Consider the following 53,449-nt stretch of genomic DNA (forward strand, 5'->3'; position numbering starts at 1 on the left):
CAGCCCCCATCTGGCGTACGACCTGCACCTGTTCACGACCGGTCCGGTCAAGGTCTGGGCCTACCTGTCGCCGCGCAACAACGTGCTCCCGACCGAGGGCCTCAAGTACGCCGTCTCCATCGACGACGCCGCGCCCCAGGTCGTCGACGTCATCGCGGCCACGGGCGCCGACGACACCCGGATGAACAAGCAGTGGGAGCGCAACACCTCCGACAACGTCAACCGGACCGTCACCACCCACACCATCACGAAACCCGGCGCCCACACGCTCAAGTTCTGGATGGTCGACCCGACGGTCGTCGTCCAGAAGATCGTCGTGGACACCGGCGGCCTGCTGACCAGCTACCTCGGCCCGCCGCCGAGCCGCCACTTCTGAACGACCTCGCGGACCGCCGGGGCGACCTCCTCGGCGAACAGCTCGGTCTTGGCCAGATCGTCGGACATCAGCAGGAAACCGCTGATGCCGTAGTCGGCGGTCAGCCCGGCGAGTTGTTCGACCCACTGCTCCGGCGGTCCCTGCAACAGGCCGCGGTTCGCCGAGGTGAACTCGCCGGTGATGTTGAGCAGGCGCCGGACCGCGCTCGGCTCGCGTCCGGCCGCGAGGGCGGCCTCGTCGATGTGCCGGTTCATCTCGGTCAGGTCGGCGGGGCCGCCCGGCAGGTAGGGCAGCGACGGCAACCAGCCGTCGCCCGCCCGGCCGGTCAGCGCCAGCATCTTCGGCTTGTACGCCCCCACCCAGATCCCCACGTCGTGAGCCGGGGCGGGGCCGCGCTTCGCGCCCTTCACCGGGTAGTAGGGCCCGTCCGACCGCACCCCGCCGCGTTCGTCGGCGGCCCAGATCTGGCGGATGATCCCGATCCCCTCCTCCAGCGCCTCGATGCTCTGGGCCGGGGTCAGCCGCCGCCCGCCCATGGCCGCGATGGCGTCCCAGAACCCGCCCGCGCCGATGCCCAGCTCGATCCGCCCGCCGGTGAGCCGGTCGAGGCTCGCCACGCTGCGCGCCAGCACGGCGGGCTGGCGCAGCGGCAGGTTGGTGACGTTGCCGCTGAGCCTGATCCGCTCGGTCTGCGCCGCGATGTAGGACATCAGCGTCCAGGTGTCGTGGAACCGCGGCTGGTAGGGGTGGTCCTGGAAGGTGACCAGGTCGAGCCCGGCCCGTTCGGCGGCCCTGGCGTGGTCGACGGCGTGCCTGACCGGCTCGATCGCCGGGCTGACGAAGGTGCCGAACAGCAGGTCGTGGCCGTAGTCGCTCATTTCTCATCCCTGATGTTGAAGTTGTCGCGGAAGACGTTGTCCGGGTCGTAGCGGCGCTTCAGCGCCCGCAGCCGGTCGAGGGTCTTCGGCGGGAACGCGTCGGCGACCTTGCCGAGGCCGGTCTCGAAGCTGAGGTAGAGGCCGTCGAAGTGCTCGCGGCTCGCCTCCCAGAGCGCGTCCATCTGCTTGTCGTCGATCCCCATCGCGGTGACCTGGAAACCGGCGTCGCGGTGGGCGTAGGCCGTGGCGTCGGCCGGGACGTCGGCGACCGCGCCGCCGACGGTGCGGATCTGGAAGAAGTACACGACCCCGCTGGCCAGCATCTTCGCCGCCGCCGCCGCGAAGGCCGGGGTGATCTCGCGGACGAACGCCGACCGGGCCACCGGCTCGCCCTGCCCCTGGTGGTCGCCGCCGTGGGCGTTGTCCATCACGTCGGCGTACGCCGCGACGACGACCTGCTGCTGGTAGAGCGCCGAGATGCCGGCGAACGGCTGGAGCTGCTCGACGATGACCTCGGGGTCGGCCGAGTCGACCATGGCCATGATCTGCGCGACGGCCGGCCGGCCGCGCCGGGGCGGTCCCATGATCAGGAAGGCCGTGGTGTCACGCGGGGCCGTCGAGGCCACCTCGCCGAATCGCCGCAGGAAGCCGGCCTGGTCGGCGGCGTCCATGACGAGCTGGGCCCAGCCGACGTCGGTGACCTCCGAGACCTCGAACTCGAAGGAGGTGACGATCCCGAAGTTGGCGCCGGCGCCGCGTACCCCCCAGAAGAGCTCGGCGTTCTCGTGCTCGTCGGCCCTGACCACCGACCCGTCGGCCAGCACGATCTCGACCGCCCGCAGGTGGTCGATGGTGAGCCCGTGCTTGCGCGACAGGTAGCCGATGCCACCCGCCGTGGCCAGCCCGCCGACCCCGACGCCGCCGTAGTCGCCGGAACCGAGCGCCCACCCGTGGGGGCGCAGGGCGGCGGCGACCTTGTTCCAGCGGGCGCCCGGACCGATCTTCACCCGGCGGGTGCTCTCGTCGAGCACCTCGACGGCGTCGAGGTGCCGCAGGTCGATGACGATCCCGCCGTCGTTGGTCGACCGGCCGCTGACGCCATGGCCGCCGCTGCGCACGCCCAGCGGCAGCGCGGGGTGGCGGCGGGCGAAGGCCAGCGCGTCGGCGACCTCGGAAGGGTCGCGCGGGAACAGCAGCAGCCCCGGAGAGCCGCCCCGCAGGTAGTTCGACCGGAACCGCCCGTAGTTCCGGTCGCCCGGCTCGACGGCCGTGGCGGCCAGCGACTCGGGCACGCCGTCGTAGTCGATGCCCCCGCGGCGCTCGGCGAGCACGGCGGCGGGCCGGACCGGCCGGTCGGAGAGCCCGCCGGGGGCGGCGGCCCGCAGCGCGGGGATCGCCTCGCGGGCGAAGCGCGTGAGCACCGCCTCGTCGTCGCTGCGCAGGACGATCGTGCCGAACCCGTCGTCGAGCACCCCCGCCGGGACGTCGCCCGTGACGACGAGGACACGCCGGATCTCCCGGGGGTCCCGCCCGGCCGCCATGGCGGCCTCGTCGATCAGCTTGTTCGCGGTACGCGGGCATTCGGGCCGCTCGGGATCGTGGACGCCGACCCACCCGTCCGCCTGCCGTCCGGCCAGCTCCAGCACGGCGGGATCGTCGCCGGTGACCCAGATGGGCACGTCGTGCGCCGGTTCGGGCCCCGGCTCCGCGCCGGCGAGCCGATGGTGGACGCCGTCATAGGTGAGCCGGGGCGCCGAGGCGTCCCAGATCGCCCGGATCACCTCGATCGCCTCGGCCAGCGCCGCGACGTCGCCCGAGGTGCCGAGCGTGAGCGCGACCCGGCCGCCCGACAGCAGGTCGAGCCCGGCGGCCGACCGGCCGAGCACGGCGGCGTTCCATTCGGCGACGTCGAGCCGGCCGACCAGGCCGATCCGCCTTGTCCGCCCGGCCAGCCAGGACAACCCGGTCCACTCGGGGACCATCGCCAGGTCGTAGCCGAGCTCCTCGACCAGCTCGGTGCGGCCGGTGAGGGCGCCGAACCGCAGCGCGTGGCCATAGTTCATGGGGGACTCCCTTAGGTTGATACGTCAACCAATATACGTCAAGGTTGACGCATCAACTAATCTGGGTTCATGGCCGATCTCACCGACCCCCAGGCCCTCGCCTGGGCCAGCTACCAGCGCATGCGCGTCCGGCTCAGCGGCGTCCTCGGCCGCGAGCTCGCCGCCGCCACCGGCCTGTCCGAGGCCGACTTCGACGTCCTGGTCGCCGTGAACGAACGCCCCGACGAGTCGGTGCGCTCACTGGCGCTGCGCTGCGGCCTGGAGTGGGAGAAGAGCCGCCTGTCCCACCAGCTCCGCCGCATGGAGCAGCGCGGCCTGATCACCCGGGAGGCCTGCGAGGAGGACAGCCGCGGCTCGGCCGTCCGCCTCACCGCACGCGGACGCGAACTGGCCTGCGAGGCCAGGAAGCACTACGACGCGGCGGTCAAGCGCTACGTCATGGACACCCTCACCCCCGAGCAGGTCACCGCCCTCGCGGAGATCTCCGCCACCCTCCTCGACCGCATCGAGATCACCCACAAGTGAGCCGCGCCATCGTTTCCGATCTGTGACCAACCCGCCACCCTCTGCCCGCATCCAAGGATGTGACGGGGAACACAACCAGGGGGTAAAGATGAAGATCAGGGTTCTGGTCGCGCTGGCGGCGACGGTCGTCGCCATGGTGGCCGTGCCGGTCGCCGCGCAGGCCGCGCCGCACCACGGCGACAGCATCCGCTACGCGTCGGCCAAGGCGTGCAAGGTCAAGAAGGCGACCGTGTTGTGCGGGAACTGGCGGCTGGTGACGCACCACGGCCAGATCATCCAGCTCAAGGACGCCCAGCTCGAAGCGCTCGACGGCAAAGGCAGGCCGGTCGGCTTCGCCGCCGCTCCGGTGGCGATCAGCGGGAACGGCCAGAAGATCGCCTACTTCCGCAAGGACGGCCGGATCGCCGTCCGGACGCTGGGCGGCGGGGTCACCCTGCTGCCCGCCGGCACGCTGCCGAAGAACGTCGTGCAGTACAACGTGTGGTTCCGCCTGTCCGACGACGGCGCCAGCCTGGCCGTCACCGACCGGCGGACGATGATCTTCGACACCAAGAAGGGCAAGCGGCTCGGCCTGCTGCCCACCAAGCGCGAGTTCATCGGCTTCAGCGGCGACGGCAAGGAGATCCTGACCAGCGCGACCGACGAGGTCTTCCGCGTCTACGACCGGTCGGGCCGCCTGCTGCGCCAGGGCCGCCCGGCCGACGACGTGAACGGCTGGGGCCCCAACGCCCTCCACGCCGACGCCCGGACCGTCGCCACCCTCGTGTCCGGCGACAAGCTCGTCGTCTCGGACCTGGAGACCGCCCAGGTGGAGCGGAGCAACCCGATCAAGCTGCCCAAGGGCGGCACCGTCGAGATGCTCGACTGGACCGGCCCCGGGCAGGTCACCCTCCACGTGTCGCAGAACCTGCCGAAGGTCCCGAACCGGATGACGGTCTTCGAGCACGACACGAAGACCGGCGTCACCACGGTCCGCGACCGCTACGACATCCTCAAGGACACCTTCACCTACGCCGCCTGCGGGGGTTGACGGATCGCTTTGGCCTTCCCCAGCTGCTTGATCGTGGCCGGGTCGACGCCCGTGGGCAGGTCGGCGGCCTTCAACGGCCCGGTCCCCTTGGCGACCCGGGTGTTCCCGGAACAACTCCCGGTCACGAGACGGCCGTCGGACTTGTAGGCGAAGACCAGATACCGGGCGCCGCGCGCGAACTTCACCCCGCACGCGGCGCTCTCGGTGTTGGTGGCCACCTTCACGGTCGCCTTCGGCTTTCCCTTGTACGCATGGTCGGCCCGGAACGTGTAGACGTGCTGCCGGGCGGGCGACCCGGCGGCCTTGAACCCGGTGGCCACCCCGGTGAAGACGACCGCGGAGTTCTGCACCCGCTCCTTCACCGGCGTGAGGGCGCACTTGCAGGCGTAGGCGGGCACGGACGAGAAGACGAGCGTCCCCGCGGCCAGCGCGAGGACGAGAAGAAGACGACGCCACATGCCCCTGAAACGGAATCGAAGATCGATCGGTTCGCGGCACGTTTGGCCCTCGCGCGACGGGTAGCGGCCCTCTCAGCAGCAACCAGCGAAAGGGGCTTACATGTACGAGCCGTGGAGCTACCAGGAAGGCGTCGTCTCCGGCGCCGGGGTGAGCGTGATCGGGTTCGACGTCGAGGCCGTCGACGGCAAGATCGGCGAGGTCGACGAGCAGAGCGACGCCGTGGGCGACGCCTACATCGTCGTCGACACGGGCTTCTGGATCTTCGGCAAGAAGGTCATCATGCCCGCCAGCACGATCACCGAGATCGACCCCCAGCAGCGCAAGGTCTTCCTCGCCCGGACGAAGGAAGAGATCAAGAACGCGCCGGAGTTCGACCAGGACACCTACAAGGACCCGGCCTACCGGGAGCAGGTCGGCAACTACTACACCGGCTACAACCAGCTTCCGTGACGCGGCAGGGCCCGCATCCGGCGTTCGGCGACAGGGGGTTGGCCGAACGCCCGGGTGCGGGCCTCCGCATGTCGGCTCACCGCTCCCAGGGAGCGGTCTCGCCCATCTTCTCGTAGTACTTGGCCAGGTGGGCCTTGACCCGGCCGACCTCGTCTTCGGGGATCTTCACGCCGCCGCGCGCGCCCTGGAGGATGCCGCCGGCGGCCATGACGGCACGCGGCACCGCCTTCAGCTTGCCGTCGACGACGTCGGCGATGAGCAGCTTGTAGCTGCCGAAGTTGCCGGGGGCGTCGCCGTCGTACCAGACATGGGCGTCGCGGTAGGCGGCGTCGGGCTCGTCTTCGGCGCCCGCCCATTCACGGACGCGGCTCTCGGCGGCGCTGCCGTCCCATTCCCGCGAACGGTCGGCGAGGGGCAGGTCCTTGAATCGTGTCACGGTCATACCCACCCCCTGCCCGGCATGGGATGGGCAAACGGTCACCATCCCGTGCCGGTCGGGTAGATCGGCGGGTCAGTCCGTGACCCATTCGCCGGTCGAGCGCCGATAGGCCTCGGCGCCGGCCCGGTCGATGGCCGCCTTCACCGCCGCGAAGATGGCCCCCTGGATCGCGGCGGCCACGACCACCTCGCCCCATCCGTAGTCGGGCGAGGTCGCCTGCGGCGCCTCGTCCTCACCGGCGGCCAGCTTCCAGACCTGCTTGAAGATCAGGCTCGCCACCGCGCCGCCGATCATGCCGCTCAGCGCGCTCGCGCCACGCACCGCTAGTTTGTTCATGCCGGTACGCGCTACCCGAGGCGCCCACAGGTAGTCGGCCGATCAACCGGCGGGCGGGTGGGGATCGTTGCCGGGTGCGATCGTGCGCTGGTCGCGCACCTTGCCGTCGGTGCCGTGCACGCGCAGCTCACCTCCGCCGTCGGCGGCGAGGATGTCGGTCGCTCGCCTGATCGCCTCGTCCTGCGTGCTGAACAACGCGCTGGCCCGGCTGCCGCCCGGCTTGGTGACGGCCCACTGCCCGTCTTCCTGTCTCACCACGTCGCGTGAGTTGGCCTGTCCTGCCATCACTGCTCCTCCGATCGGGGTGCCCCACCGCTACCCCGATTCGAGGAGATCAGTGGTGCATGATCTTGCGGATGGCGTCGCGGGCCCGGTCCATGAGGGCGGCGGGCGCGCCGAGCAGCATGTTCTTCTTGGCCGACTCCACGCCCGGGTGCGGGTGGGTGGGGGCCGTCTTCTGGGCGGCCTTGACCCCGGCGGTCATCTGGCGCAGGCGGTCGGGGTCGCCCCCGGTCTGCAGCTGCGGGAACTCGAACCGCTCCTCGGCCTCGGCGTGGGCGATGACGTCCGTGCGCAGGGCGTCCAGATGCTTGAGGAAGTCGGGGTTGTCGGTGCCCATCTCCTCAAGGTCGGACAGGGCCTGCTTGGCCTCGTTCTCCTCCTCCAGCCGCTGGTCGACGACCATGCTCCCGTCGGCGACGACCTTGCGGGCGTACGGGTGGACGAGTTCCTCCTCGGCGGTCTCGTGCACGGCGAGCAGGTGGACCAGCCGGCGGAAGGCCTCCTCGCGGGCGTCGCCCTGGGCCGACTCGACCTCGGCGAACAGGGCCTTGATCTCTTCGTGCTGGTGCTTCAGAAAGGTGACGACATCGATCTGCTGGGTGTCCATGGCGAACTCCCTCGGTTCTCGGACGTCTTGGCCCCCTACCCCTCGCAGGTGTCCCGATGTTCGGTAGACCTTAACTTTTGTCCTTTATGTCCGATTGAAGGCATGGGCAGGACCCGCTCGGGCAGTGGGCTCACCATGACCCGGAACCGACACGGCCGACCGCGTTCGTGGATCTACGCCGGCGTCTTCCTGCTGGTGTTCATCCTGGGCGGCGTCGGGCTCATCATCGGCTCCATGCCGCTGTTCTGGACCTGCCTGGTCGTGCTGGTGGCGCTGGTGCCCGTCGGCAAGCTGATCGGCGTCATGGACGACACCGTCATGGCCCCCACCGACCCCGAGGAGCCCGGTCACGGCTAGGCCGTCGTTTCTCCAGTTCGCAGGCGGGTAGGCCATTGGCATCATGTCTGCGGGCTACGAGCGAATGCTGGCCGGCCTGATCGAAAGCAGTCATCTGCGCTCCATCGACGACCTGCCGTCGCTCCTGGCCACCCACACCCCGCAGGCGGGGTTCGCGCATGTCGTGATCTACCTGGTCGACCTCCAGCAGCAGGTGCTGCGGCTGCTGCCCGGCCGCGGGGGCGAGACGGGCGACGTACCGGAGGAGTTCCCGGTCGAGGGAAGCCTGCCCGGCCTCGCCTTCCAGGAGGTCCGCACCCTCACGCAGCGCGACGAGCACGGCGATCCCCACTACTGGTGGATCCCGATCCTCAACGGCACCAGCCGGCTGGGCGTCCTGAGGGTCGACATGGGCGGCGCCCCCTTCGACCACATGTCCGCCCGTCACCTCTCGTCGGTGGTCGCCCTGCTGCTGACGAGCATGCACAGCTACAGCGACACCTGGGCCCGCATCGTCCGCACCAGGGAGATGAACGTCGCCGCCGAGATGCAGTGGCGGCTCATCCCTCCGCTCACCTTCGCCAGCGACCGCGTGAGCGTGTCGGGGGTGCTCGAACCCGCCTACGAGGTGGGCGGCGACGCCTTCGACTACGCGCTCACGGGCGACAAGCTGCACGTCGCCGTCTTCGACGCCATGGGCCACGACGTCTCGGCCGGGCTGACGGCCAACCTGGCCATGGCGGCCTCCCGCAACAACCGCCGTGAGGGCGCCTCGCTGGCCAAGAACAGCGAGGACATCGAGGCGGTCCTCATCGAGGAGTTCGGGCGGGCGCAGCGGTTCGTCACCGCCGTCATGGGCGACCTCGACCTGCGGACCGGCGTCTTCACCTGGGTCAACCGGGGCCATCCGCTGCCCATCCTGCTGCGCGGCGGTCGCTGGACCACGATGCTCGACTGCCAGCCGGCCCATCCGATGGGGCTCGACCTGGGCCTGCCGGTCACCACCTGCCGCGAGCAGCTGGAACCCGGCGACCGGCTGATCCTCTACACCGACGGAATCACCGAGATCCGCGACGCCTCCGGCCGGGAGTTCGGCGTGCACCGGTTCGTCGACTTCGTGATCCGCAACAACCAGAGCGGCCTGCCGGTGCCCGAGACGCTGCGGCGGCTCGTCCAGGCCGTGCTGGTCTACCACAAGGGCGTGCTGCGCGACGACGCGACGGTGGTCATCGTGGAGTGGCGCGGCCCCGACGCCGACCGGGAGCTCGAGACCGCCGACTGGCCGGTCCCGCGCACCTGACACCGACGTAGAACGCCCCCTACCAGGAGATCACCATGGGCCTGATCCACATCGACCTGTTCGCCACCCTCGACCTGGTCGCGCAGGCGCCGGGCACCCCCGAGGAGGACCCCGACGGCGGCTTCCCGTTCGGCGGCTGGCAGGCGCCCCTGTTCGACGACACCGTCGGGCGGCACGTCGGCTCCGGGATGGCAGGCATGGACGCCCTGCTCCTCGGCCGCCGGACCTACGACATCTTCGCCGCTCACTGGCCGTACCAGACCGACGGCGTCGACGGCGGCATCGCCACCTTGTTCAACGGCCTCCCCAAGTACGTCGCCTCCCGCGGTGAGCCGGAGCTCGGCTGGGCCGGGTCGACGCTGCTGGGCCCCGATCTGGCCGGCGCCGTGCGCGAGGTGCGCGACAGGCACGAGCACGTGCACGTGATCGGCAGCCTGAACCTGGTGCAGACCCTGCTGCGCGAGCGGCTGTTCGACGAGCTGAACCTGTGGATCCATCCGATCGTGCTCGGCGTCGGCAAGAAGGTCTTCGACGGAGGCGCGGTCCCCGCCAACCTCACCCTCCTGGAGCCGCCGGTCACCTCGGCCAAGGGAGCGGTGCTGCTGCGCTACGGGCTCGCCGAGGGCACACCGGCCACCGGCGACATGGGCGCCCGCGCGTCGTGAATCCCGAGCGCAGATGTTCATGGTGTGTTTGACGCATGGTTCTGCGTTGGCGGGCTGCGGGGACTTCGCTCGTCTCCAGCGGGTGGATCACCCCGCATCACGAAATTCCGGAGGTACTTGTGCCCAGCACAAGGTGGCCCGCCCCCGCCCTCGCCACCGCGGCGGTCATCGCCATGCTCGGCGTGACGGTCCCGGCGGCCGGCGCGGCGACGTCCAATGATGTGAACCTCGGCGCCCCCTGCTCTGCGGACGCGGGCCTGCGCGGCTTCACCGACAGCCTGGACAAGAAGACGTTCGAGGGCACCCCCGTCGGGGGCCTGTCCGCCATCGCGCGGCTGCGCGACGACCGCGTCCTGGCGCTCTCGGACAACACCGGCACCGTCCCCGCCCGCGTCTACGACGTCGCCCTCTCCGGCGACGACGCCCAGGTCGTCGGCATGACGACGCTGAAGCGGGCCGACGGCACCCCCTACAACGGCACCGACTTCGACGGTGAAGGGCTCGTCGTCGAGCCGCACGGCCACACCGTCCTGGCGAGCTCCGAGACCGAGCCGTCGATCCGGCGGTTCCGCCTGTCCGACGGCGTGCAGACCGCCTCGTTCGAGGTCCCGGCCCGGTTCCGGATCACCCCCGCGGGCGAGTCGCCGGTCAACCTGGCCTTCGAGGCGCTCACCACCTCGCCCGACGGCACGTCCCTGTACGCCGGCATGGAGGGCCCCCTGCTCACCGACGGCCGTGAGGCGTCGGGCGCGGGCCGCCAGCGCATCCTGCGCTACACCGGCACGCCCGGCGGCGACTACACGCCGGCCGCGCAGTACGCGTACAAGACCGACCCCAACCTCGGGCTGGTCGAACTGGTGGCGCTCGGCGACGACCAGTTCCTCGCGATGGAGCGCGGCTTCACCGCCGGCGTCGGCAACACCGTGCGGATCTACCGCGTCACCGCCACCGGCGCCCCCGACGTGTCGGGCGTCGCCTCGCTCTCGACCCTGACCGACCCGCGCGCCTGGCTCGGCAAGAAGCTGCTGGCCGACATCGCCGACTGCCCCCCGTCGGGCGCGACCACCAAGCAGCCCCAGCCGAACCCGCTGCTCGACAACATCGAGGGCATGGCGCTCGGCGACCGTCTCGACGACGACACCCGCGTGCTCTACCTGATCTCCGACGACAACAACAGCGCGACGCAGATCACCCGCCTCTACGAGCTGAGCGTGAACGTCCCCGACGAGGCCACGCTGCGCGACCGCGCGATCCTGTCGGCGACCGACTACCAGCCCGGCCCGATCTCCGGCAACTTCATGCCGAAGACCCCGGTCAACGGCATCACCCCGCCGTTCCCCGGCCAGCCGATCCCCGGCTTCTCCGCGGTCATCCCGCACACCCGCGGCTCGAAGAACGCCAACCGCCTGCTCGGCATGCCCGACAACGGCTTCGGCTCGAAGGACAACTCGCCCGACTTCCTGCTGCGCGCCTACTACATCGAGCCCGACTACAAGTCGGGTGAGATCGAGGTCAAGAGCCACATCAGCTTCCGCGACCCCGACCGCAAGGTGCCGTTCCCGATCGTGAACGGCAACACCCCCGAACGCCTGCTGACCGGCGCCGACTTCGACATCGAGTCGCTCCAGTGGGACGCCGACGGCACCCTGTGGATCGGCGACGAGTTCGGCCCCTACCTGGTGAACGTCGACAGGACCGGCAAGGTCCTGCGCGCCCCCATTCCCCTCTTCGACGGCACCAAGTCGCCCCAGTCGAACGAGCTGAAGCCCGGCGAGACCCCGACGCTGCCCGGCAGCGGCGGCTTCGAGGCCATGGCCGCCAGCGAGGACGGCTACACCCTCTACCCGATCCTCGAACGCGCCAAGACCGGCGACCCCGACCAGCGTCGCCGCATCGTGTACGAGTTCGACGTCCGCGCCGGCGCCTACACCGGCAAGACCTGGACCTTCCGCGTCGACGACCCGGGCCTGTTCGTGGGCGACGCCCAGGTCCTCGACGGCAAGCGCCTGCTGCTGATCGAGCGCGACAACGGCATGGGCCAGACCTCGTTCGTCAAGAAGCTGGTCGTCACCGACCTCGACAAGGCCGACGCGAACGGCGTGCTCCCCCGCCGCACCGCCGTCGACCTGATGCGCATCGCCGACCCGAAGGGCGTCTCCACCCCGGCCCGCCCGAACGAGTACGGCGTCGGAGACCTGTTCTCCTTCCCGCTCCAGTCGGTCGAGTCGGTCCTGCCCCTGTCGGGCGACCGCGTGATCGTGGCCAACGACAACAACTTCCCCGGCAACGACGGCCGCATCCCGGGCCGCGCCGACGACACCGAAGTGATCGTCATCGACGTGCCGGGGCTGCGCGGCTGACGCCCTAACGAGAAAAGCCCAGGCCGGGTGCTCGCCGGCCTGGGCTTTCTAGTCTTCAGACAGGTCCAAGACGGCTTCCGGTGAGGTCAGGAACGACCGCCCTGCTCCGACCCATTCCTCGGTCAGCCGGGCTCCGGTGGCCATCTCGATCGCCGCCAGCATCGCCGCCCGCCAGCTCTTTCCCTTCCGCCAATCGAAATCAGGCGCCATGGTCAGCAGTTCGGGCCATCGCGACAGGTCCATCGACTCGTCGAAGTACATGCTGTCGAACGACAACACCATCTCTCCGTCTGCCGCGAAGCTGAGCCGGTTGGTGCCGTTGACGTTCCAGTAGGCGCTGTAGGCCCGTCCACCGACGCTCAACCGCGGCAGCACCGGGTCGTAGACACCCTTGAACCCGTTGTTTTCGAGGATGGCGGTCACCGGACCGGAGTGATCGACCAGCATCGCCCACTCGAAGTCGTCGGAGTACTCAACCCCCTCCTCGCCATACTCGAACACCTCCGGCCCGTACGCCTTGTAGCCCTCGCCGCCGCTGACGCGTTCGCCGATCTCGGCCAGGGTCAGCGGTCTCCCGTCGTGGGGGACGACGACCGTCCAGCAGATCGCCTCTCCCATCCAGCTGCCGCCGAGGAGTTTCCGGTAATGGTGGTAGACGTCGTTCATGTCGGGCACCTTCTCAGACGCGTACGACAAAGATCGCTGGGTAGCACCGGCGGGATGGCGTGCCGTATCAGTGAACTGGTGATCGACTGTCGCGACCCCGAGCGGCTGGCCGCGTTCTGGTGTGAGGTGCTCGGTTACGTCGTCCTCGGGCGCGAGGAGACCTTCATCGAGATCGGCCACGAGGACGAGAGCCATCGGCCGGTGCTCGTGCTCAGTTCGAGCGACGAGCCGAAGACCGGCAAGCTGCCGCTGCACATCGACGTGAGCCCCACCGACCGCGACCAGGACGCCGAGCTGGAGCGCCTGCTGGCCCTCGGCGCGAAGCCCGCCGACGTCGGGCAGACGGGCGAGGAGAGCTGGCACGTCCTGGCCGACCCGGAGGGCAACGAGTTCTGCCTCCTGCGCACCCGCGTGACCTGACCCGGCGACGGTGGCGGAATCAGCTCGCGACGGGCAGTTCGACGGTGATGCGGATCCCCCCGGCGGCGCGCGGGCTGAGCGTCAGGGTGCCGGCGTGGGCGTGGGTGATGGTCTTGACGATCGCCAGGCCGAGGCCGACGCCCGCGTGGTCGGTGTGGATGCGCTCGGTGCCACGCTGGAACGGCTCGGTCAGCGTGGCGACCCGTTGCGGGGTGAGCACCTGGCCGGTGTTCTCGACGGCCAGCACCACGCTCCGGGGGCGGACGCTGGTGCTGACCCACACGGCGCCCCGGTCGGGCAGGTTGTGGACGATCGCGTTCTGCACGAGGTTCGTGGTCAGCTGCAGCAGCAGCGGCTGCGACCCGATGGTCGGGGTGATGTCACCGGAGGTCTCGACGGTGACGCCGCGTTTCTCGGCCAGGGGGAGGAGCGTCTCGGCGGCCTCCTCCGCCAGGAGCGACAGGTCGACGCGCTCCCGGGTGAACGACCGCTCGTCGGCCCGGCTGAGCAGGAGCAACGCCTCGGTCAGCTCGATCGCCCGGGTGTTGACGGCGTGCAGGCGTTCGAGGAGCTCGCCGGGGTCGTGGCCGGGGTCGGTGCGGGCCACGTCCAGCAGAGCCTTCGAGACGGCGAGCGGGGTGCGCAGCTCGTGAGAGGCGTTGGCGGCGAACCGCCGCTGTTCGGCGACGTGGGCTTCGAGGCGTTCGAGCATGCCGTCGAAGGCGTCGGCGAGTTCGCGGAACTCGTCCTGGGGGCCGGGCAGCCGGATCCGGTGGGAGAGCGACCCGGTCGTGGCCAGCCGGGTCGCGTCGGTGATGCGGGTGAGCGGGGCAAGCATGCGTCCGGCGAGGATCCACCCTCCGACGAGGCCGAAGACGAGCAGGAAGACCAGCACCACCCCCGTGGCCGACACGAAGTCGCCCAGCAGGGTCGAGCGGACCAGCACGCCGCCGGGGACACCCGTGTACTCGGGCAGATGGCGCAGGGTGAAGACCCACACCACCCCGATCAGCAGGCAGCCTGCGAGCATGAGGAACCCGGCGTAGCTGAGGGCGAGCCTCAGGCGCACACTCGTCCCGGGTGCTCTATCCACGGTCGCCCTCCTCGATCCGGTATCCGGCGCCGGGCACGGTGACGATGACCTGCGGCTCGCCGAGCCGCTTGCGCAGCGCCGAGACGGTGATGCGCACGGCGTTGGTGAACGGGTCGGCGTTCTCGTCCCAGGCCCGTTCGAGCAGCTCTTCGGCGCTGACGACGCCGCCCTCGGCCTCGACCAGCACCTCCAGCACGGCGAACTGCTTGCGGGTCAGCGCGACGTAGCGGCCGTCGCGGAAGACCTCCCTGCGGAACGGGTCGACCCGCAGCCCGGCGACCTCGCGCACCGGCGGGCGGGTGCGGCCCCGCCTGCGGTCGAGCGCCCGCAGCCGCATGACCAGCTCCCGCAGTTCGAACGGCTTGGTCAGGTAGTCGTCGGCGCCGAGTTCGAACCCGGACGCCTTGTCGTCGAGACGCTCGGCCGCGGTGAGCATGAGGATCGGCAGGCCGCTGCCGGAGGCCACGATGTGCCGGGCGATGTCGTCACCCGACGGACCGGGGATGTCGCGGTCGAGGACGGCGATGTCGTAGTCGTTGACGCTCAGCAACTCCAGCGCGGTGTCGCCGTCACCCGCGACGTCGGCGGCGATCGCGGCCAGCCGGAGACCGTCGCGGACGGCTTCGGCCAGATAGGGTTCGTCCTCGACGATCAGCACACGCACGGTCTCGATGCTACGAACCGGCGCATATCGTCCACGTATCGAAAACCGCATACGCACCGGCAACACCGCCCTCCCTTCACTGGCGGCATGCCCCGAAACCGGATCCTCCAGTTCCTCGTCGTGGCCCTCACCGCACTGGCCCCCACGACCTGCGCCGACGGCGCGCTCCCCGAAGGCGTGACGGTGTTCGACGACGGCTATCCGGGTGTGCGCAACCTCGACCCCGATCTCCTGCACGCCCTGCGCGAGGCGGCGACCGACGCGGCCGAGGAGGGCGTCACCTTCTACGTCAACAGCGGCTGGCGTTCCCCCGAACGCCAGAACCAGCTGCTTCGGGACGCGGTCAAGACGTACGGCTCGAAGGAGGAGGCGGCCCGATGGGTCGCCACCGCGAAGAGATCACGCCACGTGGTGGGCGACGCCGTCGACCTCGGCGGAACCGACACGATCTCCTGGTTGTCGCAGCACGGCGCCCGCTACGGCCTGTGCCAGATCTACCGGAACGAACCCTGGCACTACGAACTCCGCGCCGGGAACGCCTGTCCGGCGATGTACGACGACCCCACCCAGGACCCGAGGATGCACCAGTGACCACCACCCCGTGGAAGCGTGGACCGATCTTCACGGCGACGGCCCTGCTGCTCGGCCTGATCATGCTCCTGCACGCCCACATCACCGACCGCGGCGGCCTCGGCAACCTGGTGGACACCACGCTGCCGTGGTTCGGCGTGTTCATCCCCCTGCTGCTGACCGGGGCGTTGTGGCGCCGCTCCGCCGTCGCGGCGGTCGCCCTGCTGCTCCCGGCGGGTGTATGGCTGGCCCTCTTCGGCGGCCTGCTCATCGACAAGTCCCAGCCGGGCGGCGACCTGACCGTGGTGACTCACAACGTCGGCGCCGCCAACCTCGACCCGACCGGCACCGCCCGCGCCCTGGCCGCCTCCGGCGCCGACCTGCTGGCCCTGGAGGAGCTCACCCCCCAGGCGAGGCCCGTGTACGAGAAGGAACTCGCCGAGGCGTACCCGCACCACACGATCCAGGGCACGGTCGGCCTGTGGAGCAGACTGCCCCTGACCGACACCCGTCCCGTCGACCTGGAGACGAACGCCGGCCCGCTGGCCGACACCATTCCCGCCGCCGCCGAACTGGCCGAGAACCGGGCGCTGCGCACGACCGTGTCCACCGACCGGGGCCCCTTGGTCGTGTACGTCGCCCACCTGGGCTCCGTGCGAGTCTTTCCGAGGAACGGCTTCTGGACCGACAGCCGCGACCGGGGCGCACGCGCCCTCGCCAAGGCCGTCGCGGCGGAGGAGAACGAGCGGCTGGTCCTGCTCGGCGACCTCAACGGCACGACCGACGACCGCGCGTTCACCGGCCTGACCGCCCACCTGCGCTCGGCCCAGGAGGCGGCCGGGGAGGGCTTCGGCTTCAGCTATCCGGCGGCGTTCCCGGTGGTGCGGATCGACCAGGTGCTGGTGCGCGGCGTACAGCCGAGAAGGTCGTGGGTACTGCCCGCCACCGGCAGCGACCATCTCCCGGTGGCGGCCGGGATCAGCTGGTGAATCCGGGCCGGCGTCACATGATGCGGGCACGGACCTGTTTGATGCTGGTCACCTCGCCCCTGCGGCGTAAGCCGTTCAGCGTCACCTTGACGCCCGGGCGCACCTCGTATTCGGTGGCGTTCGCGACGAAACTGCCCTTCGTCGCCTGAACGACGAACTCGACTGCTGGCACAACCCCCTCGGGGGCGCGTCGCCGTCGCCGAGGAGCCGGGCCAGTTCCCAGACGAAGAACGGGTTGCCGGCGCTGCGGCCGCGGATGTCGCGCACGGTGCCGAACTCGGGTCGCGCCTCGGGGGGGCCGGGCCGATCCTGACCCGGTGGTGGCCTGACGCCCGGCTGACTCCGGCAAGCCCACGTGACGGGGAGGATCGCGGTCCCGAAGTCCCAGGAGGCCTGAAGAGGGCGGGCTTCGTTTCTCTGTACACACGTGACGACTGGAACCTGAGCCCCAGGGGGCAATCAGGCGTCTCGCCAATGCCCGTAGGTCGCCGCCTGGCCCACGAGCGCGCCGTCGTCGACCAGGTTCCACATCGTCACGTCCTCGATCCAGAACCGGCGGCCCGACTTGGCGATCCGCAGCCCGCGGTAACCCTCGGCGAAGCCGTCTCGGTGCACGGCGTCCAGAAGCCGTTGGCGGTCCTCCCACCGATCCGGCTCGGCCGAGAGGCGGGAGGGCATGCCGACGAGCTCCGCCCAGTCGTACTCGAAGCAGCGCTGGGCGGTGCGGTTCGCATAGGTGAAACGCGGGTCATCGGACGCGTCGTGCGCCAGCACGCAGAAAGGCGCGTCCTCATACAGCCATCGCGCCGTGGCGTCGGGCCCTCCGAGCGGGGCGCCGACGAGACGGAGGTGACAACTCCTCAGCAGATCGAAGAAATCCGGGTTCACGCGAGAGCCATTCTCTGTACCGATTTTTCCGTCTTGAGGGTAGGGCATGATCGGCACTGGTCGCACCACTACGACCATCCGGAGAACAAGTGGAAGATTCGTGATCCATGGCATCAATTACACGTTAATCGCAGGGATTTCCCTATCGCGATTCGTCGTTCGCGGCGAAAGACTCGGCACAGGCGAGTCGGCGTCGACTGAAGCTGCGCGTGATCAAGAGCGCGGCACGAATGCGGTCGGCGCCTGGGAGAAGGTCACCATCTAGCACCGGGCGCCGGGAAGAACTACAAGGGCGCCGACGCCGGCATGTTGCGGGCGCCCGATCGGCATCGCCTCGTTCGAGAAGTTCGTGATCGAGTGCAAGGGCGAGGAATACCGCACCATCAAGTCCCTCGCCAACAACGGATATGTGAGCGCCGAACCGGCTTACCCGGGCGACGGCTACGGCATGCTCCGGGCTCGCGCCGACGTCGTCGGACATTACGAGAAATTCGTCATCTCGTAATTCTCCCGAGCTGACGGGCGAGCCTCGCGGAGACCCGCCCGTTTCCTTTTAATAGGTGATGGTGCACGAACTGGAGGTGGGAAGAGGCGGCGAGGTGTTCGGGATGGGCATGCCGATATCGAACCCGAAGGTGGCCCGCTGGTTCTTCGGAAGGGCACCGTTCCACCCCACCGGGCCCCACACGTTCGTCGACGGCCTGGTCGCGTTCCAGAATTGGTGAATGACCGCGCCCGACGACAAGGGGAAGTCGATGACCGCCTGCCAGGTGGTCGACGTGGTCGTGCCGGTGTTGGTCAACGTCGCGTCGACCTGCCATCTGTGCTGGCTGCCGACGTCTCCCCGATAGTTGGCCTTGAAGGTGAGCGTGCAGGTGGTGGCGGCGCCGGCGGGGGTGACGACGGTGAACACGCCGACCAGGGCGGCCACCAGCCACACGGCCAGGCGCCGTCGGACACGTCGTTCTGTCATGGGCCTCTCCTGTCAGGAAGTGCACGCTGTGAATCGGCGGGCACAGGCGATTAGCGGAACGGTACGATCGGCATCGAATACCGTCAATGGCGTTGAAAGTTTCACCGATCCCCCTCCAGACAATTCCTGGATTACGGTCCACAAAACAGTGGAAAAAATGACTTGATGACTGTCTGATAAATTCGCCCGTGCCGGCGGCCTGCACGTCACCTGTTCCACACCGGCGACCTCGACGACCTGCGTTCGCGCCCGTACGTGCGGCTGCGCCTGAAAGGGGTGCCCCGCGACGAGATCAGGGCCCAAGCGCCCGATGGTTCGCCGACCACCCGTCGACGCCCCGGCCTACCGGCGGCCGTGCCGGCGAAAGGGGAACGCCGCGAGAATCACGACCCGGCCCTCCTCCCGGCCGGCAGCGTGGTATTCATCCCGTATGAGCCGGAAGAGCGTGTCTACGGAAACATGCCCGCCGTCGAACGACATTTCGCCATCTCCAGCTCCCCCGCCCTCGACGTCCTCCACGGCGCTCCCGCGTTGGACCGCAGGACCGTCGTCGGTCTCGCCGTCCTCACGTTGACGATGGCCGCCTGCCAGCCCAACCTCGCCGAAGCGGCGCCGCCTGCTCCCGCCCGCGCTGGTCCCACAGACCGAACCCTCCTGGCACCGGAAAGACGGCCTGCTGGGTACCTGGGCCGCCTCGAGTAACGACCTCGCGGCGAGCCTCCCGGAGACGACCGGCGACCTGGCGGTCATAGGCGACGACGCACAACGGGCCCGCGTGCTGCTGCGCTGCGCCCACCTGTTCCACAACCGGATCGGCCTGCGCCCCGGCCCGGAATCGCACATCTCGACTCTGGCGGCCCGCGCCGGCCGCGTTGCGAAGGTGATCGCCATGTGGCACAGCGTCCACGTCTTCTACCACGAACCGGACAAGGATCCCCTGCTCCTGGACGCCGTCCGGCCCCTGCTGGCCGACATCCGCGACTACGTCGAGGCGGCGTACGTGGTGCGCCACTGGCGCCAGGGCCCCCACGTGCGCGTCAACGTGAAGGCCGACCAGCGGATCTGGGACGAGGTGGTGCGCCCCCGCATCGGCACGGTCGTCGGCGGCTGGTTACGCGACCACCCGTCGACCTACGTGGTGGACCAGGCCGAGAGCCTGGCCCGGCACCGCCTGATGGCCGCCCGCGAGCAGGAACACGGCCCGCTCACGCCGTGGCCCGCCGACAACTCGATCGTCGAGTTCCCCTTCGACGACCGCCGCCACGTCCTGGGCGGCGACGAGGCCGTCGACCTGCTCACGTCGTTCTACAGCGACAGCACCCGCCTGTTGTTCACGATGCTCGACCACTGCCGCGACGGCCGCGACGGCAAGTCCGACCTGGCCATGGCCCTGCTCCTGACGGTCGCCCACACCTCCCACCCGATCGAGCGCAGTTACCTGTCGTTCCGGGTGCACGCCGAGGGCTACCTCATGTGGTCCAAGGACCCCGAGGCCGCCCGCCGCTCCTTCGACGGCGTGTACGACTCCCGCCGCGCCCTGCTGACCCAACGGGTCAGGCAGGTCGTGGACACCATCGACGGAGACGGGGACAGCCCGTTCGTCCGGGAGTGGGCGGCGCTCGTGGAGACCTACCGCGAGAGGGCCGACCGGGTGGTGCACCTGCTGCCGACCATGGACGACACCCCGGCCGAGACCAGGGGCGAACTGCACGCCCTGATGTTCGGCACCCCCGGCTACCGCCCCGACTTCCTGCGCTACCGGGTGGTGCTCAACTACACCTACCTGCACCTGACGAGGCTGGGCCTGACCCCGCTCGACCGCTTCCGCACCTGCCACCTGCTGGCGAACGCGGTGGAGGAGGTCTACGGGGTCTCGGGCGTGGAGTCGATGCGCCGCCACGCACTCGGCTAGATCACCAGCAACGCAGATCCCAGCCTCCGCCGTCGTGACCGTTGTCCTGAATCTCGACGATCATTCGGGAACGATCGCCGTATTCCGGCTCGGCAGGCTGGGACAACGTCCACACGTTGATCTCCAGCAGCGCGCCGATCTTCGCTGCCTCGTAGTACTTCAGCACTTCTTCCGCAGACAGGTATGTGTCCAGATCGAAACGGACCCGGTAGCCACACAAGTCCTTCAAGCCGGCACCGGGTGTCACGACACCTTGTGCCTCGTACTCGCCGAAATCGGCCCCCGGCGGAAGAGGGTGGCTCAACACCCGGTCTGTGAAATCAGCCAGTTCATAATCATGAATCCAGGTGGGCGCCATGATGAGCGCGTGGAGCAGAAGAATCGGCGTGAACACGATCGCCATTCGGCGAAGCCACCGCAGTCGCCTACTCGATGACCGGCGAGGAGCCTCATCCTGCAATTGTTCTGGCGAAGCGGCTGACACGGCCACCGTCCTTCTGCGGACACCGCCAATGGTCTTCCATCTTTCCGGCCGTGATCAGTTTTCGGAAGACACGCTCCCTGAGGTTGCCCTTTTCCGCAGCTCCCAAAGCAGTGGTCGCCCAGAGGTCGTATCCGTGGCTGTGATCGCGAGCCGGTCGCCGGTCAGGACGTAGCGGCCGGACAACAGTTGTTCGCCCTTGCTGAGCCAGGTCTGCCAGATCGTGATGGTCGAGGCGGCTGGATCCACCTCGAAATGGTGTCGCTGCCACGTGTGTTCGCTGCGCAGCACGACTTGGTAAGCGCGGTTGTGTTCGAAGTAGACACGCTCGACGGGGCCGGGCAGGCCCTCCGGCTGGAAGGCGCCCGCTGTCACATCCCACGTGCCGTCGAGCGGTGTGGGCAACCGGTTGTTGTAGTTCGCGATGTAGTACGAGCACGACGCCGGAAGCACGAGCAGCAGAGCCAGCGGCACAACGCTCACCCAGCGGGGACGTCCGGCGCCGGGATTCTGTTCGTGCCAGAACACCGCTGCGAGTCGCCGGCGATGCCCCCACAGGACGTATCCCGCGCAACCTGCGCCGATCAGCGAGATCAACAGGGCGTCCAGGGCGATCCTGTAGGAGAGGTTGAGCACGGAGATCCCCGCCAGCAGCGGCGCCGCCCCAGCGGCCCCGAGCAGGGCGGTGCGGCGGAACGCCGACGCCAGGCCGAGGCCGATCTGCAGCAGCGCGAGCATGTTGCCGAAGATCGGCGAGTAGCCGAAGTAGTACCAGGTCAACCAGAAACCGCTCACCGTGCCCATGGGCTTGTCGAGCTCGGAGTCGAGCACGGTGAACTGAGCGCCGAAGACCTTGGCGAATCCGTACTGCACGAGGATCACCGCGACGACCCACCGGCAGGTCGTATAGGCGATTCCGGTGTGCTTCGGCGCGACGGCCTGCTCACCAGCTGTCTGCTCCGGCATGCGGTGCCTCCCCCGTACGCGCATGTGCGGCATTTCCGATCGTGCGTGCCGTCGGCTTTCTCCGCAATGCCCGTGAGCGCCCAACTGCCGGCGGATGAACTCGAAACTCGAAGCAACCGGCTTGTGGTTCTCGGCCTGCAGCAACCCGGTGGTCGCCGCCGCAAGGTCCACTCGAGGTGGCCACGTGAATCCAGAAGCCGCAGTGTCTTTCCGCGCCGGGTGCCGCATTCTGCCGCGCGAATGGTTACTAGCCACCCGGTTCGATACTCGTCACACAAATGGATGACTTTTGATCTCTTGTCCCATAAGGGAGATCGGGCGAGTCTGAGTCAGCGCTGCCCCCGACGCACCAGTGAAGGGACATTTGGGTGAAACTGCAGGAATTCACTTCCCCTGGCACCTATACCGTCACCGTGCCGCCCGGCTCGACCGTACTCGTCGAAGCCTGGGGAGCCGGCGGCGGGGGCGGCGGAGGCGGCGGAGGATGCGTCAACAGCTCAGCGATCTGCTTCGGCGGTTCCGGGGGCGCGGGCGGGTCGGGCGCCTACGTGCGCGGCCTCGTGACCACCTCACCCGCCGACGGCACCCTCACCGTGGTCGTCGGGGCAGGCGGGGCCGGTGGCGCCGGCGCCGCGTCCGCCTCCTACACCGCGGGGGTCTCCGGCGCCGCCGGCCGCTCGGGCGCCAACGGCGGGGACACCACGATCAGCCACGCGGGCTCCGTCGTCGTCGCCGCACGGGGCGGCGGCGGTGGAACCAACGGAGGCGGCGGGAACATCTCGGGCGCCGCAGGCTCCAACGGCCAAGGCGGCAGCGGCGGAACCGGCACATATCCAGCCGACAGCGGCCTGAGCCGACAGGGCGGCAACGGAGGAAACGCCACCCCCAACAGCCAAGGCCCCCTGGCAGGCCAGCCCGGAGGCTACACGGCCAACGGCATGCTGCCCCCGGCCCCCAACACCGGCGGCGCAGGCGGCGTCTTCACCCAGAACCAGAACCCGGCGGGCAGCGGCGGCACCGGCAAGTCCGGCTACGTACTCCTCACCGTGCTCGACATCCCCGCCACCACCTCCGCCGCGGCGCCACCCAGTGAGCAGATCATTGCCGCGTCCTGGACCCAGGGCGCCTACGGCCAGACCATCGACAGCCCGAACAGCCGAGCCACCGCGATCTGCACCGCGGGCGCACTCACCGTCCAGGTCGTCTTCAGGGGCACCAACCAGCCCGGCAAGAAATGGCAGTTCGCCTACAGGATCAACGACGGCGCCCCCGTCTTCACCGGCGTGTTCATGGACACCGACGCCAGCGGCAACGCCGCCGGCTCCTTCACCGTCTCGGGCATCAGCCGAGGCGACCAGCGCATCACGGTCCTGATCAACAGCACCCCCCACCCAGGGGACACCCTCTACACGACCGGCAAGTCCATCCCCTTCACCTGCTGACCACCCGAGCGCCCGCTCGGCCAGCACGCACCGCGACGTCCACACGAAGAGCACGATCTCGAGGATCTGGCGAAATGCCCGTGAGATGGCCTGAGCGCCGAAGAGTACGCGTCTCCCCTGGCGCGACGCCCCTACGACCTCCGGCATGCCTGCCCGTCCACCTGGCTCAACGCCGGCGTCCCGCCCGAGAAGGTCGCCGAGCGGGCAGGCGACAGCATGGAAGTGCTCCGCCGGAGTTACGAGAGGTGCCTCGCCCGAGATGTCGAGATCGCTAAGCGGAGAATCTCCGAGCGCCCGGATGCCGACACCAGACCGATCATGCGAAAAGCCCTGGTCATCGCTTAGACGACCAGGGCTTTCGTGTTGCGCGGCCGAGAGGACTCGAACCCCTAACCTTCTGATCCGTAGTCAGATGCTCTATCCATTGAGCTACGGCCGCTTGCAGAAGTAAGCATAGCGGGTCCCGGCCCCTACTCCGAACCAGTTACCCGAAGACACCCTCGTCCAACTCCCGGCAAAGTCCCCAACCCCCGGGCATACCCCCGATCACCGCCGGTTAAGAACCGACATAACCGCACAGATCAGGGGCCTAACGTGCTGAACCTGGGCATCCTCGCCATCGTCATCCTGCTCGCCACCTCAACGATCATCCACCGCCGGAAAAGGCGCCGTACCGAGGAGGCCGAGCGGCTGCTCGTCGAGCGCATCAACGGGGTCCTGGGGGCCGACCACCGCAGCCTGTCCGACCCCATGGACCTGCTCCAGCGCAGCAAGCAGGCCGGGCTGACGACGCGCCTCCACATCCAGGGACCCACCCGGGACCTGCCCAGAGACGTCGATCTGGCCGGCTACAGGATCGTCCAGGAAGCGCTGACCAGCGCGCTCGAACACGGCACCACCTCGGCGACGGTCATGATCTCCTACCATCCGTCATCGATCACGCTGACCATCGACAGCCCGATCGGCGTCCGGCCGTCGCGTAGGTCGGGGGTCAGGCTGATGCGGGCCCGGGCCACTCCGCTCGGGGGGACCGTCCATGCCGGGCCCCATTTGGGGGGATGGCGGGTCACCGTCCGGCTTCCGACCGAACTGACGCCCCAGTGAGTCGGCGACAGGCCAGATCAGCGCGATCAGCGGCACTTTCAGGGCGTTGAGCATGAAACCGGTCAGGGCGGAGGTGCGCGAAGGGTCGTCCACCATGACCATGGCCCCGAAGAGCAACAGGCACATGATCGTGTACGCCCCTGCGATCCTGCACCAGATCGCCCATTCGCCGAGCACCTTCGGCGGCTTCCTGAAGCCCCGGGCCACCCACTCGTCGGCCCACTTGACGGTCCGGTGGCCGAAGACGATCGAGTAGGCGATGTAGGCCCCGGCCAGCCCGTGTTGCCACGTCGCCACGGCGCCCGAGCGCATGTCGATCACGGCGGCCACCAGCAGGACGAGGTCGAGCACCGGGGTCAGGGCCAGGATCGCCCAGCTCGTGCGGCGCAGGCGCAGGGCGTACCGGACCAGAAGGCCCGTGGCGAGCAGGATCCAGAAGCCGGCCTCGGCCGCGATGATCAGCCACAGCATGAGAACCATGCTTGCCGGGTTCACCGGGCCCGGCCTCGCCGGAACGGACGAAGTTCAGTACATCCAAAGATGTATGCCCATTTCAGATGGCCTGTGGTGGGATTGCACGCATGACCCCCCACCGGCAGGACGCGTTGATGGCCGTCGCGGCCTTCGTGGTCGGGGTCGTGCTGCTGGTCGCGGGGGCCTACGACCACTCGAAGGGCGTGCCGATCCAGCTCTTCCTCGTTCCGCTCGCGGTCACCTGTGCCGGCGTGGTGATCCGCCGGAGGAGGCCGGTGACGGCGTTCGTCATCGGGGTGGCCGCGCTGGCGGCCGACGCGGCGATGGGGCCCTCGCTCGGGACGGCCGTCGTGTTCACCGACAACATCTACGCCGCCACCCTCTACGGGCCCCGCCGGCTGATGACCGTGCTGCTGCGCATCACCCCGTTGTGGGTGCTGGCGGCGGGGGTCGCCACCGCCCTGCAGACGCAGTCGTGGGCGTGGGGGACGGTGATGGGCTTCCAGGTCGGGCTGATCACCGTCATGCCGGTCGCGTCTGCCGCGATAGTCCGGAACCTGCGCGACAACGCGCGGCAGGCGGCGCTCATGGCCGAATACGACCGCAGGGCCGCCATCACCGCCGAGCGCACCCGCATGGCCAGGGAGCTGCACGACATGGTGGCGAACCACTTCAGCGCGATCGCCATCCAGTCGAGCGCGGTGTTGTCCAGAACCGATCTGGACGCCAGGTCCGTCCGGCAGATCATGGAGTCGATCCGGGAGAACAGCGTCCAGGGCATGGCCGAGATGCGCGGCATGATCGGGCTGCTGCGGGCCGAAGGCCCCGACGAGGCGCTGCGGCCGAGCCTGGCCGAGGTCGACGACCTGGTGAAACGCACGGGGGTGACGGCCGTGGTCGACGTCCAGGGCACGCCCAGGGATCTTCCTCCGGCGGTCGATCTGGCCGGATATCGAATCGTCCAGGAGTCCCTGACGAATGCGCTCAAACACGGCTCTGCGCCGGTTTCCGTGGCGATCGACTATCGTCCGGACGAACTGGTGCTGACCATCGACAACCCGGTCACCGAGCGGCCGCGTGACCTGCCGGGCGCGCGGGCGGGACTGATCGGCATGAAAGAACGCGCCACGCTGCTCGGGGGCACGTTCGAGGCGGGGCCGTGTGAGCGCGGCTGGCGGGTGACCGCCACCCTGTCCACATGATCACGGTTCTGATCGCCGACGACCACGCGGCCGTGCGCACCGGCATCCGGCTGGTGCTGGAGGGCGCCAGCGACATCCGGGTCGTCGGGGAGGCCGCGGACGGCCGGGCGGCGGTCGCGCTGGCCGAGGAGCACCGGCCCGATGTGGTGATCATGGACATCCGGATGCCCCGCCTCGACGGCATCGAGGCCACCCGGCAACTCGCCGGGCTGACCGAGATCCTCGTGCTGACCACCTTCGACCTGGACGAATACGTCTTCGGCGCGCTGCGAGCGGGCGCCGCCGGGTTCCTGTTGAAGAACACCGACGCCGCCACGCTCGTCGAGGCGGTCAGGCTGGTGGCCGGCGGCGACGGGCTGATCTCCCCGCAGGTGACCAGGAAGCTCATCTCCGCCTTCGCCCGCACACGACCGGCGGCGGTGCCGGAGAACCTCACCGCCCGCGAGCGGGACGTCCTGTCGTGCCTCGGGCGCGGCCTGTCCAACGCGGAGATCGCCCGCGCCCTCGACATCGCCGAGCCGACCGTGAAGACGCACGTCAGCCGGGTGCTGGCCAAGCTCGGCCTGCAGAGCCGGGCCCAGGCGGCCGCCTATTACGCCGGAATGTAGAGGATGAGCTGTTCGGCGACACAGGCCGGTTTCGGTACGCCCTCGACCTCGACGACCAGTTTGAGGGTGCCCAGCACCCCCTGAGCCGTGTCGGTGAGGTCGAGGATCTCGCCCCCGGCGCGGACGCGCGACCCGACCGGGACGGGAGTGGGGAACCGGACCTTGTTGAGCCCGTAGTTGATCCCCATGGCCAGCCCGTCGACCCGGATGAGCTCACTCGTCATCGTGGGCAGCAACGACAACGACAGGAACCCGTGGGCGATCGTCCCGCCGAACGGCCCCTGCGCGGCACGCTCGGTGTCGACGTGGATCCACTGGTGGTCGCCGGTGGCGTCGGCGAACAGGTTGACCTGTTCCTGGGTGACGGTACGCCACTCCGTGAAGCCGAGATGCGTACCCTGAGCGGCTTTGAGCTCGGTGACGTTCGAGAAGATCCGCATGACTCGAACTTTATTTTGTCATCCGGCGTCAAGGTAGAGGCAGAACGGATGACCGGCCGGATCGAGCATGACCCGGACGTCGTCCTGAGGCTGGAACTCGGCGACGGTCGCGCCCAGCTCGACCGCCCTGGCGACCTCTTCGTCCAGGCCGGTGACGCCGACGTCGACGTGCAGCATCATCTGCTGCCGGCCCTCGGTGTTGGGCCAGGTGGGCGGCTGGTAGTCGGGGGAGGTCTGAAAGGCGATGTAGGAGGTGCCCTCGCGGGGGTGGACGGCCTCGCCGTCGTTGATCAGTTCCCAGCCGAGGAGGTCGGCGTAGAAACGGGCCAGCTTTCGCGAATCCGGAGCATCCAGGACGACACCCCACCAACCGGTCAGCATGGTCTGGACGTACCCTCGAAATCGCGAAGATCTCGCAATCCGAGGCCTGGGCCGGCGTCGAAGCGGCTCTGGTCACCCACGAACATCGGCCGACAATCTGGGCGACGTACCGGCGATTCTCGCCTGCGAGGCCGTCGCACGCCGCATTTCCAATCTCCGGGCCCCACGCCGCCCGCGCCGGGACCACATTCTCCGTCGCCGGATTCGAGATCTCCGTCGCAGGAGAGAAACACCATTTCAGCCACCCCGACGTGCCACCCCGGCAACGCGCCGACCATCGTCGGCCACGCCGATGATGATCGAATATCTGCGTGCCTCCGCGCCGAAGCGGACTTATGCGATCCATGATGGACTGGTCAACGAATGGGGCCTGAAGGGACTCGGCGGAGTGCTGGAAATGGAGGCCGAAAGGGCTGTTTCGGATTATCGGCGTCTGGAAATCGTCGAGATCTGAAACGTTCACCGGTGAAACCGGCGTTCATGGGCCGGTCCATCGATTTCCTGGACGTCCAAGGAACCGAAACATACCCTCCGGTATCCCGTAACCCCCGAATACCGGATGAGGTGTGAATTGATCACGCACCCGAAAAGGCTGATCGCGGCGGTCCTCGCCGCCCTGGCGCTCATCATCCTGCCGGCGTCTCCCGCCCATGCCACCTACGGTCCCGACCAGCCGGTGTACGTCCAGCTCAACGCCACCGGCGGCGGCCCGATGCTCGCCCTGTTGCAGGGCACGGTCGCGTTCGACGACGGGAACACGCGCTACCGCTACAACCTCACCCTGTGCTGGCAGAGCGCCTACCCGCAGCCCTACTTCCTCATCAACGTCAACGGCTCGACCACCCAGTCGCCGGTCTACACGGGGATGAGCTCGGCCCCCGGATGCCAGTTCGTCTACAACTACAGTGCCGACGTCAACTTCGGCGGCACCGTCCAGAACGTGCGGTTCGACGTGACGGGAGGCTGGTTCGCCAGCTCGGGCCAGTACATGATGAGGACCCGGAGCAGCGCGACGTACGACAACCCCTATAACTAGTATTATAGGTAGGAAATACATGCAATAAGTGGGGGTCGCGCGTGGCCAGGCATGAGGTCGACGTCGTCGTCGTGGGTGGCGGCGGCATGGGTTCCGCGGCGGCATGGCGGCTGGCCGGACACGGCGCCGACGTCGTGCTGCTGGAGCGGTTCGAGCCCGGCCACGTGCGCGGCGCCTCCCACGGCGCGTCCCGGATCTTCCGGGTCTCCTACGGCGAGCCGGTCTACATCCGGCTCGCCCAGGAGGCCCACGGCCTCTGGCGGGAACTGGAGGCCGAGTCGGGCACCTCTCTGCTCACCATCACCGGCAGCGTCAACCACGGCCGGACCCCCGACCTCGACGTCCTCGCCGACGCCGTCGCGGCGGCGGGCGTGCCAGGCGAATGGCTGGCCGCCGAGGAGGCCGCCGAGCGCTGGCCCGGCCTGCGCTACGACGGAAAGGTCTTCTTCCACCCGGCGAGTGGACGGCTGCACGCCGACCACGCCGTCACCACGCTCCAGCACCGCGCCGCCGCGCTCGGGGCCGACGTCCGCCACCGAACCCCGGTCCTCTCGATCACCGTCCGCGGCGACGACGCCGTCGACGTCATCACCGAAGACGACGTCTACCGCGCCAAACGGGTCGTGGTGGCGGCCGGCGCGTGGACGGAGAAGCTGCTCGGCGGCCTCGTGCCGCTGCCGCCCCTGCGGGTCACGCAGGAACAACCCGCCCATTTCGCCCCGCGTCGCGACACCGACGAGTGGCCCAGTTTCGTCCACCACTTCGACGATTCCGGCGTGTACGGGCTGGCGACCCCCGGCGAGGGCGTCAAGGTGGGCTTCCACGGCACCGGCCCGGTGGTCGACCCCGACGACCGCGACTTCACCGCCGAACCCGGGCGACTTCTCATGCTGCGGGAGTATGCGCGCCTGTGGCTCCCGGGGGTCGACCCGAACGCCTTCACCCCGATCAGCTGCACCTACACCACCACGCCGACCTCCGACTTCGTCCTCGACCGGGTCGGCCCGGTCGTCGTGGCGGCCGGCTTCTCGGGGCACGGGTTCAAGTTCGTGCCCGCGGTCGGCCGGGTCCTGGCCGACCTAGCGCTGACCGGGGAACGGCCGGACCCGCGCTTCGCGCTGACCCGTTGATCGGGCCTTACGGATCACTTCCGTGTTGAGCAATCGGTCGTGCAGCGCCCGGCCTGCGGGGTCGAGGAGCGTCCACATGCCGTTCACGATGAGGACGACGGGACCGGCGAGCGACACGAAGACGAGGAGCGGGAAGATCAGCGTGCGGACGGCCATACGCTTCGCGGCCCGGACCGGGGTGACCTGGATGCGCAGCAGCCGCTTGCCCGGCGTCTGTCCCCACAGGGTGTGCTGACCCCAGAAGTACAGGAAGACGACGAACAGGACGATGAGCCCGTCGAAATCCACGGTGTCCCACCTGATGGTCGCCTGGTTCAGGAGCCCGTGATACACGTTGACGGAGAGCGGCAGCTCGTCGACGCCGGGCAACCACAGGACCGGTTCGACGACGAAGGTGAGGACGGCGACGACGAGCAGGTAGTCGACCAGGAGCGCGACCGGCCGCCGCCAGGTCACCCCGGTTTTCCCTTGCGGGGCGTCGCTCGTTCGCCAACTGGCGAGCAGGATGAGGGCGGCGGCGCCGATGAGGCACAACTGGGTGCTTCCCCAGCTTTCCAGCACCGTGGTGAACCACTCGGCGCTGAAGAGCGGGATCAGGCCGCCGCACTCATCCGGGGAGCTGTAGAGGGGGGTGGCCGGTATGACGACCGCGATCAGGACGAGAACGACCGCCGTTCGCCGGCCCGCGCGGCGGGGATTCCGGCGGGCGAGCAGTGCGGCCAGGATCAGCAGCGGGGGGATGGTCCAGGCCTCGACGTTCACCAAGAGGGCGTCGAGATCGCCTCGTAAGGGGTCGAGCGGCGACGGCTCAGACCACCCGTTACCGATGCACGAGAACCCCTCGAAGGCGCCGGGGGTGAGGCGGAAACGCCATTCCTCCCAGGTCGGGAAGGCGGCGACGGCGGCGGCCAGCAACCAGGTCGCCAGTGCCGGTCTCGACATTCGTGGCGAGTGCGACAAGGCGCTCCCTTCGGAGGCTCGGCTCAGCCTAGCGATTGACCAAAGGCGACTTGCCGCTATTTCGGCCAGCAAAAGGCCCTCGTCCCTTACAGGGAACTGCGGAGGTTCGGGGATCTGAACTCCGGATGGGCTTAAGACCAGAACCGCATTAGCCGCTCAGGACGTGATCGTCCCAGGCCGTTCCATGAAGCTCGGGACGCCGGGCAGTCGGCACATATTTCAACGCTGGGGAGACATGACTTTCCGTAGATCACCCATTCCTGCCTGTTCTTCGTCACCAACCGGGACGCGCATCGGCTATGACGCGACATCCCACAGGAATCTTGAGAAGGCGCTCCTGACCATCATTCGGAGAGAGACGTCCGAAGGCATCTACGCCGGGGAGCCGTGGTGGCGGGTCCAGGGTGCTCCGACGTGGGGACGGGTCGCGGTGTGGCCCGGAGGCAGGTCAAGCACCTCGGCCAAGGTCGGATCCGTGTCCACCGCATGGTGGAGATGGCCGATCTTTCCTCTGCTGTCGGCGTTCGTGGTGCCGATGAGCTGCCAGAGGCCGCCCTCGGCGTCATGACTGATGAGGAGAATAGGCTCCCGAAGGTCGAAGACTTCAGCGGTCTGGATGCAGTGGGTGCCGAGAAGCCAGTGCCTCATCCACAACGCACGTTGATCACGTTCCATGACCTGGTCTACGACCCACCAGATGAACGGCAGGTCCGCATGGGCGCGGGCCTGGTCCGCAGTCAGGTCCGGTCCACCCTCCGGCACCTGCTCAAACGGCTCATCGGTGAGCGAGAATGCATGGCCGTCCTCGTTCTCGAACACCATGGCGTGGAATGTGCCGCCCTCGGGATTGCCTGCGCCGATCCCGACCGTCAAGCGAGCCACTCTCGGCTCCTCCCCAGTCGTCCACCCGAAGGCGTAGGAGGCCAGTTCACCCCGAGGGCCCACGAACTCGCCAAAAACGCGCCGCTCCATACCCTTCGCATCAGCGGTCGGCACTTCGGTAAGCCGCCCTTGAACGATCTGGACTTCCATTCGACGATCCCTCCGAAACAACCCGAACGTCCCGCGAGCCTAGCGAGATGGTCACGCATCTACGGCTCCACCACCCTGCACTGTTTCGGCACGTCCCGCTTCGCCTGTGTCAGGCTGGACTCGTTTGCGATGATGGGTGTGGACGAGAGGGGGTGAGGATCCATGTCGTATGAGCCGAGACTCGCGGCCGCGTTGTCCGGCGCCACGCTGAGGCAACTCCAGCACTGGCGGAAACCCGGACCGGACGGAACCCCGATCCTCGTCCCGGAAATCTCACCGGAACGCCCGATCCTCTACTCCTTCAAGGACCTCGTCGCCCTCCGAACTTGCGTCAGCCTCCGCAGCGAGCAGTCTCTGCAGAGCATCCGCAAGGCTCTCACCGAGCTCCGCTTCGGCCTCGGCTTCGCCGAGCACCTCTCGGCGTACAAGCTGGTAGCCGACCTCTCGACGATCTACTTGGTCGAACCTGAACATGCGACCGACCTGGTGAAACGCGGCGGGCAGATCGTTATCGACCAGTTCATCGACGTCCTCCGGCCCTTCTACGTCCAGGGCCGACAGATCCCTGACCTCATGAAGCCCCGGGAACACTTGGAAGTCGACCCGGAGATCCGTGGCGGGGAACCGGTCATCGAAGGAACCCGCGTACCCTACGAGGAAGTCGCGGCCCTGCTCCGCGACGGCGTCGCCCCCGAACGCATCCAGCGTTTCTACCCGCAGGTCTCCCCCGAAGCCGCCCTAGACGCCTTGGACTTCGCGAGGTACGTCGAGAGCTACCGCCCTCAGATCGGGACGGCCGCTTGAGGCTGCTGCTCGACGAGAACGTCGCCACTCCCATTGCCGTAGCTATCAGAAACCTCGTCGAGGATCTCCACGAGATCACTCACGTCCTCGACCTCGACGGTTGGAAGGGCGCGAAGGACTTGGCCTTGTGGCCGATGGCCGCCGGCGAAGGGGTTCGGGGCAGTCCTGACCAACGATGCCAAGCAGATGCAGCGCCCCTACGAGGTCGAAGCAATCGCACGCTCCGGTATCCACGGCATCCAGTACCCGCACAAGCACGCTGGCCTCACCGGGGCATCGCAATCGCGACCGTCTGCGCGGCGCTCCCGGGCGTCCTGAGCCTGCTCACCCATGCCACGGCCCAGCATCTTGTCGTCTTGACCGGCATCGACCCGAGCCCCGGCTCCAGGTACAAACTCTGCGTACCGTCCGAGATTCCGCCCAAATTCTGGCCTGCTTCCTGAGCGAGGAAATCCATCCGTAGCTCGGAAGCACAACAGGTCAACCGAATCGCGTTCGTAGCCCGAAGGGGCAAGCCCTGCCCGCGAAGGGTCGTAACACCTTGCCACGTGCCTGGCATCGCTTGTGCGAGGGGTCGCAACGGTCAAATGTCGGCGTGCGTCTCATCTGTCATGCAGATCGGCTGCTTAACCCCCTCTGTTGATGCCGGCGAAGATGACCACTCGATGACGGACGTCGGCGATCGCTCGCGCTCCGCCTTCTGGGGCTCAAAACTGCAACCTTCACCCGTTCCAGGCAGCAAAAAGGCCCTCGTCCCTTACAGGGAAGAGGGCCTCTGAACTGCGGAGGTTCGGGGATTTGAACCCCGGATGGGCTTAAGACCCAAACCGCATTAGCAGTGCGGCGCCATAGACCGGACTAGGCGAAACCTCCTGGTAGCCATATCGGCTCCCGACAGAGTACCGGCGATCCGCCGACGCGGCAAAGTGGATACCCGTCGCGTCGCACAGACCTTATCCACAGCCTGTGGACAAGGTCTGCGCGAAGGGGGAGAACGTCAGGCCTGACGCACGGCCTCGCCCTCGATCTCGATCTTGATCTTCTTGCTGACCAGCACGCCACCGGTCTCCAGCGCCTGGTTCCAGGTCAGGCCGAAGGCCTCGCGGTCGATCTCGGTCTCGGCGGAGTAGCCGAAGATCTCCTGGCCCCACGGGTTGGTGGCGGCGCCGCCGAACTCGACCTTGAGCGGGACTTCCTTGGTCACGTCGCGGATGGTCAGCTCGCCGACGAGGGTGAACTCGTTGCCGTCGACGTTCTCGACGCGGAGGCTCTTGAAGGTGATCTGGGGGAACTTGTCGGCGGCGAGGAAGTCGTCGCTGCGGAGGTGGTTGTCGCGGTCGCCGACGTGGGTGGTGATCGAGGCGGCCTCGATGTTGACCTCGACGCTGGACTGGAGCGGCTCTTCGGCGACGGTGATCGTGCCGTCGAACTTCTCGAAGTTGCCCCGGACCTTGCTGACCATCATGTGCTTGGCCACGAACCCGACGCGGGTGTGCGCGACGTCAAGGGTGAAGGTGCCGGCCGTGGGGATGGTCTGGCCGTTCCACTCGCGTACGCTCATGATCGATGACTCCAGAAGAGGCGGTAGTTGTCCTGCGGATGTTTGCTCCAACAAATGTCTACCCGACAGATATTCCTGCCGTCAACCATCGTGGCGTAGACTCGACGCATGGATCCATTCGACGACCCTCGGCTGACCGCGATGGGGCTGTTCGCCGAGGTCTACACGGGGATCGCCGACAAAAATCGGCGCGCCTTCGCGGAGGCCGGCCTCTCTGAGGTCGACTTCGAGACGCTGATCCGGCTGGCCAGATCCCCCGGCCAGGGGCTCCGCATGAGTGACCTCGCCGCTCAGACCAACCTATCCACGAGCGGCATCACCCGCGTCATCGACCGGCTGGAGCGCGAAGGACTCGTCTCCCGCGAGGCCTGCGCGACCGACCGGCGTGCCTTCTACCCCCAGATCACCGAGGCCGGGCGGGCCCGGCTGCTCGAGGTGCTGCCCCGCCATCTCGACGACATCGAGCACTGGTTCACCGGGCTGCTGCCGCCGGCCGAGCTCGACCGTTTCCTGGAGACCCTCCGCCTCATCCGGGACGTCGTACGGCCCTGCGCCACCGCCGGCGCGGAGGAAGTAGAACCCGCCACCTAAAAGGGACAAGCCGTCGAGGTGGTGATATGCCCTGACACGGGGGACATGGGATTCCATCCAGTACGAGGATTCTGATCCCGCTCGGCAGCCAACGCCTGAATTATGCCTCTATTAGGGCAGACGACATGTGAGGCTACAGAGCGTGGGGATACCAGCGAAACGCCGGAGAGCCTTGGCGGCGGCCGTGCTCGGTCGCGAGCTCGAACCGCCGCGTGCGAACGCCGAGAGCGGGGTGCTGCTTGACGCCGTCAGCGGCACGATCCTCGACGTCAGTCCTCACCTGATCATCATCGAAGACGACGAGGGCCACGAGGAGCGCCTGGTCATCGCCCACTGGGCGAAGGCCTGGCGGGGGGGCTTCGTGGCCCCCGCCGACCTGCCGGTGGGCGCCCGGGTGATCATCCGGGCGCTCCGGCAGGGCAAGGTCGTCGACCGCATCTGGGCTGACGTGACCCGGATGACCGGGATCATCTTGTCCGTCTCCGGTCGTGACGACATCTTCGTCGTGCTCGACTGCGGGCCCCACCGGGGGCGACGCTCGGTCGTGATCCCCTATCGGTCGTCGGGCCGGGTGCGGGTGCGTTATCCGCGTCTCGAACCGGGTTTCCTGTTCGACGCGATCGGCACCGTCGAGGGCACGACCGCGCTGGCGCAGATCCCGGCCACCTCGCAGCCCGCCTACCGGGCGGTGCATGTTCCCGACCCTCCGGGGGCTTATGGCGGCGTACAGTCGAAGATCTCCGGGACGGCCGTCTGGTCCGACCACATCGAAGGCGGTGTGGCCTACCCGATGCTGGAGCAGTCGGACACCGGCTGCGCCGATGCGGGCGTCTCGTGCGCCGCTCTCCCTTATCTCGCGCTCGGTTCGAGCGTTCATGTACGGAATGTCTGCGCCGATCGCGCGACCGTGCTTCCCGTGGTGGCCTGTGGCTGCATGGCGGGCCGGTTCTGCGACCGATGCGTGGAATGTGGCACATCCCCCCGGGGGCGGGTGGTGGAGCTGTCGGCCATGTCTTATGTGGAACTCGGCGGCGATCTGACCAACGGCTGCTTCAACGTACGCATGGGATTGGGGTGAGCGGGATGGTCGCCGCGGCGGCGCAACCCATTCTGGTGTTCATGCTGGTGATCGGCGGGGTGGCCAAGCTGGTCACCGCCGGGCGCGACTCGGAGCCGGGCGCCTTCGGCCGGCTCGGCCCAGCCGTGCTGGCTCCGGAGAACTGGCGCAAGAACGCCCTCATCGGCTGTGCGATCGGCGAGTTCGGCCTGGTCGCGGGCCTGCTGCTGGTCGACCACCCGGCCCCCCGCTGGATGACCGTGGCGTTCTTCACGGTCGCCACCTATGTCCTGTACGACCTGCGCCGCCGCCGCCCCGACGCGGGGTGCGGCTGTTTCGGCGACGTGAGCGCGACCCCGGTCGGCCTGCGCGCGATCAGCCGCACGGTGGTCCTCACCGCGATGGCCGTGATCGTCGCCCTCGACGGCGCCCCCGGCCTGCCGACGCCGAATTGGCAGACGCTGGCCTGGCTGGCCGCATTCACGGTGGTCCTGCTGGCGCTGTCGCCGGAGATCGAGGAGACCTACGCCCGGCTGAAGTATCGCGCGCCCTGCGAGTTGCGCCCCTTCGCCCCCGAGCGGGCGGCGGCCCGGTTGCGGTCGAGCGCGGTCTGGCGCAACCACGCCCACCTGCTCGGCAGCGATATGCCCAGCGACTCGTGGCGGGAGCTCTGCTGGCGCTTCTACGTCTTCGAGGCGCTCAACGGCGCCGAGGTGGTCTTCGCGGTCTACCTGAGCGGGCGGCGCCCGCCGGTCCGCGTCGCGGTGGTCGGCGGGCACACGCCCATCCAGGAATCTATCCCTGTCTCGGCCTCACTCTAGAGACCTCTAGACATGGAGATTTAGCTCTCTACGACTCTCTAGCTTCCCCTCTAGAAAGCCGTAGAGAGGACAAGGGTTCAGACGGGCTGCGCACGCAGGAACCGGCCGAAGTGGGGGACGGTGAACGCGATCAGGCCGCGTTCGGCGCTGTAGATCAGGCCTTTCTTGATGAGGCTGTCGCGGGCCGGCGACAGGCTGGACGGTTTGCGCCCCAGCGCCTCGGCGACCTCGGCGGTCGCCACCGGGTCGTCGCCGAGTTGCGCCATGGCGTGCATGTAGTCGCGTTCGGCCGGCGTCGCCCGTTCGTAGCGGCTGCCGAAGAACCCGACGGCGAGCTCCTCCTCGGCCTCGGGCGCCGACACCTTGATGTCTTCGGCGGTGATCGGGCTGCGCGGCGCCAGGTCCCAGGCGACCTTGCCGTAGGCCTGGACGAAATAGGGGTAACCGTCGGCGGCCTCGTAGAGGGCGTCGAGGGCGTCGCTGGTGAACGCCACGCCTTCCTCCTCGGCCGGGACGATCAGCGCCAGGTCGGCGGCTTCCCGGTCGAGGCGGTCGATTCTGGCGTACCGGAAAAGCCGTTCTGAATAGCTCTTGGACGCCGACAACACCGACGGCAGGTGCGGCAGCCCCGCGCCCACCACGATCAGCGGCCCGCCTATCTGCGACAACTCGTGACAGGCCGCGCAGAGCGCCGAGATGTCGGCGGCCGGCACGTCCTGCATCTCGTCGATGAACAGCGCGATCCCGACCCCGAGGTCGGTCGCGACGCCGGCGGCGTCGCTGAGCAGCTCGGTCAGGTCGATCTCCAGATCGCCGGAGTCGGCCCGCCCCCGCGCCGCCGGGACGTCGATGCCCGGCGACCAGTGGGTGGTGCCCTTGGCGGCGGACGGATCGCGCATCGCGAACGCCTTCAGCACGCCCAGGAACTCGTCGATCCGCTCGGGAGCCCGGTGCCGGGGCGCCAGCTCGCGCACCGCCATGTGGAGCGCCGCCGCGACGGGCCGCCGGATCGACTGCTCGGGCCGGGCCTCGATCTTGCCGGTCCCCCACAACCGCTGGATGGCCATCGACTTGAACGTGTTGAGCAGCACGGTCTTGCCGACACCCCGCAGCCCGGTGATCACCATGCTGCGCTCGGGCCGCCCACGGGCCACCCGCTCCAGCACGACCTCGAACTGCTGCAGCTCACGATCGCGCCCGGCCAGCTCGGGAGGACGCTGCCCCGCACCGGGGGCATAGGGGTTGCGCACAGGGTCCACGGTGTCGGACTTTATGACCGGATATAGCGGCCGTCGTAGATTTCCGTAGAAAGACCTACGGCGTGTCGCGCCGTGAGGCCGCGCCACCAGCCCGACCGCCATCGCACACCACCTACCAGGGCTTTCGCAGGGAACATCTGTTCGATCCGACGCGATCGACTGTAGCGCGGATCCGAACATGTGCGCGAGCGTTTCACCGTAAAACCCTGACGTCGACCCGAAAGTCCGACATCCGCGTGGGTACGCTAGAAGCATGTCAATCCGCAGGTCAGCGCTGGTAGTGGGGCTGACGGCGAGTCTGGGGGCGGTGGCGTGCGGCGCCACGGCCGGCACCGGCGCCGTCTCGCCCGCCCCGATCGTGACGGAAACGACGCCGGTGGCGTCCGTCACCGCCACCCCGTCGCCGACGCCGACGGCGCCACCCGAGTTCACCTCGAAGATCACGAAAGTGACCCGGGACCAGGTGAAATATTCATGGCGCCCGGGCTGCCCGGTCGGCTACGACGACCTGCGGATGATCACCATGACGTACTGGGGATTCGACGACAAACCCCACACGGGGCACCTGGTCGTGAACGCCTCGGTGGCCGAGGATGTCGCCTCGGTCTTCAAGAAGTTGTACGACTTCCGCTACCCCATCAAGCGCATGGAGCCGGTCGACAAGTACAAGGCCGACGACTACGCCTCGATCGACGCCGACAACACCTCCGCCTTCAACTGCCGCGCGGCGACGGGCTCGACGAACTGGTCCCAGCACGCCTACGGCCTGGCCGTCGACCTCAACCCGAGGGAGAACCCCTACGTGGAGGCCGACGGCTCGCACGCCCACAGCAACGCCGACGACTTCGTCGACCGGCCGCTGAAGAAGCCCGGCGTGATCAACTCCGGCGACCGGGTGGTCGAGGCCTTCGCGAGCATCGGCTGGGGCTGGGGCGGCGACTGGACCGGCACCAAGGACTACCAGCACTTCAGCCAGAGCGGACGCTGAGAATCCACCCGAAACCATGAGAAAGTGCCCCTGTGACGACCAAGGCCATGGGGGCACTTCTTGTTGCCCTGCTCCTGACCGGCTGCTCGGAGCAGTTGGGCGACCGAGGCGGCGAGGCGGGCGCACCGCCCGACAAGATCAGCGACGTCGACTACATCGAGGTCTTCCGCAATGCCGACAACTTCCCCAACGTGGCCCGCATCTGCGTCGAAGGCGTGGCCTTCGCCAGCACGTCGAGCGGGGCACGCGGCGAGAGCGGCGTCGCCAACCCGTCGCTGATCCGGGTCCCCGAGTGGGACGCCAAGTGCGCGGCGGTCAGTAAACCACGGTGATCCTCCGGGCCGGCCCGTCGAGCCGCATCCGGCCCCCATAGGGGATGACCACCTGCGGGTCGGTGTGCCCGAAGTCGACGTCGAAGACCGCCAGCGCCTCCGGCGCGTAGTCGGCCAGCGCCCTGAGGATCGCCTCCCGCTGCTCCCGCGCGTAGCGCGCCTTCTCCTCGGGCCCGTTCCGGTTCTCGAACGACCACGCCTTCGCCCGCCCGCACACCACGGCCGCGAACCGCCCGAGGATCCCGCGCTCCCCGAGGTTGCGCAGCATGCGGAACACCTCGTCCGCCGACGGCATCTCCTCGCTGGTCTCGACGATCAGGACCATCCCCGTGTACGCCTCCGGCTCGGCGATGTCACGGTCGGCCGCCAGCAGGCAGTTGAGGATCTCCAGATTGCCGCCCCACGTGACCCCCTCGACGACCCGATCGTCGTTGTGCCATATCCACCCGCCGCATTCGCTCATCAGCGGCGCGCCATTGACGAATTCCGGATCTTCCCAGTCCTGTTCGACGTCCCCGTATTCGCGCGACTCGGTCAGCTCGAACGGACCGGAGGTAAAGAGCGCGGCATGTAAAGACGCCTTGGTGATCGGATGCATGGCGCCACCCCGGCCGAATTGCACCATCACCGAACCGCCGTGATAGCCCACGATGCCCAGCCGCCAGAGGTGTGCGAGCAGATTGATGTTGTCGCTGTAGCCGAAGAACGGCTTGGGATTCCGCCTGATCACCTCGTCGTCGAGATGGGGGATGACGGTGATCTGGTCGTCGCCCCCGATGGTCGCGACGATCGCCTTTATCGACGGATCGGCGAACGCGGCCGTGAGATCGGCGGCCCTTTCCTCGGGTGTCGCCTCCAGCCGCCGAGTCGTCGGTAACTCCACCGTGACCAGCCCGAACTCGTCTCGGAGGCGGCTCAGACCATGATCGAACGGGATCGGGAAGACCTCGGGCAGGCCTCCAGAGGGTGAGACGACGGCGACACGATCACCCTGTTTGAGCTTCTTTGGGTAAAGCATCCGTTGACGCTACCAGGACCGGCGATCTTCCGGACAGCTCCGAATCGCCTTGCCCGTCGGGGATTCCGATAAAAGTAAAAACCCGCTGCCGAAAGTAATAAACCAGGTAAAAAGTAAAGAACACCGTGAAGCGTTTGACCCCGGCTTGAGCGTGGATAGATTGGGACCTGTCGCGGTAATCCGTGACCAAAGTTGCCGCAAGGATCGCCCCACTCCGGTGCCCACGCCGGTAAAGCGAGAACTGCCCCACTGTCTACAGAGAGCGAATCCGATCTACCGCCCTGCGGCGCGGTCGACAGTCAGGATCGGAAACGTTCAGGATTCTCATGACGAACTACGCTGACGCGCTGATCAACATGGCCAACTCCCAGATGGGCTATGCCGAGGTCAACGGATCATCCAAGTTCGGAGAGTGGTACGGCCAGAACGTCGTCAAGAAGCCGGGCTACAAGGACGCCGCCTGGTGCGACATGTTCGTCTCCTGGGCCGCCCACCAGACCGGCCAGGCGCAGGACGTCGGCCAGTTCAGCTACACCCCCGAGCACGCCCAGTGGTTCAAGGACCAGGGCGCGTGGGGAACCACGCCCGTGCCCGGCGCGATCGTCTTCTTCGACTGGGGACACTCGAAGAACATCAGCGCCATCGACCACGTCGGACTGGTCAAGAAGGTCGTCAACGACCACACCATCCAGACGATCGAGGGCAACATCAGCAACAAGGTCGTCACCAAGGTCCGCAGCGACAACACCATCGTCGGCTACGGCTACCCGGAGAAGGTCCGCGAGAAGGACCAGGCCAAGGAGAAGACCGTCGCGGTCAACCTGGCCGCCAAGAAGGCCGCCGCCGAGACGGCGCTGTCGGCCACCAGCATCAAGCAGGTCAAGTCGGCCGACGTGAACGGCATGCTGACCGGCACCCCTGAACTCGTCACCACCAAGAAGACCGTCGCCGACATGACGCAGTCGATGACCGCGCAGAAGGTCAACCCCGACGACGTCAACGGCATGCTGCCCGGTGCTCCCGAGCCGCTCGCGGCCGGCGCCCTGCTGCTGCCCGTCGCGCTCGGCCTGGCCGCCGCCAAGAAGAGCGGCGCGCTCAAGAAGCTCATCTCTCACTGGGTCGCGTGCGGCAAACGCTGACCCACTCTCGAACGGGGCGAACGCCGGGATTCCCCTGCCCGGCGTCCGCCCCGTTCGTCTTCCGCGTATGGTCCCTCACTCGTAGGGTTCGACCGGCCGCGGGATCTCCGCCACGTGGACCGCGTCGATCTCGGGGGCGACCGTGCCGGGCTCGGGACCGTCGGCCTTCGGCGGCACCCAGGTGCCGGTGACCTCGATCCACTGGTTCTCGGCCGGAGACGGGAAGCCGAGAACCGCCACCTTCAACGGGACGGCGTCGGCCGCGCAGCAGGCGATCTGCATCCGCGCGACGTACCACCGGCCTTCTTTCTTGGACGGCACCACGAACCCGGTCAGCTTCACCTGTTTGCCCGCCAGCGACCTCGTCGGGTCACCCCAGGCCCGGCCGAGGAACTCGCCGATGGTCATCGTGTTGACCGGCCGCGTCAGCGGCGTGTACGCCGTCAACGCCCCCACCGGCCGCGCGGGCGCCTCCTCCGACCGGGCGGCGTAACTGCCCAGTGGCGGCGGTGCGATCAGGAAGATCGCGAAGACGGGCAGGGTGAGCAGCCAGGCCACCCACGGCCCGCGATGGCCGTCTTCCTTCTTGAAGAGCCCGGCCGCGCCGACGACCAGCACGGTCGCAGCGGCGGCGATGAGCAGGTAGCGGAAGCCCGGCTTGACGTAGTTGAGGTATTCGTCCGACACCGTCGTGATCCGCAACACCGCCCCGCCGAGCAGGACGAGCACGAGACTCTGCGTCAGCCGGTTCACAACAACACCGTCCCTGCGCCGACGCCGACCAGCACGGCCAGCGAGAACGTGAGCGGCACGAACCGGACGGCGAACCGGCGGCCGAACGTGCCGGCCTGGAGGGCGATCAGCTTCAGGTCGACCATCGGCCCGACCACGAGGAACACCAGCCGCGCGGTCGGCGAGAAGGCGGTCAACGAGGCGGCCACGAACGAGTCGGCCTCTGAGCAGATCGACAGGACCACCGCCAGCAGCGCCAGCGCGAGGACCGACAACCAGAAGTTGCCGGCCAGCGCGTTCAGCCACTCACGCGGCACGACCACGTTCATCGTGGCCGCCGCCATGCCGCCGACGACCAGGAAACCCCCGGCGTGCAGCAGGTCGTGGCGCACCGCCTCGGCGAACCCGGCGTGGTCGTGACGCCGCCGCGCCCGCAACCACTCGCCCTTGCCGAACCGCAACCAGACCCACCCGACCAGCACCGACACCACCAGCGAGGCCGTGAACCGGGCCACCGCCATCATCGGCTGCCCGGGAAACGCGACCACCGTCGCCACGACGACCACCGGATTGATCGCCGGCGACGACAACAGGAACGCCAGCGCCGCCGCGGGGGTCACCCCCCGCGAGATCAGCCCCGACGCCACCGGCACCGACGCGCACTCACACCCCGGCAGCACGGCCCCCGCCGCCCCCGCCACGGGCACGGCCAGCGCCGCCCGCCTGGGCAGTGCCCGGGTCCAGAAGGAGGCCGGCACGAAGGCGGTGATCGCCGCGGAGAGCACCACCCCGAAGACGAGGAACGGCAGCGCCTGAACGCAGATGGCGACGAAGACCGTCGCCCAGGTCTGGAGCGCGGGCGAGGTGAGGTAGGGCGCGTAGAAGAACTGCCCGAGCAGCAGTAGGCAGAGCAGCGCGACGAACACCCACGAACCGGAGACCCGGCCTTTGGACTCCGCGTCGGCGGGCGGCACTTCAGCGGGAGGAACCTCAAGACGCTCGACCACGGGCCCGATGCTCCCAGACCGGCCGGAGGTCTGCGGACGCCAACGCGAGACCTGTGGAAAACCTCAGAACGAACCGTGCCCTGTGGAAAAGCCCAACCGTCGGCCTGCGCACCCGACGAGACGCCCGAACGAACAAACACCTCAGGGAGCCTGGCGAGCGATCACCGACTGAGCCCCGTAGCCGCGTCCACCCCGGGGGAGGTCGCCGCTTGCGGGCACCACGAGCTCCTGCTCTCCGGACTGCCGGTCGCTACCCGACGGCGAAGCCGGCGCCGCAGATCCCCACTACAGATTGGAGCGGGAAGCCAGCCCAAGCAGTAGCGCAAACTTTCCAGTGCATTCTCAGGATTGGGCCTGCTGCCATGCCGAAACGCCCCAAGCAGCCACTCGAGTATTCAGCGCGTCCCCAAGCCCGGCCGCCATGCCGAAACGCCCCAAGCAGCCACTCAAGTTTTCAGCCCATCCCCAAGCCCGGACTGACCACCATGCCCCGCGAAGTCAGGAGAGTTGACCCAGCAGCCACTTCGGCCCCGTCACCAGCGCCCCCTCGGCCCGCACCCGTTCTCGCAGCCCCCGGTCCGCCGTCACCACCAGCACCGTCTCCCAGACCCGGGCCTCCCGGACGACCTCCACGATCGTGTCGTCCCCGCTTCCCTCCGCCGCCCGTACGTCGATCAGCCCCTCGGGAACCCTCGCCCCCCGGGCCGCGCCCTCCACCACGACAACGACCTGTGGAAACCGCCGGGTCAGCAACGGCAGGCCCTCGATCGGGGCGATCACCCCGTCGACGGCCAGTTCGACCAGCTCGGCCAGCAACCGCGACGTCGCCCCGGCGCGGTCGCGCCACCAGCCGTGTTCCGCCCGTGCGCCGATCACGTTGGCCGCGTCGACCACCACAACCAGCGGTTTCAGCATCTCGCTCACCACTGGCCACGTCTCCGCGAATCCCGGGTGCAAACGTCGGCGGGGCAGTTCGGCCAGGGTCACCCAGCGGAGAGCGGTGCTCTCCATGTCGAGGTGGACGGGGAGTTTTTCCACAGCCGTCGCGATCACGGTCTGGTAGGACCAGCCGCCGTGGTCGTCTAGGTACACGCCCCGCACTCGCAGGGCGTCCCGTGAAAGGGCGGTTTCCTCATGTGCCTCACGCAACGCGCCGGTGATCGCGTCCTCGTGGCTGTCGATCGCGCCCCCGGGGAGCCCCCACGTTCCGCCGTGGTGACTCCACAGAGCTCTTTTCTGCATCAGGACGTAGGAGGCTCGCGCCGTGTGGTGCACGGCGAGCAGGCCGGAGGCTCCGTATACGCCCCAGTGCCGGTGACCGCGTCCGCAGTGGGTCCAGCCGTCCCCGTCCTTGGCTGTCATGGGGTCAATGATCGGCTACCAGGCTTCCAGCGGAACCACCGCCTTGGTGTCGAAAAGGACGGTCCCGTCGTCGATCCTGACGACCGTCACATGGGTGACCCACCCCGATGACATCAGGTTCTCCGCCGACTCAAGTGCCAGCTCGGCGAAGTGATATCGGTCGACCGAGGTGTAATCAGGCGCGGGTCTGGTGCTCTTAACCTCATACCGGTCAATCGGCCACACCTGCGGTAGGGGGGTGGAACGGTGCCACTGTTGCATCGCTGAATCTCTCCCTGTCGGACCTGTCATGTTGAGCTGGAGCGCCGACAGAAGTCGACCGTGAGGGCGACGGCTACCGGCTGGTTGTGACGGGCCCGATGGCTGATCGTTATGGACTGGTAAGTCATCCTTCCCGATCCGTGCGGATGGGACGGTTAACGTATGGCTCCTCACCTGCGAACCGCGCTCGTCGCCATTCCACGACATGCGGGAGCGGGCTGTCCATAGCACGGCAATCCACGCCCGCCCCTCCCACGGGAGGGGTGGGCGCTAGGGTGATTTTTCATGATTCGACTCGCTACCACTCTCGCTGTTGCCGTCCTCGCCGTCGCAGGTTGCGCGGGAGACGCGGAGACGGCGGCGCCGGCGACGTCAGAGGCACCGACGGCCGCAGTCCAGGCCAGCCCGACGGAGATCACGGTCCCCGCCGCACCCGAACCCTCCGAAAGCCAGAAGAAGGCCTTCTTCACCGCTTTGGCCTCTGTCGACCCGGCCCTCGCGACCAACCAGGAGAAGGCCCTCACGGTCGGCTCCCAGGTCTGCGAGAAGATCCTCGCCTCACCCGAAGACCCCATGCAGTTCTCCACGTTCGCCGCCGAGCAGCTCGCGGTGGCGGCTCCGACGGCGGAGGGTTTCGTCGCCGCCGTCGCGGAGTGGTGCAGCCCCGAATAGGAACGTCCCAAGGCGGCGGCCCGCGTTCCGCCGGGCCGCCGATGTGTCAATATCCGCAGGTCCATGGGCTTGCGGTCCCCAACCGGCGGGTGGACGCGACCACACCCGCCGGAGCCGGCCGCCTCCTGGAGACGATCGAACTCGTCTGCCGGGAAACGGGCCTCGCGTGGACGACCGAGGTCATTCCGTGCCTTCCGGAATCTCGTCCGCGTGCATGCCGCCCTCGCCAGGAGCTCCCGACAGGTAGGCGTGCTGGTGGCCGTAACCCGCTTCGACGTTGAGCTGGTCGAGCTGGGTGGCGGCGACCGACCAGGTCGTGACGGCGAGCGTGCGCTGCCGCGTGGCCAGCTCGATGTAGGGCGCCCGGTCGGCCTCGGGCAGGTTCTGCGCCGCGGCGAGCAGGTCGACGGAGATCGACAGAGCGTTCACCGCACTCCGGAAGCCGCCTCGGGCGACGTTCGTCTCGGTCATCCCGCTCGGCGTCTCGGAGTGGCGTTCGACCGCTTTGCGAATGGCCTCCTGCCACGCCGGGACGTCGGGCGGACCGGCCTCCGCCATGGCGGGCAGGATCTTGTCCAGTTCCTCGACCGTCAGGCGGGCCTGGTCGGTCAGCGTCTTGATCTGCTCGGCGTCCCGCTTGAGGTCGGAGATCTGCATCTTCTCGACCGAGTCGGGACGTCCGACCAGATAACCGATGCCCACACCCGCGGCCAGCACGACGACGAGCAGAACCACGATGAGGTACGGCTTGCGGGGGGCGGGGGCCGGCGGGGGTACCGGCCGGCGGCTTACCTTGACGGCCATGGGGGTGACGTTACTTCTTCTGCCGACGATCGTCCATCTTCTGCACGTTGAGAATCGAAACTCGGCGGCGGGCCGCGACGACCTGCACCAGCAGACTCACCAGCACCGCCAGCAACACCGCCAGCGTGATCCCCGCCCCGAGCAGCGCACCCAACCGCTGGTCACCGGCCCGGTCAGGCACCCAGTCGACGGCGACCAGGGCATACCAGTCCTGGGCCTGCAGCGGCCCGAGCAGCAGCAGCACCCCGACCGCGAGCTGCACCGCGATGGCGATCCCGACGAGCTGGATTCTCGTGTACGTGTGCACGGCCCTCGGCAGCGGATCCACACCCGCGACCACGACGAAGAACACCAGCCCCGCCGTGACCTGGACGACGACCATGGCCAGGTGCAGCGCGTGGCTCGACTGCGCGAGCTCGAAGAACCCGAGGACGTAGAGGAAGACCGGCGACGCGACATAGAGCGCCAGCGCGACGGCCGGGTTGGCGAGGAACCTCGGTAGCACCTCCCGCCTTCCGGCGAGCCCGAGAGGCGCACCATAGGCCAGCAGGGCCGGGGCCAGCGTTCCGAGGAGGGCGTATTCGACCGATACGACCGAGAAGACCGCCGAACCGTAGGCGGCCAGACCACCGGTCGAGGCGTAGAGCAGGACCAGGATGCCCGCGAACCACGCGACGGTCCGCCCGACCGGCCAGACCTGGCGGTGCACGCCGGCCAGGTAGGCGATCACCAGTCCGGCGATGCCGAGCAAAATGATCGGATCGAGCCGGGACTCGGAGAGCAACCGGTCGAACGAGATGGGCGGAAGCACGTAGCCGAGAGCCGCGTTGACGTTGGGAACGTCGGTGGTGGCCGGCGGCGCGGTCCGTGACAACCCGACGGCGAGCGCCATGGTCGCGGTCATGATCGCCACCTCAACAGCCGCCAACCGCAGGAACGGCCGACGGGCCTCCACAGCCGCGACCGACAGTTCCGACGCCTCGGCACCGTCGCCCGCCTGCCCCGCTACGGCTTCCCGCTGAGCCGACCCCGCAGCGAGCGACCCTTCCTGCTCCCCCGCAGCCTGTCCTTCCACCGACTCATCTCGTGACGATCGCCCTTCGGCCGTGCCCGCCTCCAAGCGGGCGATCGTCACCTTCCGGTGTCGCCAGCCGAACCAGCCCAGCAGCGCCAGAGCCGCGATCTTGGCGAGCACCAGCAGTCCGTACCGGGACTCGAACAGCGTCGTCAGCCCGCCCAGCCGGACCCAGGCGTTGATCAGCCCCGACGCGCCCACCGCCGCGTAGGCGCACAGCGCCACCGCGCTGAACCGGCGGACTCCCCACACCATGTCGCGGTCGCGCCGGACCATGGTCAGCACGCCGTACAGGCCGCCGACCCAGATCGCGGCGGCGGCGATGTGCAGCATCAGGCTCGACACCGCGAGGTTGTGGTCGGCGGCCGAGGCCGAATGTCCGACATACGCGGGTGGCAGGGCGGCGAAGACGGCCGCGCCCAGGAGCACTGGTTCGGCGCCGCGGAGCATCGCGCAGACCGCGATCACCAGCGCGATCATGGCCACGAGCAGGAACGCCTGGCCCTGCGGGATGTAGAGGACGAACGTCTGGAGCACCCCGGCGCCCAGGGCCTCGTGGACCGGCAGGCCCAGGAAGTCCGACAGCGTCAGCGCGATCGTGGCGAGCGCGGTCAGCGCCCAGCCGGAGGCCCACCACACGACCTGCCGTCGGGCCGCGGTGCGGATGGCCTCGTCGCGGGTGAAGGCGACCGACGTCAGCAGCAGGCCGACCGTCGCGACGCCGCAGACGTCGTGCAGCAGCCTGACGAACGGGAGCCCCCATTCGGTCAGGAGGCCGGGTGAGGGCAGCCCTTCGACGAGCGCGGCGGGACGCCCGCCGCCGTACCAGAGGACCGCGAACAGGACCGTGACCGCCGCGACGACGGTGACGGCCACCTGGGCACGTGGGGGGAACCTCATATCCAGCCTTCCGGGGGTAAAGCCGGTGAGAGCACTACCGAGTGATGGGAGGGAACGATCGAGGCGGGTCAGTCGCCCTTGCCCGGTTTCCGGCGGGTCGCCATGACCACGGCCGCCACCGCGACCACGCCCACGCCGATCGCCAGGATCAGGAACCCGCCGCCGCCCCCGGAGTCGGCGTCTTCCGCGCTGCTCTGCGGGGCGGCGTCCACCGGCGGCGGCGTGGAGGCCGCGACGGGGGTCGGTTCCGGCGACGCGGAAGGCGAGGCGGCGGCGGCCGTCTCGGACGGTTCGGGCGTCGGCGTGTCCGGGGCGGTCACCGTGAACGGCACCTCACCCGTTCGCGGGTGCCCGTCGGAGGAGACGATCCGGTAGGCGATGACGTATTTCCCGGCCGGCAGCGGCCCCGACACGGCCTGGATCACCTTGTGGCCGTCGCGCTCGGCCTCGCCCGACGCGTAGTTCTTGTCGTCGGGGCCGTTGACGACCACCTTCGGGAACCGCACCGCGTTGCTGAACTCCAGCACCACCTCGGTCAGGCTCTCGACCTTGGCGTTCTCCTTGGGGTTGCTGGATTTCAGCACGTCGTGCGCCTGCGCCGCCGAAGCGGGCCAGAGCGTGGCGGTCGCCAGCAGGATGAGGGCCGCCGTTCTGCGGAAAAGCATGAGAAAACTCCGTCCGGTGGAGTCAGGTCACCATTCGACCGGCAACGAGTCGAGGCCGTAGACGATCGCGACCTGGCGGTACGCGGGTTCGCCTGCGAGTCTCAGGCCGGGGAACCGCCGCAGCAGGGCGGGGTAGGCGACACGCATTTCCATCCGCGCCAACGGGGCGCCGATGCATCGGTGGACGCCGTGACCGAAGGCCAGGTGAGACTTGAGCTCCCGGCGGTTCGGGTCGGCGGTGTCCATGTCCTCGCCGAGGATCGCGTCGCGGTTGGCCGCCGACAGCGAGCAGAGCACCATCTCGCCCTTCGCGATCGGCTGCCCCGCGAGTTCGAGATCTTCCCGGGCGAACCTCGGGAACGCGACCTGGACGACGGTCATGTAACGCAACAGCTCTTCGACGACCTTGTCGATGTGGTCGTCGGTGTCGCGTACGAGAGCGAGGAACTCGGGGTTCTCCAGCAACCAGAGGGTGCCGAGGGCGAGCATGCTGGTGGTCGTGTCGTGGCCGCCGGTCAGCAGGCCGTCGGCGAGACTGGCCAGCTCACGGTCGGTGACGTCGTCGCCGTGCTCCCGCAGCAGCGCTCCGAGCAGACCTTCGCCGGGCGAGCGGCGTTCGCGCGCGACCAGCTCGGTCAGGTAGGCCATCGAGTCGTTGATGGCCTGGAGCGAGGCCTCCGGCCCGGCGGAGAAGTCGAACCGGTCGGTCGAGAAGCGCAGGAAGTCGGCGCGGTCCTCGTAGGGGACGCCGAGCAGTTCGCAGACCACGAGCGACGGGATGGGCAGCGCGAACGACGACACCAGGTCGGCCGGGTTGCCTTCCTTCTCCACCAGGTCGAGCTGCTCGTTGACGATGGCGGTGATGCGGGGTTCGAGCCGCCGCAGCCGGTGCATGGTGAACTCCGGCGTGAGCATGCGGCGCAGCCGCGTGTGCTCGGGCGGGTCGCGGAAGCCCAGGCCGCCGGGGTCGTCCTGATTCGACCCCATGCCGGTGATGTTGCCGAAGTCGTTGCTGAACCGCGCGGTGTCACCGAGCACGGCCCGCACGTCTTCGTACCGGGTCACCAGCCAGACCGTCGAGCCGCCCGGAATGGTCAGCGGATGGACGGCGCGTTCGGCACGGATCTGGGACAGCTCGGCTATGGGATCCATCCGGTCGCGCAGGAATTGCACAAGCGGAAACTCGGAATCGGACATTACAGATGGTTCCTCATCGTCATGGGTGGAAGGAGCGTTCGGCCTCAACGAGGCGGGCCGCGCCCTTCGACAGGATGACGAGAGGTGCCCTGCACGACAACCGGCTCGACCAGCACGGGGACGCCTGTCACCGAAAGAGGTCGCGGCGGCGACATGATCGGGACAATCCGGCCGGCGAGCCGGCGCAGCAGCGTCCAGAACAGTTCTTCACCCCGGCCCAGCCACCAGCCGGTGACAACGACCGCCCAGACGTGCAGGACGATCATGCTCAGGCTGGGCAGGTGCAGGTGCCCGGCGAGCCGCTCGGGCGAGGAGACGTGGAGGACGGAGAAGAGCAGGTGCAGCAGCACCTGCATGGCGCCCAGCAGCGGCATGATCTCGCCGGCCGTGCGTTCGTGCGCGGTCAGCGGGAAGGCGGCGACCAGAGCGAGGGCGAACGCGGCGGACAACCCGGGAGCGGTGACCGACCCGCCGGCGAAGGTGTGGGCGACGGCGGCAAGCCCCGAACAGACCACGGCGAACACCGTGGCACGGGCGAGACGAAAGGGCAGCGCCGCAGACATAGCCCCGCAATCATCGCACGTGCACCACCTGTTCGGCTGCCCCGGCTGATCAAACAACCTGAGGACACCAGGCTCGGAGAGGTGCCGCGATCCCGCCGGGGCCGATCTGCGCGGGGATCGCTGACCACCGGGCCCTGCACCCTCACGCGCCCGGCTGGACCGCCACCGCGTCGAAGGCCGCGATCGAGCGGGCGAAGTCGGCGGGCTCCGACAGGGTGGCGCCGAGCCGGGGGTCGTAGGCGGTCAGCCCGGTCGCGCGCTCGACGATCTCGGCGACCTCGCGCAGCGGCGTCGTGATCTCATCGGTGGGCGGGCACGGCAGGGTGACGCTCCACCGGCCCAGGTAGCAGGTCACCATGAGGCCGCTGGACAACTGGGTGACCTCGCAGTTCAGCAGGTCTTCCGACACCACGCCGAGCACGTCGCGCACCGCGACGGCGACGGTCGACCAGACCGCGTAGTCGACCGTCTCAGGGGCCTTCTCCTCCAGCGCCTCGTAGGCGTCGTGCCAGGTCTGGCCGGGCTCGCGACGCAGGAAGCTGATGCCGTAGCTCATGCGAACACGTTATCGACCGGCACCGACAAAACCCGGGCTCACCTGTGGAGCAGGCCGAACGCTCCCCGGACGATCGCCAGGACCTGGGTCGCCGCGGCGACCTCGGGGAGGGCCTTCTTCTCGTCGGCGGCCTGGACCACCACGACCCCGATCTTGTTCTGGTCGGACCGGGCGAGGAAGCCGAGCGTCAGCACGCCGGGCTCGGAGCCGCCCTTGAACCACACCGTGGGCCAGGTCTTCTGGTCGAGCCCGAGCCCCGCGTCGTTGGCGCCCATGATCTCGTTGAGTTCGGGACCGCCGAAGCCGTACAGGTTGACCAGGGCGCGGCACATGTCGGCAGGGCTGCCGAACCACTCGATCGTGGTGACCTGGCGAGGGGTCGTCCAGGCGGTGACGTCGCTGTTGGGGACCTTGTCCACGACGTCTTCCAGGTAGGCGCGGCGGTCGGGGGCCGCGAGGAAGCCCTCGGCGTACTCGGGGTAGTCGGCGCCCTTCAAGACGAACAGTTCGCGGGTGGTCAGCAGGGGGATGTTCTTGTCGGCGTTGGACGACCACGCGCGGATCACGGCTTCCACGGCCGGTTTGCCGACGCGGTCGATCAGCAGGTCGGTGGCGGTGTTGTCGCTGATGGAGATCATCAGCTTGGCGGCCTCCTTGACCGGGACCTTCGTTCCGTCGGGACGGTTCTGCAGTTCGCCGCTCGGCAGGCTCTTCTTCGCGTCGGTGACGGTCAGCTGGTCGGTCCAGGACAGGCGGCCGGCTTTGATCTCCTGGGCGACGGCGCCCAGGACGTACAACTTGAACATCGAACCCAGTGGACGGGCCCGGTTCGGTTCGACGCCGTGGACGGGTTTGCAGTCCTGACCCGCGGCGAGGAAGCCCGACGGGGCCACGGTCGCGAGGCGTTCGTCGATGTCGCCCCAGGTCGCCGGGGTGGGCGCGTCGGCCGGGGAGACGAGCAGGCCGGCGATCTTCCCCGACGGGTCGACGGCCATGCTCAGTTTCGCCTGGTTGCCGCCCGACTCGACCAGCGCGACGAGGTCGGTCTCGGTGGCCCGCTGGATCTCGACCAGCCGCAGGCCCTTGAGCTGGGCGCTGACCTCGTTGATCTGCTCGGCGGGCACCTGTTCGAGGAACGACGGCGCGAAGTTCTCCTCGATCTGGTCGCCCGGGATGGGCAGCGACGACAGCGCGCCCAGATACCACGACAACTTCTCGCCCACGGGAGTCTCCGGCACGGGCACCCCGGTGTACGCCCCCGACGTGATCGGACTCGGGGCAGGTGCGGCCTGCTCGGCCGTCGCGCACGCGCTGAGCAGCAGCGTGAGTGGAAGCATGAGTCGTGCGAGCCTCACGGCGTCTCCCCCAGTCGATGAGCCGGTGCCGTTCTCGGATACCCGCGACGGCGGAGGTCACCCGTATCCCGCACATGACGAATCCCTGGCCGGCGAGACCGCTGACCAGGGATTCGGACGATCGGTGACTAGTCGGTGCCCGACTCCATCGCCACCGCGTCGAGCAGCGCGTCGTCTTCGGAGACCTCGCCGCGCGAGGCGATGGCCTCGGCGCCGCCCTCGGGCATCGCGCCGATCAGCTCGGTCGGCGCGGCCTGCAGGGCGATCAGGTCGCCGTGGGCGCTGCCGACCATGCCGAGACCGGCGTACTGCTCCAGCTTGGCACGGGAGTCGGCGATGTCGAGGTTGCGCATGGTGAGCTGGCCGATGCGGTCGAGCGGGCCGAACGCGGAGTCCTCGGTGCGCTCCATGGACAGTTTGTCGGGGTGGTAGCTGAACGACGGGCCGGTGGTGTCGAGGATCGAGTAGTCCTCACCCCGGCGCAGCCGCAGCGTGACCTGGCCCGTGACGGCCGTGCCGACCCAGCGCTGGAGCGCCTCGCGGAGCATGAGCGCCTGGGGGTCGAGCCAGCGGCCCTCGTACATGAGCCGGCCGAGACGGCGGCCCTCGTTGTGGTAGCTGACCAGCGTGTCCTCGTTGTGGATCGCGTTGACGAGGCGCTCGTAGGCGGCGTGCAGCAGCGCCATGCCGGGGGCCTCGTAGATGCCCCGGGACTTGGCCTCGATGACGCGGTTCTCGATCTGGTCGGACATGCCCATGCCGTGGCGGCCGCCGATGGCGTTGGCCTCCAGCACCAGGTCGACCGGCGAGGCGAACTCCTTGCCGTTGATCGTGACCGGCCGGCCCTGCTCGAAGCCGATGGTCACGTCTTCGGGCACGATCTCGACCTGCGGGTCCCAGAACCGCACGCCCATGATGGGCTCGACGATCTCGATGCCGGTGTCGAGGTGCTCCAGCGACTTGGCCTCGTGGGTGGCGCCCCAGATGTTGGCGTCGGTCGAGTAGGCCTTCTCGCTGCTGTGGCGGTAGGGCAGGTCACGCGCGAGCAGCCACTCGGACATCTCCTTGCGCCCGCCGAGCTCGTGGACGAAGTCGGCGTCGAGCCACGGCTTGTAGATGCGCAGCGACGGGTTGGCCAGCAGGCCGTAGCGGTAGAACCGCTCGATGTCGTTGCCCTTGTAGGTCGACCCGTC

Annotated in this window: 64 protein-coding genes and 2 tRNA genes (2 of these 66 running past the window's edge); 30 read left to right on the forward strand and 36 right to left on the reverse strand. The window is 68.6% G+C overall.

Features of this window, described 5'->3' with window-relative positions:
• Positions 1 to 376, forward strand: partial view of a glycosyl hydrolase 115 family protein gene (locus tag QSK34_RS22350; RefSeq protein WP_285586184.1) — the 3' end only. The gene continues 2,615 nt to the left of window position 1, outside the view; 376 of the gene's 2,991 nt are visible here — the last part of the coding sequence; its start codon lies off the left edge, out of view; its stop codon occupies positions 374 to 376.
• Here QSK34_RS22350 and QSK34_RS22355 read toward each other — a convergent pair.
• Positions 343 to 1,254 carry an LLM class flavin-dependent oxidoreductase gene (locus QSK34_RS22355; RefSeq protein WP_161479614.1) on the reverse strand — a complete coding sequence of 304 codons (912 nt, stop codon included), beginning with the start codon at positions 1,252 to 1,254 and terminating at the stop codon, positions 343 to 345. The genes QSK34_RS22350 and QSK34_RS22355 overlap by 34 nt on opposite strands.
• A complete protein-coding gene (locus QSK34_RS22360; RefSeq protein WP_285586186.1) occupies positions 1,251 to 3,317 on the reverse strand; it encodes an LLM class flavin-dependent oxidoreductase in 2,067 nt (688 codons plus the stop codon). The genes QSK34_RS22355 and QSK34_RS22360 overlap by 4 nt, the downstream gene beginning before the upstream one ends.
• Positions 3,318 to 3,386: 69 nt before the next feature.
• Here QSK34_RS22360 and QSK34_RS22365 point away from each other — a divergent pair, with 69 nt between their 5' ends.
• Positions 3,387 to 3,842, forward strand: a complete 456-nt coding sequence (locus QSK34_RS22365) for a MarR family winged helix-turn-helix transcriptional regulator (RefSeq protein ID WP_285586189.1) — start codon at positions 3,387 to 3,389, stop codon at positions 3,840 to 3,842.
• A gap of 88 nt (positions 3,843 to 3,930) precedes the next feature.
• Positions 3,931 to 4,872 (forward strand): WD40 repeat domain-containing protein, encoded by a 942-nt coding sequence (locus QSK34_RS22370; RefSeq protein ID WP_285586191.1) that lies wholly within the window; start codon positions 3,931 to 3,933, stop codon positions 4,870 to 4,872.
• On the opposite strand, the gene QSK34_RS22375 is transcribed toward QSK34_RS22370, so the two are convergent.
• The gene (locus QSK34_RS22375) at positions 4,851 to 5,330 is read right to left on the reverse strand and encodes a hypothetical protein (RefSeq protein WP_285586193.1); all 480 of its coding nucleotides are present in this window, start codon (positions 5,328 to 5,330) and stop codon (positions 4,851 to 4,853) included. The two genes, QSK34_RS22370 and QSK34_RS22375, sit on opposite strands and share 22 nt — an antisense overlap.
• 100 nt (positions 5,331 to 5,430) lie before the next feature.
• On the opposite strand from QSK34_RS22375, the gene QSK34_RS22380 reads away from it, so the two are divergent.
• Positions 5,431 to 5,781, forward strand: coding sequence for a hypothetical protein (locus QSK34_RS22380; RefSeq protein ID WP_030455339.1), 351 nt, complete (start codon positions 5,431 to 5,433; stop codon positions 5,779 to 5,781).
• Between the two features lie 76 nt (positions 5,782 to 5,857).
• On the opposite strand, the gene QSK34_RS22385 is transcribed toward QSK34_RS22380, so the two are convergent.
• The 4 genes from QSK34_RS22385 to QSK34_RS22400 form a co-directional block, all read right to left on the reverse strand.
• Positions 5,858 to 6,223 carry a hypothetical protein gene (locus QSK34_RS22385; protein WP_285586197.1) on the reverse strand — a complete coding sequence of 122 codons (366 nt, stop codon included), beginning with the start codon at positions 6,221 to 6,223 and terminating at the stop codon, positions 5,858 to 5,860.
• A 69-nt stretch (positions 6,224 to 6,292) separates the two neighbouring features.
• Positions 6,293 to 6,556 carry a DUF4235 domain-containing protein gene (locus tag QSK34_RS22390; RefSeq protein ID WP_161479608.1) on the reverse strand — a complete coding sequence of 88 codons (264 nt, stop codon included), beginning with the start codon at positions 6,554 to 6,556 and terminating at the stop codon, positions 6,293 to 6,295.
• Between the two features lie 42 nt (positions 6,557 to 6,598).
• Positions 6,599 to 6,841 carry a DUF2188 domain-containing protein gene (locus QSK34_RS22395; protein WP_285586203.1) on the reverse strand — a complete coding sequence of 81 codons (243 nt, stop codon included), beginning with the start codon at positions 6,839 to 6,841 and terminating at the stop codon, positions 6,599 to 6,601.
• Positions 6,842 to 6,890: 49 nt separating this feature from the next.
• Positions 6,891 to 7,445 carry a hemerythrin domain-containing protein gene (locus QSK34_RS22400; protein ID WP_285586208.1) on the reverse strand — a complete coding sequence of 185 codons (555 nt, stop codon included), beginning with the start codon at positions 7,443 to 7,445 and terminating at the stop codon, positions 6,891 to 6,893.
• A 135-nt stretch (positions 7,446 to 7,580) separates the two neighbouring features.
• On the opposite strand from QSK34_RS22400, the gene QSK34_RS22405 reads away from it, so the two are divergent.
• The 4 genes from QSK34_RS22405 to QSK34_RS22420 all read left to right on the forward strand — a co-directional run bounded on the left by QSK34_RS22405 (position 7,581) and on the right by QSK34_RS22420 (position 12,106).
• Positions 7,581 to 7,802 (forward strand): hypothetical protein, encoded by a 222-nt coding sequence (locus tag QSK34_RS22405; RefSeq protein ID WP_285586212.1) that lies wholly within the window; start codon positions 7,581 to 7,583, stop codon positions 7,800 to 7,802.
• Positions 7,803 to 7,845: 43 nt separating this feature from the next.
• Positions 7,846 to 9,081, forward strand: coding sequence for a PP2C family protein-serine/threonine phosphatase (locus tag QSK34_RS22410; RefSeq protein WP_285586217.1), 1,236 nt, complete (start codon positions 7,846 to 7,848; stop codon positions 9,079 to 9,081).
• A 35-nt stretch (positions 9,082 to 9,116) separates the two neighbouring features.
• Positions 9,117 to 9,746, forward strand: coding sequence for a dihydrofolate reductase family protein (locus QSK34_RS22415; protein ID WP_285586219.1), 630 nt, complete (start codon positions 9,117 to 9,119; stop codon positions 9,744 to 9,746).
• A 119-nt stretch (positions 9,747 to 9,865) separates the two neighbouring features.
• Complete coding sequence (locus QSK34_RS22420; RefSeq protein ID WP_285586222.1) at positions 9,866 to 12,106, forward strand: esterase-like activity of phytase family protein; 2,241 nt, start codon at positions 9,866 to 9,868, stop codon at positions 12,104 to 12,106.
• Between the two features lie 48 nt (positions 12,107 to 12,154).
• Here QSK34_RS22420 and QSK34_RS22425 read toward each other — a convergent pair whose 3' ends face one another.
• Positions 12,155 to 12,772, reverse strand: a complete 618-nt coding sequence (locus tag QSK34_RS22425; RefSeq protein WP_285586224.1) for a DUF6461 domain-containing protein — start codon at positions 12,770 to 12,772, stop codon at positions 12,155 to 12,157.
• A 54-nt stretch (positions 12,773 to 12,826) separates the two neighbouring features.
• Here QSK34_RS22425 and QSK34_RS22430 point away from each other — a divergent pair, with 54 nt between their 5' ends.
• Positions 12,827 to 13,192 (forward strand): VOC family protein, encoded by a 366-nt coding sequence (locus QSK34_RS22430; RefSeq protein ID WP_285586227.1) that lies wholly within the window; start codon positions 12,827 to 12,829, stop codon positions 13,190 to 13,192.
• A gap of 19 nt (positions 13,193 to 13,211) precedes the next feature.
• On the opposite strand, the gene QSK34_RS22435 is transcribed toward QSK34_RS22430, so the two are convergent.
• Entirely contained in the window at positions 13,212 to 14,285 is a 1,074-nt protein-coding gene (locus QSK34_RS22435) for a sensor histidine kinase (RefSeq protein ID WP_285586230.1), read from the reverse strand.
• A complete protein-coding gene (locus QSK34_RS22440; RefSeq protein ID WP_285586232.1) occupies positions 14,278 to 14,949 on the reverse strand; it encodes a response regulator transcription factor in 672 nt (223 codons plus the stop codon). The genes QSK34_RS22435 and QSK34_RS22440 overlap by 8 nt, the downstream gene beginning before the upstream one ends.
• 87 nt (positions 14,950 to 15,036) lie before the next feature.
• Here QSK34_RS22440 and QSK34_RS22445 point away from each other — a divergent pair, with 87 nt between their 5' ends.
• Positions 15,037 to 15,540 carry a M15 family metallopeptidase gene (locus QSK34_RS22445; protein ID WP_285586242.1) on the forward strand — a complete coding sequence of 168 codons (504 nt, stop codon included), beginning with the start codon at positions 15,037 to 15,039 and terminating at the stop codon, positions 15,538 to 15,540.
• A complete protein-coding gene (locus QSK34_RS22450) occupies positions 15,537 to 16,508 on the forward strand; it encodes an endonuclease/exonuclease/phosphatase family protein (protein ID WP_285586245.1) in 972 nt (323 codons plus the stop codon). Before QSK34_RS22445 ends, QSK34_RS22450 begins: the two co-directional genes overlap by 4 nt.
• A gap of 13 nt (positions 16,509 to 16,521) precedes the next feature.
• On the opposite strand, the gene QSK34_RS22455 is transcribed toward QSK34_RS22450, so the two are convergent.
• Both QSK34_RS22455 and QSK34_RS22460 read right to left on the reverse strand, forming a co-directional pair.
• The gene (locus QSK34_RS22455; RefSeq protein ID WP_285586247.1) at positions 16,522 to 16,680 is read right to left on the reverse strand and encodes a hypothetical protein; all 159 of its coding nucleotides are present in this window, start codon (positions 16,678 to 16,680) and stop codon (positions 16,522 to 16,524) included.
• 287 nt (positions 16,681 to 16,967) lie between these two features.
• Complete coding sequence (locus QSK34_RS22460; protein WP_353051413.1) at positions 16,968 to 17,510, reverse strand: MEKHLA domain-containing protein; 543 nt, start codon at positions 17,508 to 17,510, stop codon at positions 16,968 to 16,970.
• Between the two features lie 235 nt (positions 17,511 to 17,745).
• Here QSK34_RS22460 and QSK34_RS22465 point away from each other — a divergent pair, with 235 nt between their 5' ends.
• Positions 17,746 to 17,901, forward strand: coding sequence for a hypothetical protein (locus QSK34_RS22465; protein ID WP_285586249.1), 156 nt, complete (start codon positions 17,746 to 17,748; stop codon positions 17,899 to 17,901).
• Between the two features lie 48 nt (positions 17,902 to 17,949).
• Here QSK34_RS22465 and QSK34_RS22470 read toward each other — a convergent pair whose 3' ends face one another.
• Entirely contained in the window at positions 17,950 to 18,369 is a 420-nt protein-coding gene (locus QSK34_RS22470; protein ID WP_285586250.1) for a cellulose binding domain-containing protein, read from the reverse strand.
• A 255-nt stretch (positions 18,370 to 18,624) separates the two neighbouring features.
• On the opposite strand from QSK34_RS22470, the gene QSK34_RS37815 reads away from it, so the two are divergent.
• Both QSK34_RS37815 and QSK34_RS22475 read left to right on the forward strand, forming a co-directional pair.
• Positions 18,625 to 19,071 carry a lantibiotic dehydratase C-terminal domain-containing protein gene (locus QSK34_RS37815; RefSeq protein WP_353051414.1) on the forward strand — a complete coding sequence of 149 codons (447 nt, stop codon included), beginning with the start codon at positions 18,625 to 18,627 and terminating at the stop codon, positions 19,069 to 19,071.
• A 73-nt stretch (positions 19,072 to 19,144) separates the two neighbouring features.
• Positions 19,145 to 20,281 (forward strand): thiopeptide maturation pyridine synthase, encoded by a 1,137-nt coding sequence (locus QSK34_RS22475; protein WP_285586253.1) that lies wholly within the window; start codon positions 19,145 to 19,147, stop codon positions 20,279 to 20,281.
• Position 20,282: 1 nt separating this feature from the next.
• Here the strand turns inward: QSK34_RS22475 and QSK34_RS22480 are convergent, their stop codons facing one another.
• Together QSK34_RS22480 and QSK34_RS22485 are read right to left on the reverse strand one after the other, a co-directional pair.
• Complete coding sequence (locus QSK34_RS22480) at positions 20,283 to 20,684, reverse strand: hypothetical protein (RefSeq protein WP_285586255.1); 402 nt, start codon at positions 20,682 to 20,684, stop codon at positions 20,283 to 20,285.
• 135 nt (positions 20,685 to 20,819) lie between these two features.
• Entirely contained in the window at positions 20,820 to 21,728 is a 909-nt protein-coding gene (locus QSK34_RS22485; protein WP_285586257.1) for a hypothetical protein, read from the reverse strand.
• Between the two features lie 368 nt (positions 21,729 to 22,096).
• Between QSK34_RS22485 and QSK34_RS22490 the strand changes: the two genes are divergently transcribed.
• The gene (locus QSK34_RS22490; protein WP_285586259.1) at positions 22,097 to 23,170 is read left to right on the forward strand and encodes a glycine-rich domain-containing protein; all 1,074 of its coding nucleotides are present in this window, start codon (positions 22,097 to 22,099) and stop codon (positions 23,168 to 23,170) included.
• 366 nt (positions 23,171 to 23,536) lie between these two features.
• Here the strand turns inward: QSK34_RS22490 and QSK34_RS22495 are convergent.
• Positions 23,537 to 23,609: transfer RNA gene (locus QSK34_RS22495), tRNA-Arg, on the reverse strand.
• 155 nt (positions 23,610 to 23,764) lie between these two features.
• Between QSK34_RS22495 and QSK34_RS22500 the strand changes: the two genes are divergently transcribed.
• The 4 genes from QSK34_RS22500 (at position 23,765) to QSK34_RS22515 (ending at position 26,558) form a co-directional block, all read left to right on the forward strand.
• Entirely contained in the window at positions 23,765 to 24,274 is a 510-nt protein-coding gene (locus tag QSK34_RS22500; RefSeq protein ID WP_285586261.1) for a sensor histidine kinase, read from the forward strand.
• Between the two features lie 52 nt (positions 24,275 to 24,326).
• Positions 24,327 to 24,530 (forward strand): hypothetical protein, encoded by a 204-nt coding sequence (locus QSK34_RS22505; protein ID WP_285586262.1) that lies wholly within the window; start codon positions 24,327 to 24,329, stop codon positions 24,528 to 24,530.
• A 325-nt stretch (positions 24,531 to 24,855) separates the two neighbouring features.
• A complete protein-coding gene (locus tag QSK34_RS22510) occupies positions 24,856 to 25,950 on the forward strand; it encodes a sensor histidine kinase (protein WP_285586264.1) in 1,095 nt (364 codons plus the stop codon).
• Positions 25,947 to 26,558, forward strand: coding sequence for a response regulator (locus tag QSK34_RS22515; RefSeq protein WP_285586267.1), 612 nt, complete (start codon positions 25,947 to 25,949; stop codon positions 26,556 to 26,558). The genes QSK34_RS22510 and QSK34_RS22515 overlap by 4 nt, the downstream gene beginning before the upstream one ends.
• On the opposite strand, the gene QSK34_RS22520 is transcribed toward QSK34_RS22515, so the two are convergent.
• Together QSK34_RS22520 and QSK34_RS22525 are read right to left on the reverse strand one after the other, a co-directional pair.
• The gene (locus QSK34_RS22520) at positions 26,543 to 26,998 is read right to left on the reverse strand and encodes a MaoC family dehydratase (protein ID WP_161479580.1); all 456 of its coding nucleotides are present in this window, start codon (positions 26,996 to 26,998) and stop codon (positions 26,543 to 26,545) included. The genes QSK34_RS22515 and QSK34_RS22520 overlap by 16 nt on opposite strands.
• Positions 26,999 to 27,016: 18 nt before the next feature.
• Positions 27,017 to 27,379, reverse strand: a complete 363-nt coding sequence (locus QSK34_RS22525) for a VOC family protein (RefSeq protein WP_285586269.1) — start codon at positions 27,377 to 27,379, stop codon at positions 27,017 to 27,019.
• Positions 27,380 to 27,671: 292 nt separating this feature from the next.
• Here QSK34_RS22525 and QSK34_RS22530 point away from each other — a divergent pair, with 292 nt between their 5' ends.
• From QSK34_RS22530 to solA, 3 genes are all read left to right on the forward strand, one after another.
• Positions 27,672 to 27,833, forward strand: a complete 162-nt coding sequence (locus QSK34_RS22530) for a hypothetical protein (RefSeq protein WP_285586272.1) — start codon at positions 27,672 to 27,674, stop codon at positions 27,831 to 27,833.
• A 117-nt stretch (positions 27,834 to 27,950) separates the two neighbouring features.
• Positions 27,951 to 28,415, forward strand: a complete 465-nt coding sequence (locus QSK34_RS22535) for an ELAV/HuD family splicing factor (RefSeq protein WP_285586274.1) — start codon at positions 27,951 to 27,953, stop codon at positions 28,413 to 28,415.
• A 41-nt stretch (positions 28,416 to 28,456) separates the two neighbouring features.
• On the forward strand, positions 28,457 to 29,545 hold the full coding sequence (gene solA / locus QSK34_RS22540; protein ID WP_285586276.1) for an N-methyl-L-tryptophan oxidase: 1,089 nt from the start codon (positions 28,457 to 28,459) through the stop codon (positions 29,543 to 29,545).
• Here the strand turns inward: solA and QSK34_RS22545 are convergent.
• Positions 29,495 to 30,487 carry an RDD family protein gene (locus QSK34_RS22545; RefSeq protein ID WP_285586278.1) on the reverse strand — a complete coding sequence of 331 codons (993 nt, stop codon included), beginning with the start codon at positions 30,485 to 30,487 and terminating at the stop codon, positions 29,495 to 29,497. The two genes, solA and QSK34_RS22545, sit on opposite strands and share 51 nt — an antisense overlap.
• Before the next feature lie 390 nt (positions 30,488 to 30,877).
• Positions 30,878 to 31,537 (reverse strand): hypothetical protein, encoded by a 660-nt coding sequence (locus tag QSK34_RS22550; protein WP_285586280.1) that lies wholly within the window; start codon positions 31,535 to 31,537, stop codon positions 30,878 to 30,880.
• Positions 31,538 to 31,699: 162 nt separating this feature from the next.
• Here QSK34_RS22550 and QSK34_RS22555 point away from each other — a divergent pair, with 162 nt between their 5' ends.
• Positions 31,700 to 32,341 carry a DUF433 domain-containing protein gene (locus tag QSK34_RS22555; RefSeq protein WP_285586282.1) on the forward strand — a complete coding sequence of 214 codons (642 nt, stop codon included), beginning with the start codon at positions 31,700 to 31,702 and terminating at the stop codon, positions 32,339 to 32,341.
• A gap of 783 nt (positions 32,342 to 33,124) precedes the next feature.
• Here the strand turns inward: QSK34_RS22555 and QSK34_RS22560 are convergent.
• Together QSK34_RS22560 and QSK34_RS22565 are read right to left on the reverse strand one after the other, a co-directional pair.
• Positions 33,125 to 33,214: transfer RNA gene (locus QSK34_RS22560), tRNA-Ser, on the reverse strand.
• A 124-nt stretch (positions 33,215 to 33,338) separates the two neighbouring features.
• Entirely contained in the window at positions 33,339 to 33,902 is a 564-nt protein-coding gene (locus QSK34_RS22565; protein WP_030455288.1) for a YceI family protein, read from the reverse strand.
• Positions 33,903 to 34,010: 108 nt separating this feature from the next.
• Between QSK34_RS22565 and QSK34_RS22570 the strand changes: the two genes are divergently transcribed.
• The 3 genes from QSK34_RS22570 to QSK34_RS22580 all read left to right on the forward strand — a co-directional run bounded on the left by QSK34_RS22570 (position 34,011) and on the right by QSK34_RS22580 (position 36,371).
• A complete protein-coding gene (locus QSK34_RS22570) occupies positions 34,011 to 34,493 on the forward strand; it encodes a MarR family winged helix-turn-helix transcriptional regulator (RefSeq protein WP_161479560.1) in 483 nt (160 codons plus the stop codon).
• A gap of 184 nt (positions 34,494 to 34,677) precedes the next feature.
• Positions 34,678 to 35,571 carry a hypothetical protein gene (locus QSK34_RS22575; RefSeq protein ID WP_285586289.1) on the forward strand — a complete coding sequence of 298 codons (894 nt, stop codon included), beginning with the start codon at positions 34,678 to 34,680 and terminating at the stop codon, positions 35,569 to 35,571.
• A 5-nt stretch (positions 35,572 to 35,576) separates the two neighbouring features.
• Positions 35,577 to 36,371, forward strand: a complete 795-nt coding sequence (locus QSK34_RS22580; RefSeq protein WP_285586291.1) for a MauE/DoxX family redox-associated membrane protein — start codon at positions 35,577 to 35,579, stop codon at positions 36,369 to 36,371.
• Positions 36,372 to 36,448: 77 nt separating this feature from the next.
• On the opposite strand, the gene QSK34_RS22585 is transcribed toward QSK34_RS22580, so the two are convergent.
• On the reverse strand, positions 36,449 to 37,630 hold the full coding sequence (locus QSK34_RS22585; protein ID WP_161479557.1) for an ATP-binding protein: 1,182 nt from the start codon (positions 37,628 to 37,630) through the stop codon (positions 36,449 to 36,451).
• Between the two features lie 253 nt (positions 37,631 to 37,883).
• On the opposite strand from QSK34_RS22585, the gene QSK34_RS22590 reads away from it, so the two are divergent.
• Both QSK34_RS22590 and QSK34_RS22595 read left to right on the forward strand, forming a co-directional pair.
• A complete protein-coding gene (locus tag QSK34_RS22590; RefSeq protein ID WP_285586294.1) occupies positions 37,884 to 38,618 on the forward strand; it encodes a M15 family metallopeptidase in 735 nt (244 codons plus the stop codon).
• Between the two features lie 32 nt (positions 38,619 to 38,650).
• On the forward strand, positions 38,651 to 38,950 hold the full coding sequence (locus QSK34_RS22595; RefSeq protein WP_202609883.1) for a hypothetical protein: 300 nt from the start codon (positions 38,651 to 38,653) through the stop codon (positions 38,948 to 38,950).
• On the opposite strand, the gene QSK34_RS22600 is transcribed toward QSK34_RS22595, so the two are convergent.
• On the reverse strand, positions 38,934 to 39,968 hold the full coding sequence (locus tag QSK34_RS22600; protein WP_285586299.1) for a S66 peptidase family protein: 1,035 nt from the start codon (positions 39,966 to 39,968) through the stop codon (positions 38,934 to 38,936). The two genes, QSK34_RS22595 and QSK34_RS22600, sit on opposite strands and share 17 nt — an antisense overlap.
• A 326-nt stretch (positions 39,969 to 40,294) precedes the next feature.
• On the opposite strand from QSK34_RS22600, the gene QSK34_RS22605 reads away from it, so the two are divergent.
• Positions 40,295 to 41,107, forward strand: coding sequence for a CHAP domain-containing protein (locus QSK34_RS22605; protein WP_285586301.1), 813 nt, complete (start codon positions 40,295 to 40,297; stop codon positions 41,105 to 41,107).
• Positions 41,108 to 41,182: 75 nt separating this feature from the next.
• On the opposite strand, the gene QSK34_RS22610 is transcribed toward QSK34_RS22605, so the two are convergent.
• From QSK34_RS22610 to QSK34_RS22625, 4 genes are all read right to left on the reverse strand, one after another.
• Complete coding sequence (locus QSK34_RS22610; protein WP_285586303.1) at positions 41,183 to 41,860, reverse strand: TIGR03943 family putative permease subunit; 678 nt, start codon at positions 41,858 to 41,860, stop codon at positions 41,183 to 41,185.
• Entirely contained in the window at positions 41,857 to 42,846 is a 990-nt protein-coding gene (locus QSK34_RS22615; RefSeq protein WP_285586305.1) for a permease, read from the reverse strand. Before QSK34_RS22615 ends, QSK34_RS22610 begins: the two co-directional genes overlap by 4 nt.
• Before the next feature lie 498 nt (positions 42,847 to 43,344).
• Positions 43,345 to 44,208 (reverse strand): NUDIX hydrolase, encoded by an 864-nt coding sequence (locus QSK34_RS22620; protein WP_285586307.1) that lies wholly within the window; start codon positions 44,206 to 44,208, stop codon positions 43,345 to 43,347.
• A gap of 15 nt (positions 44,209 to 44,223) precedes the next feature.
• Entirely contained in the window at positions 44,224 to 44,469 is a 246-nt protein-coding gene (locus QSK34_RS22625; RefSeq protein ID WP_161479551.1) for a hypothetical protein, read from the reverse strand.
• A 285-nt stretch (positions 44,470 to 44,754) separates the two neighbouring features.
• On the opposite strand from QSK34_RS22625, the gene QSK34_RS22630 reads away from it, so the two are divergent.
• Positions 44,755 to 45,141: a hypothetical protein gene (locus tag QSK34_RS22630; RefSeq protein WP_030455276.1), complete on the forward strand. Its 387-nt coding sequence runs from the start codon at positions 44,755 to 44,757 to the stop codon at positions 45,139 to 45,141.
• A 180-nt stretch (positions 45,142 to 45,321) separates the two neighbouring features.
• On the opposite strand, the gene QSK34_RS22635 is transcribed toward QSK34_RS22630, so the two are convergent.
• The 8 genes from QSK34_RS22635 to argG all read right to left on the reverse strand — a co-directional run.
• Positions 45,322 to 45,945 (reverse strand): hypothetical protein, encoded by a 624-nt coding sequence (locus QSK34_RS22635; RefSeq protein WP_161479550.1) that lies wholly within the window; start codon positions 45,943 to 45,945, stop codon positions 45,322 to 45,324.
• Positions 45,946 to 45,955: 10 nt separating this feature from the next.
• Entirely contained in the window at positions 45,956 to 47,920 is a 1,965-nt protein-coding gene (locus QSK34_RS22640) for a bifunctional copper resistance protein CopD/cytochrome c oxidase assembly protein (protein ID WP_285586310.1), read from the reverse strand.
• A gap of 68 nt (positions 47,921 to 47,988) precedes the next feature.
• Positions 47,989 to 48,585, reverse strand: a complete 597-nt coding sequence (locus tag QSK34_RS22645; RefSeq protein WP_285586312.1) for a copper resistance CopC family protein — start codon at positions 48,583 to 48,585, stop codon at positions 47,989 to 47,991.
• A 27-nt stretch (positions 48,586 to 48,612) separates the two neighbouring features.
• Entirely contained in the window at positions 48,613 to 49,758 is a 1,146-nt protein-coding gene (locus QSK34_RS22650) for a cytochrome P450 (RefSeq protein ID WP_285586314.1), read from the reverse strand.
• 68 nt (positions 49,759 to 49,826) lie between these two features.
• Entirely contained in the window at positions 49,827 to 50,345 is a 519-nt protein-coding gene (locus tag QSK34_RS22655) for an MFS transporter (RefSeq protein ID WP_285586316.1), read from the reverse strand.
• A 142-nt stretch (positions 50,346 to 50,487) separates the two neighbouring features.
• Entirely contained in the window at positions 50,488 to 50,901 is a 414-nt protein-coding gene (locus QSK34_RS22660; protein WP_285586318.1) for a hypothetical protein, read from the reverse strand.
• A gap of 38 nt (positions 50,902 to 50,939) precedes the next feature.
• Positions 50,940 to 52,256 (reverse strand): serine hydrolase, encoded by a 1,317-nt coding sequence (locus QSK34_RS22665; RefSeq protein WP_285586320.1) that lies wholly within the window; start codon positions 52,254 to 52,256, stop codon positions 50,940 to 50,942.
• A gap of 128 nt (positions 52,257 to 52,384) precedes the next feature.
• Positions 52,385 to 53,449, reverse strand: partial view of an argininosuccinate synthase gene (gene argG / locus QSK34_RS22670; protein ID WP_285586322.1) — the 3' portion only. It continues 381 nt past the right edge of the window; 1,065 of the gene's 1,446 nt are visible here — the last part of the coding sequence; the start codon falls outside the window, past its right edge — the gene reads right to left on this strand; the stop codon is at positions 52,385 to 52,387.

Origin of the sequence: Herbidospora sp. NBRC 101105 (assembly GCF_030269205.1) — a bacterium.
GTDB lineage: Bacteria > Actinomycetota > Actinomycetes > Streptosporangiales > Streptosporangiaceae > Herbidospora > Herbidospora solisilvae.

Bases quoted from the DNA above. Each gene is read 5' to 3' on its own strand.
- QSK34_RS22355 (WP_161479614.1), bottom strand. From the start codon at position 1,254: ATGAGCGACTACGGCCACGACCTGCTGTTCGGCACCTTCGTCAGCCCG.
- QSK34_RS22360 (WP_285586186.1), bottom strand. From the start codon at position 3,317: ATGAACTATGGCCACGCGCTGCGGTTCGGCGCCCTCACCGGCCGCACC.
- QSK34_RS22365 (WP_285586189.1), top strand. From the start codon at position 3,387: ATGGCCGATCTCACCGACCCCCAGGCCCTCGCCTGGGCCAGCTACCAG.
- QSK34_RS22370 (WP_285586191.1), top strand. From the start codon at position 3,931: ATGAAGATCAGGGTTCTGGTCGCGCTGGCGGCGACGGTCGTCGCCATG.
- QSK34_RS22375 (WP_285586193.1), bottom strand. From the start codon at position 5,330: ATGTGGCGTCGTCTTCTTCTCGTCCTCGCGCTGGCCGCGGGGACGCTC.
- QSK34_RS22380 (WP_030455339.1), top strand. From the start codon at position 5,431: ATGTACGAGCCGTGGAGCTACCAGGAAGGCGTCGTCTCCGGCGCCGGG.
- QSK34_RS22385 (WP_285586197.1), bottom strand. From the start codon at position 6,223: ATGACCGTGACACGATTCAAGGACCTGCCCCTCGCCGACCGTTCGCGG.
- QSK34_RS22390 (WP_161479608.1), bottom strand. From the start codon at position 6,556: ATGAACAAACTAGCGGTGCGTGGCGCGAGCGCGCTGAGCGGCATGATC.
- QSK34_RS22395 (WP_285586203.1), bottom strand. From the start codon at position 6,841: ATGGCAGGACAGGCCAACTCACGCGACGTGGTGAGACAGGAAGACGGG.
- QSK34_RS22400 (WP_285586208.1), bottom strand. From the start codon at position 7,445: ATGGACACCCAGCAGATCGATGTCGTCACCTTTCTGAAGCACCAGCAC.
- QSK34_RS22405 (WP_285586212.1), top strand. From the start codon at position 7,581: ATGACCCGGAACCGACACGGCCGACCGCGTTCGTGGATCTACGCCGGC.
- QSK34_RS22410 (WP_285586217.1), top strand. From the start codon at position 7,846: ATGTCTGCGGGCTACGAGCGAATGCTGGCCGGCCTGATCGAAAGCAGT.
- QSK34_RS22415 (WP_285586219.1), top strand. From the start codon at position 9,117: ATGGGCCTGATCCACATCGACCTGTTCGCCACCCTCGACCTGGTCGCG.
- QSK34_RS22425 (WP_285586224.1), bottom strand. From the start codon at position 12,772: ATGAACGACGTCTACCACCATTACCGGAAACTCCTCGGCGGCAGCTGG.
- QSK34_RS22430 (WP_285586227.1), top strand. From the start codon at position 12,827: ATGGCGTGCCGTATCAGTGAACTGGTGATCGACTGTCGCGACCCCGAG.
- QSK34_RS22445 (WP_285586242.1), top strand. From the start codon at position 15,037: ATGCCCCGAAACCGGATCCTCCAGTTCCTCGTCGTGGCCCTCACCGCA.
- QSK34_RS22460 (WP_353051413.1), bottom strand. From the start codon at position 17,510: ATGCCATGGATCACGAATCTTCCACTTGTTCTCCGGATGGTCGTAGTG.
- QSK34_RS22470 (WP_285586250.1), bottom strand. From the start codon at position 18,369: ATGACAGAACGACGTGTCCGACGGCGCCTGGCCGTGTGGCTGGTGGCC.
- QSK34_RS22480 (WP_285586255.1), bottom strand. From the start codon at position 20,684: ATGGCGATCGTGTTCACGCCGATTCTTCTGCTCCACGCGCTCATCATG.
- QSK34_RS22485 (WP_285586257.1), bottom strand. From the start codon at position 21,728: ATGCCGGAGCAGACAGCTGGTGAGCAGGCCGTCGCGCCGAAGCACACC.
- QSK34_RS22505 (WP_285586262.1), top strand. From the start codon at position 24,327: ATGAAACCGGTCAGGGCGGAGGTGCGCGAAGGGTCGTCCACCATGACC.
- QSK34_RS22510 (WP_285586264.1), top strand. From the start codon at position 24,856: ATGACCCCCCACCGGCAGGACGCGTTGATGGCCGTCGCGGCCTTCGTG.
- QSK34_RS22515 (WP_285586267.1), top strand. From the start codon at position 25,947: ATGATCACGGTTCTGATCGCCGACGACCACGCGGCCGTGCGCACCGGC.
- QSK34_RS22520 (WP_161479580.1), bottom strand. From the start codon at position 26,998: ATGCGGATCTTCTCGAACGTCACCGAGCTCAAAGCCGCTCAGGGTACG.
- QSK34_RS22525 (WP_285586269.1), bottom strand. From the start codon at position 27,379: ATGCTGACCGGTTGGTGGGGTGTCGTCCTGGATGCTCCGGATTCGCGA.
- QSK34_RS22530 (WP_285586272.1), top strand. From the start codon at position 27,672: ATGATGATCGAATATCTGCGTGCCTCCGCGCCGAAGCGGACTTATGCG.
- QSK34_RS22545 (WP_285586278.1), bottom strand. From the start codon at position 30,487: ATGTCGAGACCGGCACTGGCGACCTGGTTGCTGGCCGCCGCCGTCGCC.
- QSK34_RS22550 (WP_285586280.1), bottom strand. From the start codon at position 31,537: ATGGAAGTCCAGATCGTTCAAGGGCGGCTTACCGAAGTGCCGACCGCT.
- QSK34_RS22555 (WP_285586282.1), top strand. From the start codon at position 31,700: ATGTCGTATGAGCCGAGACTCGCGGCCGCGTTGTCCGGCGCCACGCTG.
- QSK34_RS22565 (WP_030455288.1), bottom strand. From the start codon at position 33,902: ATGAGCGTACGCGAGTGGAACGGCCAGACCATCCCCACGGCCGGCACC.
- QSK34_RS22570 (WP_161479560.1), top strand. From the start codon at position 34,011: ATGGATCCATTCGACGACCCTCGGCTGACCGCGATGGGGCTGTTCGCC.
- QSK34_RS22580 (WP_285586291.1), top strand. From the start codon at position 35,577: ATGGTCGCCGCGGCGGCGCAACCCATTCTGGTGTTCATGCTGGTGATC.
- QSK34_RS22590 (WP_285586294.1), top strand. From the start codon at position 37,884: ATGTCAATCCGCAGGTCAGCGCTGGTAGTGGGGCTGACGGCGAGTCTG.
- QSK34_RS22600 (WP_285586299.1), bottom strand. From the start codon at position 39,968: ATGCTTTACCCAAAGAAGCTCAAACAGGGTGATCGTGTCGCCGTCGTC.
- QSK34_RS22605 (WP_285586301.1), top strand. From the start codon at position 40,295: ATGACGAACTACGCTGACGCGCTGATCAACATGGCCAACTCCCAGATG.
- QSK34_RS22620 (WP_285586307.1), bottom strand. From the start codon at position 44,208: ATGACAGCCAAGGACGGGGACGGCTGGACCCACTGCGGACGCGGTCAC.
- QSK34_RS22625 (WP_161479551.1), bottom strand. From the start codon at position 44,469: ATGCAACAGTGGCACCGTTCCACCCCCCTACCGCAGGTGTGGCCGATT.
- QSK34_RS22630 (WP_030455276.1), top strand. From the start codon at position 44,755: ATGATTCGACTCGCTACCACTCTCGCTGTTGCCGTCCTCGCCGTCGCA.
- QSK34_RS22635 (WP_161479550.1), bottom strand. From the start codon at position 45,945: ATGGCCGTCAAGGTAAGCCGCCGGCCGGTACCCCCGCCGGCCCCCGCC.
- QSK34_RS22640 (WP_285586310.1), bottom strand. From the start codon at position 47,920: ATGAGGTTCCCCCCACGTGCCCAGGTGGCCGTCACCGTCGTCGCGGCG.
- QSK34_RS22645 (WP_285586312.1), bottom strand. From the start codon at position 48,585: ATGCTTTTCCGCAGAACGGCGGCCCTCATCCTGCTGGCGACCGCCACG.
- QSK34_RS22655 (WP_285586316.1), bottom strand. From the start codon at position 50,345: ATGTCTGCGGCGCTGCCCTTTCGTCTCGCCCGTGCCACGGTGTTCGCC.
- QSK34_RS22660 (WP_285586318.1), bottom strand. From the start codon at position 50,901: ATGAGCTACGGCATCAGCTTCCTGCGTCGCGAGCCCGGCCAGACCTGG.